The 49415-nt window shown below is 65.3% G+C and carries 47 protein-coding genes and 1 pseudogene; 24 read left to right on the plus strand and 24 right to left on the minus strand.

The window, feature by feature from the left end; genetic code table 11:
- Nucleotides 1-83: 83 nt before the first annotated feature.
- Both ligD and ku read right to left on the minus strand, forming a co-directional pair.
- Nucleotides 84-2645, minus strand: a complete 2562-nt coding sequence (ligD, locus tag A3840_RS17465; protein ID WP_067459960.1) for a DNA ligase D — start codon at nt 2643-2645, stop codon at nt 84-86.
- A gap of 226 nt (nt 2646-2871) precedes the next feature.
- Nucleotides 2872-3714: a non-homologous end joining protein Ku gene (gene ku / locus A3840_RS17470; protein ID WP_067459962.1), complete on the minus strand. Its 843-nt coding sequence runs from the start codon at nt 3712-3714 to the stop codon at nt 2872-2874.
- A 129-nt stretch (nt 3715-3843) separates the two neighbouring features.
- Here ku and A3840_RS17475 point away from each other — a divergent pair, with 129 nt between their 5' ends.
- Nucleotides 3844-4887 carry a DNA topoisomerase IB gene (locus tag A3840_RS17475; RefSeq protein ID WP_245676660.1) on the plus strand — a complete coding sequence of 348 codons (1044 nt, stop codon included), beginning with the start codon at nt 3844-3846 and terminating at the stop codon, nt 4885-4887.
- Between the two features lie 80 nt (nt 4888-4967).
- On the opposite strand, the gene A3840_RS17480 is transcribed toward A3840_RS17475, so the two are convergent.
- Nucleotides 4968-5582 (minus strand): biotin transporter BioY, encoded by a 615-nt coding sequence (locus tag A3840_RS17480; RefSeq protein WP_067459964.1) that lies wholly within the window; start codon nt 5580-5582, stop codon nt 4968-4970.
- Between the two features lie 157 nt (nt 5583-5739).
- Here A3840_RS17480 and A3840_RS17485 point away from each other — a divergent pair, with 157 nt between their 5' ends.
- Nucleotides 5740-6588 (plus strand): MBL fold metallo-hydrolase, encoded by an 849-nt coding sequence (locus tag A3840_RS17485; protein ID WP_245676661.1) that lies wholly within the window; start codon nt 5740-5742, stop codon nt 6586-6588.
- A gap of 167 nt (nt 6589-6755) precedes the next feature.
- On the opposite strand, the gene aroC is transcribed toward A3840_RS17485, so the two are convergent.
- The 4 genes from aroC to A3840_RS17505 are packed head-to-tail and all read right to left on the minus strand — an operon-like array spanning nt 6756 to nt 9277.
- Entirely contained in the window at nt 6756-7871 is a 1116-nt protein-coding gene (gene aroC / locus A3840_RS17490; protein ID WP_067459970.1) for a chorismate synthase, read from the minus strand.
- A gap of 49 nt (nt 7872-7920) precedes the next feature.
- A complete protein-coding gene (locus A3840_RS17495) occupies nt 7921-8310 on the minus strand; it encodes a type II toxin-antitoxin system VapC family toxin (protein WP_067460111.1) in 390 nt (129 codons plus the stop codon).
- A 14-nt stretch (nt 8311-8324) separates the two neighbouring features.
- Nucleotides 8325-8597 carry an antitoxin gene (locus tag A3840_RS17500; protein ID WP_131798366.1) on the minus strand — a complete coding sequence of 91 codons (273 nt, stop codon included), beginning with the start codon at nt 8595-8597 and terminating at the stop codon, nt 8325-8327.
- 59 nt (nt 8598-8656) lie between these two features.
- Nucleotides 8657-9277 (minus strand): histidine phosphatase family protein, encoded by a 621-nt coding sequence (locus A3840_RS17505; RefSeq protein ID WP_067459972.1) that lies wholly within the window; start codon nt 9275-9277, stop codon nt 8657-8659.
- A gap of 117 nt (nt 9278-9394) precedes the next feature.
- Between A3840_RS17505 and A3840_RS17510 the strand changes: the two genes are divergently transcribed.
- Both A3840_RS17510 and A3840_RS17515 read left to right on the plus strand, forming a co-directional pair.
- On the plus strand, nt 9395-10810 hold the full coding sequence (locus A3840_RS17510; RefSeq protein WP_082904003.1) for an FAD-binding oxidoreductase: 1416 nt from the start codon (nt 9395-9397) through the stop codon (nt 10808-10810).
- An 86-nt stretch (nt 10811-10896) separates the two neighbouring features.
- Nucleotides 10897-11457: a hemerythrin domain-containing protein gene (locus A3840_RS17515; protein WP_067459977.1), complete on the plus strand. Its 561-nt coding sequence runs from the start codon at nt 10897-10899 to the stop codon at nt 11455-11457.
- 1 nt (nt 11458) lies between these two features.
- Here the strand turns inward: A3840_RS17515 and A3840_RS17520 are convergent, their stop codons facing one another.
- On the minus strand, nt 11459-12190 hold the full coding sequence (locus A3840_RS17520) for an SOS response-associated peptidase (RefSeq protein ID WP_067459980.1): 732 nt from the start codon (nt 12188-12190) through the stop codon (nt 11459-11461).
- Nucleotides 12191-12256: 66 nt separating this feature from the next.
- Here A3840_RS17520 and A3840_RS17525 point away from each other — a divergent pair, with 66 nt between their 5' ends.
- The 5 genes and pseudogenes from A3840_RS17525 to A3840_RS20065 all read left to right on the plus strand — a co-directional run bounded on the left by A3840_RS17525 (nt 12257) and on the right by A3840_RS20065 (nt 14553).
- A complete protein-coding gene (locus tag A3840_RS17525; RefSeq protein WP_067459982.1) occupies nt 12257-12658 on the plus strand; it encodes an NUDIX hydrolase in 402 nt (133 codons plus the stop codon).
- A gap of 168 nt (nt 12659-12826) precedes the next feature.
- Nucleotides 12827-13168 carry a TIGR02301 family protein gene (locus A3840_RS17530; RefSeq protein ID WP_165603216.1) on the plus strand — a complete coding sequence of 114 codons (342 nt, stop codon included), beginning with the start codon at nt 12827-12829 and terminating at the stop codon, nt 13166-13168.
- A gap of 93 nt (nt 13169-13261) precedes the next feature.
- Complete coding sequence (locus tag A3840_RS17535; protein WP_067459992.1) at nt 13262-13540, plus strand: hypothetical protein; 279 nt, start codon at nt 13262-13264, stop codon at nt 13538-13540.
- Nucleotides 13541-13598: 58 nt separating this feature from the next.
- A complete protein-coding gene (locus A3840_RS17540; RefSeq protein ID WP_067459994.1) occupies nt 13599-14150 on the plus strand; it encodes a hypothetical protein in 552 nt (183 codons plus the stop codon).
- A gap of 35 nt (nt 14151-14185) precedes the next feature.
- Nucleotides 14186-14553: pseudogene (locus A3840_RS20065) on the plus strand (NUDIX hydrolase).
- A 1141-nt stretch (nt 14554-15694) separates the two neighbouring features.
- On the opposite strand, the gene A3840_RS17550 reads toward A3840_RS20065, so the two are convergent.
- Complete coding sequence (locus A3840_RS17550) at nt 15695-17017, minus strand: dihydroorotase (RefSeq protein WP_067460004.1); 1323 nt, start codon at nt 17015-17017, stop codon at nt 15695-15697.
- A 116-nt stretch (nt 17018-17133) separates the two neighbouring features.
- Between A3840_RS17550 and ygfZ the strand changes: the two genes are divergently transcribed.
- From ygfZ to A3840_RS17565, 3 genes are all read left to right on the plus strand, one after another.
- A complete protein-coding gene (gene ygfZ / locus A3840_RS17555; protein WP_067460006.1) occupies nt 17134-17955 on the plus strand; it encodes a CAF17-like 4Fe-4S cluster assembly/insertion protein YgfZ in 822 nt (273 codons plus the stop codon).
- Nucleotides 17956-18199: 244 nt separating this feature from the next.
- Nucleotides 18200-18817, plus strand: a complete 618-nt coding sequence (locus A3840_RS17560; RefSeq protein ID WP_067460008.1) for a YfbR-like 5'-deoxynucleotidase — start codon at nt 18200-18202, stop codon at nt 18815-18817.
- A gap of 109 nt (nt 18818-18926) precedes the next feature.
- Nucleotides 18927-19376, plus strand: a complete 450-nt coding sequence (locus A3840_RS17565; RefSeq protein WP_131798367.1) for a hypothetical protein — start codon at nt 18927-18929, stop codon at nt 19374-19376.
- 10 nt (nt 19377-19386) lie between these two features.
- Here the strand turns inward: A3840_RS17565 and A3840_RS17570 are convergent, their stop codons facing one another.
- The 3 genes from A3840_RS17570 to A3840_RS17580 form a co-directional block, all read right to left on the minus strand.
- Nucleotides 19387-20367 carry a cell wall hydrolase gene (locus tag A3840_RS17570; protein ID WP_067460011.1) on the minus strand — a complete coding sequence of 327 codons (981 nt, stop codon included), beginning with the start codon at nt 20365-20367 and terminating at the stop codon, nt 19387-19389.
- Between the two features lie 383 nt (nt 20368-20750).
- Nucleotides 20751-21299, minus strand: a complete 549-nt coding sequence (locus A3840_RS17575; protein ID WP_131798368.1) for a hypothetical protein — start codon at nt 21297-21299, stop codon at nt 20751-20753.
- 77 nt (nt 21300-21376) lie between these two features.
- Nucleotides 21377-23647, minus strand: a complete 2271-nt coding sequence (locus tag A3840_RS17580) for a putative PEP-binding protein (protein WP_067460022.1) — start codon at nt 23645-23647, stop codon at nt 21377-21379.
- A gap of 117 nt (nt 23648-23764) precedes the next feature.
- On the opposite strand from A3840_RS17580, the gene ispH reads away from it, so the two are divergent.
- From ispH to rnhA, 3 genes are read left to right on the plus strand one after another with little or no spacing between them, the layout of a single operon-like run.
- Complete coding sequence (ispH, locus tag A3840_RS17585; RefSeq protein WP_067460025.1) at nt 23765-24736, plus strand: 4-hydroxy-3-methylbut-2-enyl diphosphate reductase; 972 nt, start codon at nt 23765-23767, stop codon at nt 24734-24736.
- On the plus strand, nt 24733-25260 hold the full coding sequence (locus A3840_RS17590; RefSeq protein ID WP_067460027.1) for a GNAT family N-acetyltransferase: 528 nt from the start codon (nt 24733-24735) through the stop codon (nt 25258-25260). Before ispH ends, A3840_RS17590 begins: the two co-directional genes overlap by 4 nt.
- Nucleotides 25253-25723, plus strand: coding sequence for a ribonuclease HI (rnhA, locus tag A3840_RS17595; RefSeq protein ID WP_067460030.1), 471 nt, complete (start codon nt 25253-25255; stop codon nt 25721-25723). The genes A3840_RS17590 and rnhA overlap by 8 nt, the downstream gene beginning before the upstream one ends.
- 60 nt (nt 25724-25783) lie before the next feature.
- Here rnhA and A3840_RS17600 read toward each other — a convergent pair whose 3' ends face one another.
- The 4 genes from A3840_RS17600 to A3840_RS17615 form a co-directional block, all read right to left on the minus strand.
- The gene (locus A3840_RS17600) at nt 25784-26764 is read right to left on the minus strand and encodes a DUF808 domain-containing protein (RefSeq protein WP_067460034.1); all 981 of its coding nucleotides are present in this window, start codon (nt 26762-26764) and stop codon (nt 25784-25786) included.
- A gap of 103 nt (nt 26765-26867) precedes the next feature.
- Nucleotides 26868-28892, minus strand: coding sequence for a glycine--tRNA ligase subunit beta (gene glyS, locus A3840_RS17605; protein WP_067460039.1), 2025 nt, complete (start codon nt 28890-28892; stop codon nt 26868-26870).
- 75 nt (nt 28893-28967) lie between these two features.
- Nucleotides 28968-30866 carry a DUF2207 domain-containing protein gene (locus A3840_RS17610; RefSeq protein WP_067460041.1) on the minus strand — a complete coding sequence of 633 codons (1899 nt, stop codon included), beginning with the start codon at nt 30864-30866 and terminating at the stop codon, nt 28968-28970.
- 217 nt (nt 30867-31083) lie between these two features.
- The gene (locus tag A3840_RS17615; RefSeq protein ID WP_067460044.1) at nt 31084-31638 is read right to left on the minus strand and encodes a LemA family protein; all 555 of its coding nucleotides are present in this window, start codon (nt 31636-31638) and stop codon (nt 31084-31086) included.
- A 327-nt stretch (nt 31639-31965) separates the two neighbouring features.
- On the opposite strand from A3840_RS17615, the gene rnk reads away from it, so the two are divergent.
- On the plus strand, nt 31966-32373 hold the full coding sequence (gene rnk, locus A3840_RS17620) for a nucleoside diphosphate kinase regulator (RefSeq protein ID WP_067460047.1): 408 nt from the start codon (nt 31966-31968) through the stop codon (nt 32371-32373).
- Between the two features lie 311 nt (nt 32374-32684).
- Here rnk and A3840_RS17625 read toward each other — a convergent pair whose 3' ends face one another.
- Complete coding sequence (locus A3840_RS17625) at nt 32685-33608, minus strand: glycine--tRNA ligase subunit alpha (protein ID WP_067460117.1); 924 nt, start codon at nt 33606-33608, stop codon at nt 32685-32687.
- 114 nt (nt 33609-33722) lie between these two features.
- Here A3840_RS17625 and A3840_RS17630 point away from each other — a divergent pair, with 114 nt between their 5' ends.
- Complete coding sequence (locus A3840_RS17630) at nt 33723-34592, plus strand: phosphotransferase family protein (protein ID WP_165603219.1); 870 nt, start codon at nt 33723-33725, stop codon at nt 34590-34592.
- Here the strand turns inward: A3840_RS17630 and A3840_RS17635 are convergent.
- From A3840_RS17635 to A3840_RS19350, 3 genes are read right to left on the minus strand one after another with little or no spacing between them, the layout of a single operon-like run.
- The gene (locus A3840_RS17635) at nt 34589-34819 is read right to left on the minus strand and encodes a hypothetical protein (RefSeq protein WP_067460053.1); all 231 of its coding nucleotides are present in this window, start codon (nt 34817-34819) and stop codon (nt 34589-34591) included. The genes A3840_RS17630 and A3840_RS17635 overlap by 4 nt on opposite strands.
- 21 nt (nt 34820-34840) lie before the next feature.
- Complete coding sequence (locus tag A3840_RS17640; protein WP_067460056.1) at nt 34841-35683, minus strand: S49 family peptidase; 843 nt, start codon at nt 35681-35683, stop codon at nt 34841-34843.
- A gap of 48 nt (nt 35684-35731) precedes the next feature.
- Complete coding sequence (locus tag A3840_RS19350) at nt 35732-36457, minus strand: tRNA1(Val) (adenine(37)-N6)-methyltransferase (RefSeq protein WP_165603220.1); 726 nt, start codon at nt 36455-36457, stop codon at nt 35732-35734.
- A gap of 148 nt (nt 36458-36605) precedes the next feature.
- Between A3840_RS19350 and A3840_RS17650 the strand changes: the two genes are divergently transcribed.
- Nucleotides 36606-37625 (plus strand): polyprenyl synthetase family protein, encoded by a 1020-nt coding sequence (locus A3840_RS17650; protein ID WP_067460062.1) that lies wholly within the window; start codon nt 36606-36608, stop codon nt 37623-37625.
- 406 nt (nt 37626-38031) lie between these two features.
- On the opposite strand, the gene A3840_RS17655 is transcribed toward A3840_RS17650, so the two are convergent.
- The 3 genes from A3840_RS17655 to A3840_RS17665 all read right to left on the minus strand — a co-directional run bounded on the left by A3840_RS17655 (nt 38032) and on the right by A3840_RS17665 (nt 42462).
- On the minus strand, nt 38032-38907 hold the full coding sequence (locus A3840_RS17655; RefSeq protein WP_067460064.1) for a 4-(cytidine 5'-diphospho)-2-C-methyl-D-erythritol kinase: 876 nt from the start codon (nt 38905-38907) through the stop codon (nt 38032-38034).
- A gap of 5 nt (nt 38908-38912) precedes the next feature.
- The gene (locus tag A3840_RS17660) at nt 38913-40646 is read right to left on the minus strand and encodes a tetratricopeptide repeat protein (protein ID WP_067460067.1); all 1734 of its coding nucleotides are present in this window, start codon (nt 40644-40646) and stop codon (nt 38913-38915) included.
- Between the two features lie 163 nt (nt 40647-40809).
- Nucleotides 40810-42462, minus strand: a complete 1653-nt coding sequence (locus A3840_RS17665; RefSeq protein WP_067460070.1) for an electron transfer flavoprotein-ubiquinone oxidoreductase — start codon at nt 42460-42462, stop codon at nt 40810-40812.
- A 65-nt stretch (nt 42463-42527) separates the two neighbouring features.
- Between A3840_RS17665 and A3840_RS17670 the strand changes: the two genes are divergently transcribed.
- From A3840_RS17670 to moaB, 5 genes are all read left to right on the plus strand, one after another.
- Entirely contained in the window at nt 42528-43331 is an 804-nt protein-coding gene (locus tag A3840_RS17670; protein WP_067460073.1) for a uracil-DNA glycosylase, read from the plus strand.
- 63 nt (nt 43332-43394) lie between these two features.
- Nucleotides 43395-43703 carry a type II toxin-antitoxin system TacA family antitoxin gene (locus A3840_RS17675; RefSeq protein WP_067460077.1) on the plus strand — a complete coding sequence of 103 codons (309 nt, stop codon included), beginning with the start codon at nt 43395-43397 and terminating at the stop codon, nt 43701-43703.
- On the plus strand, nt 43700-44242 hold the full coding sequence (locus tag A3840_RS17680; RefSeq protein ID WP_067460080.1) for a GNAT family N-acetyltransferase: 543 nt from the start codon (nt 43700-43702) through the stop codon (nt 44240-44242). The genes A3840_RS17675 and A3840_RS17680 overlap by 4 nt, the downstream gene beginning before the upstream one ends.
- Before the next feature lie 105 nt (nt 44243-44347).
- Complete coding sequence (locus A3840_RS17685) at nt 44348-45667, plus strand: MFS transporter (protein ID WP_067460083.1); 1320 nt, start codon at nt 44348-44350, stop codon at nt 45665-45667.
- Nucleotides 45645-46181 (plus strand): molybdenum cofactor biosynthesis protein B, encoded by a 537-nt coding sequence (gene moaB / locus A3840_RS17690; protein WP_067460087.1) that lies wholly within the window; start codon nt 45645-45647, stop codon nt 46179-46181. The genes A3840_RS17685 and moaB overlap by 23 nt, the downstream gene beginning before the upstream one ends.
- 54 nt (nt 46182-46235) lie before the next feature.
- Here moaB and A3840_RS17695 read toward each other — a convergent pair whose 3' ends face one another.
- Nucleotides 46236-47708, minus strand: a complete 1473-nt coding sequence (locus A3840_RS17695) for an MDR family MFS transporter (protein ID WP_245676662.1) — start codon at nt 47706-47708, stop codon at nt 46236-46238.
- Between the two features lie 375 nt (nt 47709-48083).
- Between A3840_RS17695 and A3840_RS17700 the strand changes: the two genes are divergently transcribed.
- Entirely contained in the window at nt 48084-49232 is a 1149-nt protein-coding gene (locus A3840_RS17700; protein ID WP_067460093.1) for a PA0069 family radical SAM protein, read from the plus strand.
- The last annotated feature ends 183 nt before the right edge of the window (nt 49233-49415 follow it).

The following is a 49415-nucleotide window of genomic DNA, read 5'->3' on the forward strand; positions in this document are numbered from 1 at the left end:
CGCTCAAATGGAGGCCCGGCGATTGCGCAAACCTCTTGTCGAATGTGCGCAAACCTCTTGGCGCGCTACAGCTAAAAGCCGCCCTATTTCCCCACCTCCGCCCCCACGGCCTTGAGCATCTTGTCGGTCAGCTTCTGGCGCTGCTTGAAATAGTCGGGCCAGGCATCCTTGCCCTTGGCCCGCACAGCCGCGTCTTGCAGCGAAAAGCCGTTGGCCTGCTTGAGCCCGGGCACTTCGTCCCAGCCCAGTGGCACGGCCACCGGCGCGCCGTCCCTTGACCGGACCGACCAGGGGGAGATCGCCGTCGAGCCGCGTTCATTGCGCAGATAATCGATGAACAGCCGCCCCTTGCGCTTCGCCTTGGAGAGATTGGCCGTGAAACGATCCGGCTCGTCCTCGGCCATGCCGGCCGCCAGCGCCCGGCAGAAGGCCTTGATCTCGGGCCATTCCTTGTCGGGTTTCAGCGGCACGATCACATGGATGCCCTTGCCGCCCGAAACCATGGGATAGCTCTTGAGCCCGATATCCTCCAGCCGGTCGCGGATATCGGTAGCCGCGCCGGTAATAGCGGAAAAATCCAGCCCCTCGTCCGGATCGATGTCGAAGACCAGCCGGTCGGGCTTTTCCACCGCCGCCAGGCGCGAACCCCAGATATGCCATTCGAGCGTGTTCATCTGCGTGCCGGCCACCAGCCCCGCCAGCTCGGTGATGTAGAAATAATCCTTCTTCTCCCCGTCCTTTTCCGCGATCGGGGATGAGCGCAATTGCTCGGGAAAGCCGCCGGTATCGTGCTTCTGGAAGAAGCATTGCTTGGCCCGGCCCTGCGGGCAGCGCACCAGGCTCAGCGGACGGTTTTCGATATGGGGCAGCATGGCGGCGGCCACGTCCTCGTAATAGGCCACCAATTGCGCCTTGGTGATCCCCTGCCCGGGATAGACCACGCGGTCGGGCGAGGTGAGCCGCACGCCGAGCCGTTCGGCCACCGCCTCGCCATCGTCCAGGCTAATGGCTTTTTCCATGCGAACCTCCTTGGCGGGCTTGTCGCCGCGCAATCCGATGAAGCTGGGGTGGCGCAGGATGTCATCGGCCGTGAGTTCGGTATAGGCGATCTCGGCCACCAGCTCCGGCTTGACCCAATGCACGCCCCGCGCCCGTTCCCGCGGCACCGCCTCGAACGGGTTTTTCCGGCTGGCGAGCTTTTGCAGCCTGGCATCCATTTCCATCAGCAAATCCTGCGAAAAGCCGGTGCCGACACGCCCGCGATAGAGCAGCCTGTCGCCGTCCCAGGCGCCCAGCAGCAGCGAGGCGAAACCCTTGCGCTTGGTGGAGGGCGACCAGCCGCCGATGACGAATTCCTGGCGCTTGAGGCATTTGATCTTGAGCCAGCTCCTGGTGCGCTCGCCGCGATAGGCGTCGTCGGCCCGCTTGGCGATGATGCCCTCATGGCCCTCGCGACACAGCGCATCCAGCACTTTCTGGCCATGGCCGGTGACATGGGAGGAATATTGCACCGGGTCCCGCCGCGCCGATTTGCCCAGCAGCTCCTGCAACAAGGCCTTGCGCTCGATCAGCGGTTTCTTGCTCAGGTCCTTGCCGTCCAGTTGCAGCAGGTCGAAGGCGAAATATTCCAGCCGCCCGCCATTGGAGAGCACATTCTTGAGGGTGGTGAAATCAGTCCGCCCCCTGGCGTCGAAGGCGCAGATCTCCCCATCGATCAGCGCCGAACCCAGCTCGAGTTTCTGCAGCGGCTCTACCAGGGCGGAGAATTGCTCGGTCCAGTCCAGCCCGCTGCGCGTATAGAGCCGCACGCTGTCGCCATTGATGGCGGCCAGGCACCGGTAGCCGTCATATTTCATCTCGAACAGCCAACCTTCGCCCGCTGGCACGCTATCCACCAGGGTGGCCAATTGCACCGGCCGGAAGGCCGGCGCCTTGCCCTTCTTCGCCTTGGCAAGGTTCCGGGATGTCTCGTAGGCTTGGTCCGCCTTCTCGCTGTCGGAATGCCAGACGGCCTCGGCCGGCACGTCGGTCTTCTTCGCCGGCGCGGCGCCGGCGGCGATGCCCTTGAAATCGCGCCCGCTCGCCACCGAGCGGGTGAACCGCGTCGTCAGCGCGTCCTTGTCGCGGGCATAGGAATCGCGATGCTTGATCAGCAGCCAGTTTTCCCGGTCGGGGCCGGAGCGGCGCTTGGTGTCGCGCCCCTTCATATGCACCAGCACCCATTCGCCCTTCATCCGCTCGCCGAACAGGCGGATTTTGAGGTCGCCGCTGTCCAGTCCCTCATGCGGGTCGCCGATCGGCTCCCAGGTGCCGCGATCCCACAGCATCACCGTGCCGCCGCCATATTCGCCTTCGGGAATCGTGCCTTCGAACCCGCCATATTCGAGCGGATGGTCCTCGACCCGCACCGCCAGGCGCTTGTCGCCGGGATTGTTGGACGGCCCCTTGGTCACCGCCCAGCTTTTCAGCACCCCGTCGAGCTCGATGCGGAAATCGTAATGCAGCCGCGTGGCGTCATGCTTCTGCACTACGAAAGCGCCCCGCCCCGCCTTGCCCGCCCGGGGCGCGGCCCCGGCCGGCTCCTGCGTCTTGGTGAAATTGCGCTTGGCCTTGTAATCCTTGAGCAGGTCCTGGGGAGATTTCATGGACAACGCTCCACGAAGGTCACCGCCCTCGGCCTATCCATCCCGCAGATCGCAACCCTTGGCCTCTCCTCCCAGATCGCAGCCTTTGGCCCCTCCTCCCCACAAATCGTCACCCTCGGGCTTGACCCGAGGGTCCTGTCCTTTCGACGCATCAGCAACGTAAAGACCCCTCGGGTCAGGCCCGAGGGTGACGACCGGGAACGGAAACTGCTGGCGCGCATCATCGTCAGCTCGCCTTCTTCCGCGCCGGCGTCTTCTTGCCCGTCGCCTTCTTTCCACCCTCCAGGCTTTCCTTGAGCGCCGCCATCAGGTCCACCACGTTCTCCCCGCTCGGCCGTTCCGGCGCCTCGTCCTCTTTGGCTTTGATCTTGCGGCCCTTGGCCTTCATCTTGCGCGCAATCAGCTCGCGCAGCGCATTCTGGTAATGGTCCTTGAAGGCGCCGGCATCGAAGGGCGCCGTTTTCTTCTCGATCAGCGCCGTCGCCACCTCGAGCAGGTCGGCCTCGGCCTTCTTGCCCGAGATTTGCGAGAAGAAGGGGTCCGCCTTGCGGATTTCGTCCTCGTAATGCAGCGTTTCCAGCATAAGCCCGGTGCCGCTGGGTTTGATGGCCGCCAGATATTCCTTGCCGCGCATGGAGAGCTGGCCCAGCCCGACCTTCTCGGTCTTGCGCAGGGCGTCGCGGATGACCCGGAAGGCGTCCTCGGCCAGTTCGTCCGTCGGCACGACGAAATAGGATTTGTCGTAATAGATCGGGTCGATCTCGCAGGCGCCGACGAACTGGGTCAGCTCCAGCGTCTTGCGCGTCTCCAGCTTGACCGCGTCGATCTCGTCGTCGGTGAGCAGGACATAATCGCCCTTCTCATATTCAAAACCCTTGATGATCTCGTCCTTGTCCACCGGCCCGACGCCGGCCACCACTTTTTCATAATGGATCGGCTTGCCGGTTGGCTCGTGGATTTGCCGGAAACTCGGCTTGGCGCCGGTCTTGGCGGCGCTGAACAATTCGACGGGGATGGCGACCAGCGACAGGCGGAGCTGGCCTTTCCAGATCGGGCGGGAGGCGGGCATGGCAAAGTCCTGATGACGACACTTGCCTGTTCAACGCCCCATGCGTCCCCGCGTTCCGGCCTTCACCTTTGTGCGCATGGGGGAACGCATCGCCCGTCCTCCTCATTTCGGGAGCAAAGGGAGCGCTCCATGCGACTGGCACGGCAGGTTCTGGACCGGATGCGGACCGAGGAGATCGGGCCGGCCCCGGCATTGGCCTTTTCCTCTGACGAAGATTCCGGCTGGCGCCGCCAGAAGCGGGGCGCCGGCTTTTCCTATGCCGATGCGCAGGGCAATCGCCCCTCGGGAGAGGACCTGGCGCGCATCCGCGCCCTCGCCATTCCCCCCGCCTGGCGGGAGGTATGGATTTGCAAGGACGCCAACGGCCATATCCAGGCCACCGGCCGCGACGAGAAGGGCCGCAAGCAATATCGCTATCACCCCGGCTGGACCGAGCATCGCAGCACCACCAAGTTCCATACGCTCACCGATTTCGCCCGCGCCCTGCCCGGCCTGCGCGCGCAGGTGGACAGCGATCTGCGCCGCCGCACGCTGGATTATGAGCGCGTCGTCGCCTCGGTGGTCTGGCTGCTCGACAACAGCCTGATCCGCGTCGGCAATCCCGCCTATGCCCGCGACAACAAGAGCTTCGGGCTGACCACACTGCGCAATCGCCATGTGGAGATCACCGGCGCCAATCTGCATTTCCACTTCAAGGGAAAGTCGGGCAAGCAATGGAAGCTGCAATTGGCCGATCGGCGCATCGCCAACCTGCTCAAGAGCCTGCAGGACATGCCGGGCCAGCACCTGTTCCAATATGAAGACGAAGCCGGCCGGTCGGCGATTTCCTCGCGCGACGTCAACGATTACATCGCCGCCTTTGCCGGGCCCGATTTCACCTCCAAGCATTTCCGCACCTGGGCCGCGAGCGTGCGCGCCTTCGGGCTGTTCACCGCCACCGAGTTGCCCGAGACCAGGACCACCCAGACCCGCACCGTCAACGCCCTCATCGACCAGGTCGCGGCGCGGCTGGGCAATACGAGAGCCGTATGCCGGCAATGCTACATCCACCCGGCCATTCCCGAAGCCTGGCAGAACGGCGAATTGCGGCGCTCGGGCCGGCTGAAGCCGGTGCCCGGGCTGGACGAGGACGAGGTGGAAACCGCCGCCTTCCTGCGGCGGCTGGGGAAATAGCCTTTGAGGCTTTCAAGAAAAGCAAAAAGAAAAAGGCCGGTGTCGCCACCGGCCTTCTGCAATCTCCAGGCTCGAAACGCTCAGCGCTTGGCCGAGAACAGTCCCCAGAGCCCGGTCACCGTCAGCGCAGCGAAGGCCATCTTCAGGACATCCCAGACGATGAAGGGCTGCACGGCACGGGCAAAGGCCGAGCCGACGACATTGGACTGGTCCACCCATTGGGCAGCGCCGGCCATGGACATCAGCCAGACGAAGCCGAAGGCATAGAGTACGACAGTGGCGCCGAGCATAACGGCGAAAAGCGTCAGCGGACGAGCCGAAGCGCCGCGATCGGCGGCATGGCCGATAATGGCGGCCTGGGCCAGGAAGCCGAGCAGGAAACCGCCCGAGGGGCCGAGCAGATAGGCAGCGCCGCCGCCGACGGCAAAGACCGGCAGGCCGAAAGCGCCCTGGGCCAGGTAGAGGGCCACGGTGGCGACCGCGATGCGCATGCCGAAGGCCGCGGCCAGCGCCGCGATGGCGAAGCTCTGCAGCGTCACCGGAACCGGCCAGACCGGCACGTTGATCTTGGCGGCGGCAGTGATGAGCAGGGTGCCCAGCACGACGATCGCACCATTGATCGCCAGCTTGGCGACATCACCCTTGGGCTGGAATACGCCGAGCAGCGTATTGGGCGTGGTCAAAGTCACGGCCATTTCGTACCTTCCATGCGTAAAGTGAATGCCTGCCCCGATCGGAGCCAGGATCATTCCGTCCCTGGCTTCTTACTTTCTCGTTATCGTTCGTGCAATGGCAAGCTCCGCTCCGGCCCTCCACTTCGACACAGACTTTCGTCCCCATGTCGGGCAAGCCGTGCCCCAGGCGCCGGGCGTCGTCCGCGTCACCGCGCCCAATGCCTCGCCCTACACGTTCACCGGCACCAACAGCTTCCTCATCGGCCGGGAAAAACTGGCGCTGATCGATCCCGGCCCCGAGGACGAGCGCCACGAATCCGCCCTCAGGGCCGCCATGGCCGGCCGTCCGCTCACCGCCATAATCCTCACCCATACCCATCGCGATCACAGCGCCGCCGCCGCCAGATGGCGCCGCGACACCGGCGCCCCGCTCTGGTTCGGCGGGCCACACCGGCTGTCCCGCCCCCTGCGCCGATTCGAGCGCAACGCCCTGCGCAATTCCGCCGATTGGGATCTGGTGCCGGACCGCACTTTGCTCGATGGCGAAACCGTCGTAGCGGGCGATCTCGGCCTCGTCGTCCACGCCACGCCGGGTCATTGCGCCAATCACCTCGCCTTCGGCCTCGCCGGCACCGACATCCTGCTCTCGGGCGACCATGTCATGGGCTGGAATTCCACCCTGGTCTCGGCGCCCGACGGCTCGATGGCCGATTATTTCGCCTCGCTCGACAAGCTCATCGCCCTGCCCTACCGGCTTTATCTCCCCGCCCATGGCGGCCCCATCGCCGACGGCCCAGCCCACGCCACCGCCCTCAAGGCCCATCGACAGATGCGCAACGAACAGGTGATCGCCGCAGTGCGAAACGGCGCAAGGACCATCGGGGCCGTCGTCGACGCCATCTACCCCACCCAGCCGGCCAAAGTCCGGCGCGCCGCGGCCATGACCATCGGCGCGCATATGGAATATCTGGAAGCGCGGGGAGAGTTGCGGGTAAAGCGGGGACTGTTCGGGTTTCGTTTGGGCTGAGCTGACGCCATTCATCGACTGAAACGGCAGTCACCGTCACTCAATTTTTTCGTCATTGCCGGGCTTGTCCCGGCAATCCATCTTACCGTGTGTATGGACCACCGGGACAAGCCCGGTGGTGACGGTGGTGGGGATATGTCGCCATCTTGGCTCGGCAGTGAACGCCCCTAGTTCCGCTGAAACCCCACGCCGCCTTCGCGCCCGGTCTGTCCCCGGTGCCGCAGCATGTGGTCGGCCAGCACCAGCGCCATCATCGCCTCGCCCACCGGCACGGCGCGAATGCCCACGCAGGGGTCGTGACGGCCCTTGGTGATGATATCGGTGTCCTCGTTGGCCGTGGTCACGGTCTGGCGCGGCGTCAGAATGGAGGATGTCGGCTTGACGGCGAAGCGGCAGACCACCGGGTCGCCATTGCTCACCCCGCCCAGAATGCCGCCGGCATGGTTGGAGAGGAAATAGGGCCGCTCGGCCCCTGCCCGCATCTGGTCGGCATTTTCCACGCCGGTCAGGCCCGCCGCTTCGAAGCCGGCGCCGATTTCCACCGCCTTGACCGCGTTGATGCTCATCATCGCCGAGGCCAGATCGGCGCTGAGCTTGCCATAGATCGGCGCGCCCCAGCCGGCCGGCACGCCCTCGGCCACCACCTCGATCACCGCCCCGGCCGAATTGCCGTTCTTGCGCAAGCCGTCGAGATAATCGGCCCAGAGTTCGGCCGCCTTGGCATCGGCGCAGAAGAACGGGTTTTCGCCCACCTGGTCCCAGTCGAAATTGGCATAATCGATCTTGTGCGGCCCCATCTGCACCAGGCTCGCCCTTATCGTCACGCCCTTGAGCACCTGCCGCGCCACCGCGCCGGCGGCCACCCGCGCCGCCGTCTCGCGCGCCGAGGTGCGTCCGCCGCCGCGATAATCGCGGATGCCGTATTTCTGGTCATAGGTGTAATCGGCGTGGCCGGGCCGATATTTGTCGCGGATGTCCGAATAATCCTTGGAGCGCTGGTCGGTATTCTCGATCAGCAGCGAAATCGGCGTACCGGTGGTGCGCGGCCCGTCGGTGCGCTCATCCTCGAACACGCCGGAGAGGATTTTGACTTCGTCCGCCTCGCGGCGCTGGGTCGTATATTTGCTCTGCCCCGGCTTGCGGCGGTCGAGATCGGCCTGGATCATCTCCGGCGTCAGCGCGATGCCCGGCGGGCAGCCATCCACCACCACGCCCAAGGCCGGCCCATGGCTCTCGCCCCAGGTGGTGAAACGGAAAAGATGCCCGAACGTATTGAAAGACATGGCGCAGCCCCTTGGATTGTGCGCTTTCTAGGCAGCGCCCGGCCCGAGGTCAATCGAGCCAGTTCTCGACGCGAAGACCGGGCACGCGGGAAAATTCACGGATATTGTCGGTGGCGAGCGGCAAATCCAGGGCAAGAGCGTGCGCCGCAATGAGCAAATCGTTCGCCCCTATCGGCGTGCCTTGTCGCTCCAGATAGGCGCGAATATCGGCATAGGCCGCGTCCACCGGTGCGTCGAGGGCCAACACCGTCATCCGGGTCAATACCCATTCGATCTGGTCATGCAGCCTGGCGGAGCCAATCTTGGCCGCTCCGAAGCGCAGCTCGCTCACCGCGATGATCGAGATTCCCACACTGCGTACGCTTTGGCTCCGCATCCTTTGCGCGGTTTTACCCTCTGGATACCGCATGAAATGCGACGCGATATTGGTATCCACCATAATCTCGACGTCGCTCAAAGTTCGATGTCGTCCAGCGGTAGCAGCCCTTCATCGACATCGGGCCATTCCACGTCGATCGTCTCCATCTGATCGAACAATTCGGCCCAGGTTTGTGGTGCCTTTCGTTCGGCGACGGCCGGCTCGATAATCAACCGGTCGCCATCCTTGCGAATGGTGACTTCGCCCCTGGGAAACTCAAAGCCGGCCGGCACGACAAAAACCTGTGCGCCATCCTCTTCCTCGCGCAACTGGACTGTCGTGCCCTCAATCACTCTGATCTCGTTCACAGGCGCCTCCATCGGCTCATGTCCCCACAAGATAAGCCCGATCCGACCCCGCAACAAGTTTACACGTCGCCGGCGCCGATCAGTTCCATCCGGCCAGGCGTGAAATGCATGATCACGTCCTGGGGCGGGGCCCAGTTGATAACGTCGACGATCGGCGCCCTTTCGATCAGCACGCGCAGCGTCCGGGCGATGCCGCCATGGGCCACCACCACCGAGGGGCCGTTGAGCACGCCGGCAAATTCGACCAGCCGGGCTTCGACATCGCGATAATTCTCGCCGTTTTCGGGCCGGAAATCCCAATAGGTTTCGTCCCGCTCGCCCGGCGCGCGCGCCAGGTTGGCCGGCAATTCCTCGTGCAGGCTCCCCTCCAGCACGCCGAAGCTGATTTCCATCAGCCGCACGTCATATTGCACCTCCGGCAGGTGCTGGGAAAATCCCAGCCGCACCCGATCCATGGTCTCGCGCGTACGGCCCAGCGGGGAGGCGTGCCATTCGAAATCCTGTGGCTTCAGTCCGCGCGCCTTGAACAGGGCCGCCAATGTCCGGCCGTTCTGGCTGGCCTGGCCCCGGCCCTTTTCATTGAGCGGAATGTCCTTGCGGCCCTGATAACGGCGTTCTGCGTTCCATGGCGTTTCGCCATGCCGGATGAAATAGATTTCCGGCCAGACCAGGGAAGTCATGTCATCTCGCGCGAGCGCGCGTCCTCAATGCTGGAGTCGTCCGCCTGCTTGTGGCACATGGGATCGGGGGCGGACAAGCGCGCCGCCCGCTTATCTGTTGTGCCTCCCGGATTTGTCATGTCCCTGCCCGCCAATGAGATCGTTTCCGCCCTTTCCGCCCTTGTCGGGGGCGACAATGTCGTCGGCGATGTCGCCAGGATGGGTGCCTGGCTCAGCGAGCCGCGCAAGCGGTTCCACATCGCAGCCGCCGCCGTTGTCACGCCACCCGATGTCGCCGCCGTGCAGGCCGTCATGCGCTGGGCGCACGAAAACAATGTCGGCATCGTGCCCCAAGGCGGCAATACCGGCCTGGTCGGGGCGCAGGTGCCGCGGCGGGGTGACGAGGTGATCCTCAGCCTTCAAAAGCTCGACCGCATCCGCTCGATCGATGCCGCGGCGGGCGTCATGGTGGCCGAGGCCGGCACCATTCTCGAAAATGCCCATCGCGCGGTCGAGGCGGAGGGCGCGATGTTTCCGCTCTGGCTCGCCTCGCAGGGTTCTGCCCGCATTGGCGGCGTCCTCTCCTCCAATGCCGGCGGCGTCAACGTGCTGGCCTATGGCAATGCGCGCGAATTGACCATGGGTGTCGAGGCGGTTTTGGCCGATGGCAGGCTCTACAACGGCCTCAATGCGCTCAAGAAGGACAATACCGGCTACGATCTCAAGGACCTGCTGGTCGGTGCCGAAGGCACTTTGGGCATCATCACCGCCGCCAGTTTGAAACTCTATCCCCTGCCCGAGGATTACGAGACCGCGCTGGTCAATATCGCCTCGCCCGAGGCCGCGTTCGAGCTGTTCGGGCTCATGCGCGAACGCGCCGGCTCCCGGCTCAATGCTTTCGAGCTCATCCCCTGGATCGGCCTCGACATCCAGCTGCGCCACCAGATGCTCGATGCCGACCCCACCGCCAGCGCCTCGCCCTGGTATGCGCTGATCGAATTGACCCGCATGGCCGGCACCGCGCCCGGCTCGCTGCAATCGGCGCTTGAAGCAGCCTTCGAGGCCACGCTGATTTCCGACGCCACCATGGCGGAATCCTTGGCCGACCGCACCCGCATGTGGGCCTTCCGCGAGCAGATGAGCGAGTGCCAGTCGCGCGAAGGCGCCTCGATCAAGCACGACGTCTCCGTGCCCATCGCCGCCGTGCCGCGCCTCATCGCCGAGGGCTCCGCCGCCGTCGAAAAACGCGTGCCCGGCATCCGCCCCGTGCCCTTCGGCCATATGGGCGACGGCAATATCCACTTCAATTTCAGCCAGCCCGTCGGCGCCGATCCCAAGGCCTTCATGGCCGAATATGACGAGGCCGTGCACGAGATCATCTACGATGTCGTCCTCAAGCTCGGCGGTTCCGTCTCCGCCGAACACGGCATCGGCCAGCTCAAGGTGGACCTGCTGAAACAGGTGAAGGACCCGGTAGCGCTGGAGATGATGCGCGCGATCAAGAATGCGCTCGATCCCAAGGGGATTCTGAACCCCGGAAAAATGCTGGGCTAGGCCCGAAGCCATCCCTCACTGGATGTCACCCGGTCACCCCGATGTGCCTTCTTGCACGGCGCGCGGCATCGTCCCATCTCTCCCCCATGCTGCTCAAAGACATTCAATTCCTCGACGACGCCACCCGTCCGGCCATTCCCGAACTGCCCGCCCTCACTGCGGCGCAGAAGGCGCCCGGCGAGCACCTCAAGATGATCCACGACCACCTGCGCGACAACATGGTCGTGCTGGGGCGGCTCATCGAGCGCGCCGCCGAGGGCAAGGCCAGCGTCGACGATATCAAGGCCGAGACCGCCGATCTGGTCATGGTCTCGAACTATCGCCGCTTCGGCACCTTGTGCGGGCAATATTGCCAGTTCGTGCATGGCCATCATTCCATCGAGGACCAGGCGATTTTCCCCTCGATCGCCGCACAGGGCCCCGCCTTCAAGGCCATTGCCGACCGCCTCCAGGCGGAACACGTGGTCGTGCATCACCTGCTCGAAAAGTTGATCGATGCCCTGATCGCCCTCGCCGACGCGCCGGGCCGGGAGCATTTCGAGGATGCGGTGGAAGTCTTCCGCGCGCTGGAAAAGGTCCTGCTCAGCCATCTCGGCTATGAGGAAGAGGCCATCGGCGACGCGCTGGGCTATTTCGAGATCATCTAGCTCAGAACAGGTCCATCTGCCGGCCGGTTGCGGCCTGCTTCACCGCAGGCTGCGGCTTTTCCTCGGCCACCGGCTCGATCAGGCCCGGATCATCGTCGCGCGCCGAATTGACCCGCGTGGAGACCGGGTGGAATTGCAGCACTCCATCCTCGAGCGGCAACGCCATCTGCGCCGCGTCCCGCGCTCGCACCTCGCGGACATTGAGCCAGGCATCCTGGCTTTCCGCGTCGAGCAGGATGGCCGGCATGCGGTGATGGATCACCGACAATTGCGCATTGGTCGGCACGGTGATGGTCGCCACGCTGTCGATTTCCTCACCCTCTGGCCCGCTCCAGGTCGCCCAGAGCCCGGCCAGGGCCAGCGGCTGACCGTCCGCGCGGGTGATGTAATAGGGGCGCTTCTGCTTGTCCGGCCCGGTATGCCATTCGTAATAGCCGCTGGCCGGCACGATGCAGCGCCCATGTTTCAGCGGATCGCGAAAGGCGGGCTTGTCGGCCATGCTCTCGGCCCTGGCATTGACCAGGAGCGGAAACTCCCGCGGGTCCTTGACCCAGCCCGGCACCAGGCCCCAGCGGGCGAAATGCGCCTCGCGCCGCCCCTCTGCCTCCCAGATGGCGACGATGGGCTGGGTCGGCGCGATATTGTAGCGCGGCACCATTTCGACGCTGTTGAGCAGCTGGAACAGCGCCTGCATCATTTCGGGCGGCAATGTCGACGCATAGCGTCCGCACATGATGTGTCTCCTTTACCCTGAGAGAGGTAGTCTCTTGGCAGACGAATCGCAAACCGCCACAAGGCCATGACAGATCAACCCAACGCCGCCAGTGTCGGCATCGTGCGCGACGGCAGGATCCTGCTGATCAAGCGCGCCTTCGCACCCTACCAGAATCTCTGGACCTTTCCCGGCGGCCGCATGGACCCCGGCGAGACCATCGAGCAATGCGCCATCCGCGAGGTGCAGGAGGAGCTGGGCATCGTCATCCGCAATCCCCGCCACGCCATCACCCAGGAGCTGGGCCGCCATGGCGCCTATCGCCTGGCGGTCTTCACCACCACCGATTTTTCCGGCGCCATCACCCCCTCGGACGAGATTTCGGACCACAAATGGGCCGATCCCGGCATGCTCCCGGCCCTGCGCACCACGTCCAGGCTCGATGACGTGATCAGGGAATGCTTCAAGGTTCTGGGGCTGAGCTGGTAGAAGGGCGGGATGATGCAGCTTCCGTCCCGCGATCGCGCCCCTGGCCCCACCCCACCCTCATTCCCTCCCCCTCAAGGGGAGGGAGGCGCAAGCCCGGTTCCATCGTCTCCCTCCCCCTTGTGGGGAGGGGACAGGGGTGGGGGTACCGGCGCCCGCTGGCTTTGCAGCATGCTCCTCCTTCTCACCCTCACCGGCCCCGTTCTCGCCATCGATCCGCCCTATCAGCGCCAGATGGAGCGGCTGGCCGAGATCATGGGCAGCCTTTACTTCCTCCAGCCGCTCTGCGCTTCCGGCAATGAGGACTGGCGGGCGGAAATGGCCGAACTGATCGCGCTGGACGAGCCCGACGAAGACCGCCGCCAGCGCCTGGCCGGCGCCTTCAATGGCGGCTACACCGCCTTTTCGCGCTTCCACAAGCAATGCACCCCGGCCTCGCGCGAGGCGCTGACGCGGCTCCTGCAGGAAGCCCAGCGCCTGGCCCGCGAAATCCGTACGCGGTTTGCCGAATAGAGTGTTAACGCCTTGGTAGAATTGCCTACCCCGCATTAACCTTTGCATTACTTCCGCCGCGCCGCGGCGGGCCATGCGTGTTATGCCGCCATAATGAGCACCACGAAGTCCATTTTTGCGCCCGTCTCGGGGCTGGGTCCTTTCGACCATGGCCAGGCCGAACGCCAATTGGCGCTGGAATATCTGGCCGAGGCCTGGAACGGTGCCGAGGAAGACGGCATCGAAAGCGCCGCGCTGGCCCATGCCTCGCTCTTTGCCGCGCTCGCCACCTTCGTGCGCCTGCATGGTGACGAGGCCACCGCCGAGCTCATCGCCCAATTGCCGGACCGCATCCGCAACGGCGAATATAATCTCGAGCGCATCCTGCAATAGCGGCGCCTTACGCGCGACACGGAATGATCCTAACCTTCCCCAAAAGGGAGATTCGATCATGCGCCTCGCCATAGCCCTCGCCGCCGCTTTCGCCCTTGCCCTGCCGGTCTCCGCCCAGGAGGCGGAGTCAGACTATGTCTGGCCGGAGCCCGAAATCAGCAGCGACATTTCCGCCCTGCCCCCGCCGGTGCGGGAGAAGCGGCAGCAGCTGATCGACGCCGCCCGCACCGGCGATATCGAGGCCTTGCAGGCGATCATCGACGCGCAGGACCTTCCACCCCGGGTCAGCTTCGGCGATCCCGACGATGCGCTGGCCTATCTCAAGGACGTGTCCGAGGACGATGACGGCCGCCAGATCCTGGGCCTTCTGGTCGACCTCCTCGACCAGCCCTATGCCTTCTATCCCGATAGCGGCGGCGAAACCTATTACATCTGGCCCTACCTGGCCGAGATAAACCCCGAAACCCTGACGCCCGCCCAACAGGTCGACGCCTATCGACTGCTCGACAAGGCGCAGATCGACGAGCTCGCCCGTATGGGCGCCTGGTATTTCTGGCGCACCTTCATCAGCGAAAGCGGCGAATGGTCCGCCTTCGTGGCCGGCGATTGAGGGCTTTGGCGATGGAAAGGCCGATTGCCGGCGTCATGGCGATTGTCCGCAAGCATGGGCAATTCCTGCTGGTGCGCCGCTCTAAAGCCCCCGATGCCGGCCGCTGGAGTTTTCCGGCCGGGAAAATCGAACGCGGCGAAACCTGGGCGAGGCCGCGCTTCGCGAATTGTCCGAGGAAACCGGGATAGTGGCGCGTTTCGGCAAGGTGCTCACCGCGGTGGATGCCATCGAATATGACGCCGGCGGAGATCTCCGGTTCCACTTCGTCATCGTCGCCGCCCGCTGCGACTGGCAGGCGGGCGACCCGCAGCCCGGCGACGACGCCCTCGAAGCGCGATGGTTCACCCCCGGGCAAATCCGCGATCTGGATTTGCCACCGGCTTCGACATCGCCGCCATCCTGAACCTGGCACTAGACCAGCACGTCCCCGCCTGACGCAGCTCTTTCTCCCTTCTCCCCTTGCGGGAGAAGGTGCCCGAAGGGGCGGATGAGGGGTTTGCCGTCGCAAGCACCGCGCAGGCGGCGAGACCCCTCACCCGTCTCGCACTGCGCGCGATCCACCCTCTCCCGCAAGGGGAGAGGGAAAGCCGGCGCCCGCATTCAACCCACAGAACCACTACCACCGTCTGCCATTGCTCCACCAATCATGCCGGGGCGGCAAAGGCGGCAGGCCGACATCCTGGCGCAGGTCGTCGGGACAGAATTGGCGCGGTCGGGCATAGCGCCGGAGCTGCCGCCGCAGCCGGCGGCCCCATATGGCCACGCCCAGGCGCAGGCCCCGAAACAGCCTGTTGCGGCCCGTGGACGTGGACGGGGATGACGATAGCGATGAAAATTGAGACATGGCTTCGCGAGCGCTGTCCGCGCCCGCCTCCTTTTTGGGGTTAGGGCACGGAAAACAAGCACTCGGTCTCAGGCCATTGCCGGCGACCGACGCGAAGAACAGCTTATCAATATGGCGGGAGCGGCCAGTGCCGCCGGATTTAACCTATCGTCGCATGATCTCTGTTGCTTTCTCACAATGACGCCGGCCGAAACGGCCGCGCCCGGGAAAGATGGCGGGCGTCGTGCGTCCGGTCAAGTCGCGAGACTATCGCGCCTGCCCCAGACACCGTTTGCCGTCGGGTCCGACCCGAGGGCTATCGCATATGGACAAATGTCTCGTGCGTGCCGGCACCCCCTCCCATCCTCCCCCGTGAAGGGGAGGTGCCGCATCCAGTATGAGGCAGCATTTGTGTCTCACACACCGGCCCGGCACCCTCCCCCTTGCGGGGAGGGATGGGGAGGGGGATGGCCCCCTCGATCCTGTCGGCCAGTGCTTGTTCCGAGTGCTTCAGCGCGCGCTACGAGCTCGGTTCGTTGCGCCCCTCCCCCTTGAGGAGGAGTTTCACTGCGGGCGCACCAGTCCGTGACTTTTCACGATGTCATCCCCGCGAAAGCGGGGACCTCCGTTACCGATACAGGGATCGCAAACAAAGGTTCCCGCTGCGGGAATGACTCCGTGGGTAAGGAAGCGTCCAGGAATGAGGGACGCCCGCCCTCCCCTATATCAGCGCCTCCAGGAACCGCATCGGCTGGCCCTTGCTGGGCGTCACGAGTTCGCCCTGCCACATCACCTTGTGCCCGCGCACCACGGTGCCCACCGGCCATCCGGTGACGCTCACCCCGTCATAGGGGGTCCAGCCGGCGCGGCTCCTGATCCAGTCATTCTTGATGGTTTCGCGGCGCTTCATGTCCACGATTGTCAGGTCCGCGTCATAGCCCACCGCGATGCGGCCCTTGTTGGCGATGCCGAACAGCCGGTTGGGGCCGTGGCTGGTCATGTCGACGAAGCGCTGCAGGCTCAGCCGCCCGGCATTGACGTGGTCCAGCATGGTCGGCACCAGCGTCTGCACCCCGGTCATGCCGGAATGACTTTCGGGATAGGGATGGTCCTTTTCCGCCCGCGTATGGGGGGCATGGTCCGAGCCCAATATATCGGCCACGCCATTGGCGACACCCTTCCAGATGCCCTCGCGATGCGCCTTGTCGCGCACCGGCGGGTTCATCTGCGCATAAGTGCCCAGCCGGGTATAGGCCGTTTCGTCCAGCGTCAGGTGATGCGGCGTCACTTCCACGCTCGCCACATCCTTGTGGTCGGCCAGATAGACGATCTCTTCCTTGGTGGAAATATGCAGCACATGGATGCGCTTGCCGGTCTTGCGGGCGAGGTTGACCAGCCGCGTGGTGCAGCGCATCGCCACGTCCGGCGAGCGCCAGACCGGGTGGCTCGACGGATCGCCCGGCACGCGCAGGTGCTTGCGCTCCTCCAGCATATATTCGTCTTCCGAATGGAAGGCGGCGCGGCGCGAAATGGCGCGCAGAATGGCCTCCACCCCCGCATCGTCCTGCACCAGCAGCGAGCCGGTGGACGAGCCCATGAACACCTTGATGCCGGCGCAGCCCGGCAGCTTTTCCAGCATGGCCAGTTCGCCGACATTGTCATGCGTACCGCCGATATAGAAGGCGAAGTCGCAATGCATGCGATTGGTGCCGGCGGCGATCTTGGCCTCGAAGGTTTCGCGGCTCGTCGTCAGCGGATTGGTATTGGGCATTTCGAACACACCCGTCACCCCGCCCATGACGGCCCCGAGCGAGCCGGTCTCCAGGTCCTCCTTATGCGTCAGTCCGGGCTCGCGGAAATGCACCTGCGTATCGATGACGCCGGGCAGGATATGCAGCCCCTTGCAATCGACGATCTCCGCCGCGCTGCCGTCGACACTGCCGAGCGCGGCGATGCGGCCATGCTTCACCGCAATATCGGCCAGCCCCTCGCCGTCCTGGTTGACCACATGGGCGTTCTTGAAAATGGTGTCGTACTGCGCCATGTCTGCGGTCCCGGTCTGGTTGGATTGCGCATGGTTCTAGAAGCTCGCGGGCTTGCCTGTCCATCCCGTCGCCGGGTCATTCCCGCGAAAGCGGGAACCTCTGTCTGGAGTGTCCGATGACTATCCACCTGCGCGCCGACCGCGTCCTGTTCCGTTTTTCCGGCCCCGATGCCCATAAGCTCCTCAACGACGTGGTCACCGGCCATGTGCCGGATAGCGAGGCGGCCGATGCGGCGGCCTGGGCACTGCTATCGCCGCAGGGCAAGATTCTCGCCGAGGGCCTGGCCGGCTGGATGGGCGACGCCCTCTGGCTCGACGCGCATGAAAGCGTCGCCGACGATTTCTTCAAGCGCATGCGCATGTACAGGCTCCGCGCCAAGGCCGAGATCGAGGATCTGCGCGACAGCCATCGCCTCGGCTTTTCCCTGGAGCAGGTCCCCGGCGCCCAGCGCGACCGGCGCGGCCCGGCGCAATTGGGCTGGCGCGTGATCGCGCCTGTGGCCGAGACCGGCGGCTGGTCCGATGACCGGGTCTATCACGCCGCCCGCATCGCCGCCGGCATCCTGCATCAGGGTAACGATTTCCCCGCCAACGACGCCTTCGCCCACGATATCGGCCTCGACATCCTGGATGGCATTGATTTCGTCAAAGGCTGCTATGTCGGCCAGGAAGTCGTTTCCCGCATGAAGCATCGCGGCACCGCCCGCCGCCGCCCCGTCATCGTCTCCGGCATCGCCGCCCCCGCCGGCAGCGCCCTCGCCACCGGCAGCCGCGAGGCCGGTAATGTCGGCCAGGTCGTGGACGGAAAAGCCGTAGCCATCCTCCGCCTGGACCGCATCACCGATCCCGAGGCGGTGACGGTCGATGGCAAGCCGGTGGCGCTCTCATTGCCGGATTGGGCGACGTACACATTTAGCGAGGTCGGTGGGGAGGAATAGCCCGAGGCAGGGCAACCACCGGCGTTTCACCTCCCCCTTGAGGGGGGAGGTAGCGCAGCTTGGCCGCTAGGCCTAGCGAAGCTCGGAGGGGGTGCGGGCGCCTCGATGCCTGAACGTACCCCCCCACCCCTGCCCTCCCCGCGAGGGGGAGGGTGCCTATCGCCTTTGCCGTGGCACCGCCATTCTCGAATCGGCAGCATCTGTTACTCTCGGCGCTAACAGTCTGCTAACCAAGTCGCCCCCGATGTCACGCCAAAGCTCCCGTGCCTGGCAGCGTATGCTGTCCGGTCGCCGTCTCGATATTCTCGACCCCTCGCCCGTCGATGTCGAGCTTTCCGACATTGCCCACGGCCTGGCGCGCGTCGCCCGCTGGAACGGCCAAACCCTTGGCGATTATCCCTTTTCCGTCGCCCAGCATTCGGTTCTGGTGCTCGAATTGTTCCGCGCCGCCAATCCGGATGCGGGCCCGGTGGCGCAATTGCAGGCCCTGTTCCACGACGCCCCCGAATATGTCATGGGCGACATCATCTCCCCCTTCAAGGCGGCGATGGGCGGCAATTACAAGGACGTGGAAAATCGTTTGTTGTCAGCGATTTACCTGCGATTTTCGCTGCCCGCCACCATGCCCGCGGCCCTGGGCAAGCTGGTCAAGAAAGCCGATCGCGAGGCGGCCTATTTCGAGGCCACCCACCTGGCCGGCTTCGATCCGGCCGAGGCCCGCAAATTCTTCGGCGAGCCGGGCCAGTCCGCCTTCGACGTCGATGCCTTCGACCGGCTGATCCGCCCCTGGCCCACCCATCAGGCGCATGACCGTTTTATCGAGGTATTTGAAGCCATTAGCGCCCAAGTGCCCCGCGCCTGACCTCGGCGGAATTAACCATAAATTAACAATCCCATCGCGGCCCGGCAGCGCCATGGTTACTGATCCGTTAAGGCATCTGTGCCGAATTGAAACAGATCGGGTGGCCAAGATGAACCTGCCGACACGCCATATGCTTCTGGGCATGACCCTGGGCGCCCTTTGCGCCACCGCTTTGGCCGCCATCGGCCCCGGCTATGTGCTGGAGGTCTTCGCCGACGAAATGCCGGCCGGGTTCGACACCGACAAGCTGGTGAAATTCGACGGACGGGACTACGAAGTCAGCTATGCCGATTGGGTCTCGACCGACCCGCTTTCCACCGCCACGGTCAAGAAGATCGAGGCCGGCCGGGTCAGCTATGTCAGCATCACCAGCACCGCCACCGGCACCTATTCGACGGACGGCCTGACCTCAAAACACGTGCTCTATCCGGGCATCGAGGTGACGCCGGCCGATAAGAATCGCAATTGGTTCGCCTATTGGTCCGGCGGCCATTGGCAGGGCTTTGCGACGCAGACCGGCAATTCCTTCATCGCCGTGAATACGCCCCGCTATCGGTAATCGCCAGCCCCTACCCGAACAGCCAGCCGCGCTTGAACTTGTAGAAGACGTGCAGGCCGATCTGGGTCACCTTGTCCATGCGCGGGGCCCAGGCGGGGCGCACATAGGTGGCGTGGTAATGGGTGGCGTCGCCGACTTCGGCCAGGTAGAGCGCGCCGCTCGTCACCTTGGCGGCGATATCCTCGGCCTGTTCCCAGGGCTTGCGCTCGTTGACCACTTCGGGAATGCCGTCGCAGGCAAAGGAGAACTGACAGGCATTGCGCTTGTGCTGGTTCTGGAACACCACGCCGCAGATGGTGTCGGGATAGCGATGGTCCTTGGTGCGGTTCATCACCACCTGTGCCACCGCCACCTGGCCGCGATAGCTTTCGCCGCGCGCCTCGAAATAGATGGCCGTGGCCATGCACCAGAGCTCGCGGTCGGATACCTTGAGTTCCTCGGGCTCCAGCGGTTCGGAACTGACCGGCGCATTGGCGCGGGCATAGGCCAGTTGCTCGGGCATGGTGTCGGGCAAGGGTATATCGCCCAGATTTTCCCGGCTGCCCGGGGCGATGCCGGCAATGGCGTCCAGCGCCGCGGCGGCATTGGGATGGAGCGCGGCCACCGACATGCGCGGACCAGGCTCGTCATTGTCGCCGGCATCGGCAACGCTGGATTGGCCGAGAGCGGCCGGATCCGCCGGCGACCGCAGCGCGGCAAGGCGCGTGCGGGCCTCCTCGAAGCTCCTGGCAATGGCCATGACGTCGACGGCCGGCCGGACGCGGTCGGTCTTCTCGGCCCGATTGGGCCCGGTAAAACTGGCGGAGGCGAAGAGGTGGTCGACCGACCCGGTGATGACCGGATCGACACCCGAATAGGTAAGGCTGGCAAGAGAAAATTGCGGTTCACCTTGTCCCGGCACGCCATATTCGCCCAAGGGCCCGGAGGCCGGTCCGAAGGCGCCATTGGCGAGGCCCAGATAGGTCAGGGACGCGACGACGCCCACTGTCATCGTCCTGGCAAGGGCAGATCCCCGGCGAACCGCTCTGACCCGGTGCGGACGCACCTGGGGCCGGTGGGAAAGGGCCATAAACGCTACTCAACGCTACAAAACACAACTCAGGCGCGGCAAATGTGACGCTCAAATGCCGACGAGCGTGATCATCTCTTATTAGGGTTAGCGGGGAGTAAATGCGTATCGGGGCCCTGAAAGGGCAGGGATATGGCGAGGATGCGGCGCGGGCCTAAAAGGGCTGCGGCATATTGTACGCGGGGACCGTCCGCACGCCCGATATCCGTCTGAAACCGGCCCGGGCGCGGCGAGAACCTCAATCCAAGAGCCGCGCCAGCGGAGCCTTCCGACCTGATGACAATTCCGTGTGCCGAGCGATCAGCTCACGAACATTCAGCAACGACTGGTGCCACGTCCTGCGCGAAGCTGTCCACGCGGAAGCGCACGGAGAGCGTGCGAGTGCTGGCAGGGGTGACGCGCACGGTCAGGTTGGTCACGCCGGCCAGGTTGTCGATGAAGGCCAGGGCATCCCGCGTATTGTCGATCAGCACGGCATTGTTTTCGGCATTGACCGGCAGCGTGCTGCTGCGGCGCGTGAGATCATATTGCAGGGTCAGGCCCACATCATTGCCCAGCGAGGACAGCGTATTGCCGGCAAAGCCGAAGGCCACCTGCAATCCGTTGGCCTGGCAGGACACCGTGATGGTGGCCGGAGCCCGGCCGCTGGGCCGCGCCGGAATCAATTGCTCGGATTCGAATACGATTGCCGTCGCGTCACCTGTCCCGCCCGCATTGCGGAACAATTCGTCGTAGCAGGCAAGCCGGGCGCCGTCGTCGTCAATGGCCGCGCATTGGGCGGGCGATTGCGCCGAAACGGGCCCGGCCAAGGCCAGCAAGGTCGGCAGAACCAGAGCAAAAGTAAATGTCTTCACGAAGGCAATGCCCCTTTGTCCAAATGGTCGGATGCCGACCTGTCGCTTCACCCTATATGGGTGATGTCGACGCCAGTTTAAGCCGAAGCCTGCGCCAGGGTCAGCCGGGCAATCGGTACACGATAGGGTGAGCAGGACACATAGTCGATGCCGAGCCCGGCGAAAAATTTCAGCGATGCCGGGTCGCCGGCATGCTCGCCGCAGATACCGATCTTGAGCCGGGGATTTGCCGCCCTGCCCCGCGCAATGGCGATCTCGATCATTTCGCCCACGCCCTTTTCGTCGATGGTGACGAAGGGGTCGCGCTCATAGACCCCCTTGCGCTGATAGGCGGCAAGGAAAGTCGGCGCGTCATCGCGGGAAATGCCGAACGTGGTCTGGGTCAGGTCATTGGTGCCGAAGGAGATGAAATCGACCATGGCGGCGATATCGCCGGCGCGGAGGCAGGCGCGCGGCAATTCCAGCATGGTGCCGAAGGAGAAGCGCACCCTTTCCGAGCGCGTCAGCCCGGAATTGTCGAGAATGGCCATGGCCCGTTCCCGCACCCAGGACACTTCCGAAGCCGTCGAGACGAAGGGCACCATGACCTCCACGGCCACCGGCTCGGACTGCTTCTCGCTGGCGGCGCGGGCCCCGGCCAGCACGGCCTGCATCTGCATCTGCAGGATTTCGGGATAGGTGATGGCCAGCCGCACGCCGCGATGGCCGAGCATGGGATTGATCTCTGCAATGCGTTCCAGCCGCATGCGCAGCGCCCGCACGGCCACGCCCAGCGAGGCCGCCGCTTCCTCGATTTCCTCGTCGGTACGCGGCAGGAATTCGTGCAGCGGCGGATCGAAGAGCCGCACATTGACCGGCAGCCCCTTCATCGAGGCAAAGAGCGCCGAATAATCCCCGGTCTGGTAATCCACGAGCCCGGCAATGGCCCGCGAGCGGGCATCCTCGTCCTCGGAGAGGATCATGCGCCGCAGCGCCACCATGCGCTCGGGCGAGAAGAACATGTGCTCGGAGCGGGCGAGGCCCACCCCTTCGGCGCCGAAGCTCAGCGCCGTCTGCACCGATTCCATGGTTTCGGCATTGGTGCGCACGGCGATGTCGCGGCTGGCATCGGACCAGCCCAGCAGCTTGCCGATGGCGCCGCCGATCTGCGGTTGCGCCAGGGGCAGCGTACCGAGATAGACCGCCCCGTCGGTGCCATCGATGGTCAGCCGGTCGCCGGCGCGGAATTCGCGGTCCCCGATATGGCAGACCATTTCGGCGGCATCGACCGACAGATTACGCACCCCGGCCACGCAGGGCTTGCCGGTAATGCGGGCGATGACGCCGGCATGGCTCGACATGCCGCCGCGCGCGGTGAGAATGCCGGTCGCCGCCTTCATGCCCTCGATATCGGCCGGGCCGGTCTCGTTGACCACGAGAATGCAATGCTTGCCGCGGGCGCGCAGCCGCGCCGCATCCTCGGCATTGAAGACGATGATGCCGCTGGCGGCGCCCGGCGACACGCCCAGCCCCATGGCGATGGGCGAGACGCCCTCGGACGATTTGAGTCGTGGATGCAGCATAAGCGCCAGCCGGTTGGCATCCACCCGGCTGACGGCACTATGCGGGGTCCAGATACGGCGTTCGACCCGATCCACCGCCGCTTCCAGCTCCGCGCCGGCGCTGGCCTGCACCGAGCGCGCCGACATGAACTGCACCTGTCCATCCTTGACCGCCACGAGGCAACTCATATGCCGTCCCGCCTTGGCGTCGAGCAGCGCGATCAGGGCGTTGACCCCCTCGGGCAGGCGCGGCAGCGGCCCGCCATTGAGCGGCGCCGGGCCCAGGGCGCCGGTCGCCGCATTGCGGGTGAGGAATTGTTCGACCGCGCCTTCGGCCACCGCCTGCACCAGGACGATCTGTCGCGCCCGATCATCCTCCTGCCGCCCGCCGGTCCAGGTCCGGCCGGAAAAGCCGTAGCTCTCGAAGGCCTGCTTGATGGCCCGCGCCAGCGGCCGGCCGGGATCGACCGCGTCCTCGGGCGCGGCGGGCGCCGGAATGCCGATGCGCGCCGGCATCAGCCCGCCATTGTGGCTCGCGGCGGAAGTCCGCACCACCAGCATGGGCGGCTTGCCGTCCTTGTCGACCAGCTTGAACAGGCAGGCCACCCAATGGGTGCGCAGCCTTATGTCGCGGCGGCCGCGCTCGGCCTGCAATTCGTCCCAGGCGGCGCGGGTGATGGCGATGGTGGGAATGGTCGGGAAACCCGCCTCGCAGACGCGGAAGATCCAGCGCGCCTTGCCGGCGAGCAGCTTGAGCTGGCTGGCGCTCAGGTTCGCTTTCCCCAGGGCCGGGGCAATCGCAAACATTTCCTGCGCCAAACTCACGGCCTATTCCCTTCCCAAGCTCCAGACACATATTGCCCATGCCCCGCGCGGCTGCAACAGCACTTGACTTGCCGGGGCGCTGAAAGCATCTGATCTGGCATGGAAAAAAGGCCGCACCTCGACATTCTGCTCTGCGCACCGCGCGGATTCTGCGCCGGCGTGGACCGCGCGATCCAGATCGTGGAGCTGGCGCTCCAGAAATATGGCGCGCCGGTCTATGTGCGCCATGCCATCGTGCATAACAAATATGTGGTGGAAGGCCTCAAGGCCAAGGGCGCCGTGTTCGTCGAGGAGCTGGAGGAAATCCCCAACACCGAGGCGCCGGTGGTGTTCTCGGCCCATGGCGTGCCCAAAAGCGTGCCCGCCGAAGCGCGCACCCGCAACATGTTCTTCCTCGATGCCACCTGCCCGCTGGTCTCCAAAGTGCATGTGGAAGCCTCGCGCCATTTCGAGGAAGGCCACGAGATCGTGCTGATCGGCCACCAGGGTCACCCCGAAGTGATCGGCACGATGGGCCAGCTCCCGCCCGGCGCCGTCACGCTGATCGAGACGGTGGAGGACGCCAATCGCTTCGTGCCGAAAAATCCCGAAACCCTGGCTTTCGTCACCCAGACCACGCTTTCGGTCGATGATACTCGCGAAATCGTCGCCGCCCTGCGCGCCCGCTTCCCGTCCATCAACGGGCCGCACAAGGAAGACATCTGCTATGCCACCACCAATCGCCAGGAATCGATCAAGGCCGTCGCGCCCCTGGTCGATGCCATGATCGTGGTCGGCTCGCCCCATTCCTCCAATTCCCAGCGCCTGGTCGAAGTCGCCCTGCGTTCGGGCTGCAAGATCGCGACGCTGGTGGATCGCGCCAGCGATATCGACTGGTCGCTCTACGGCAATCTCACCTCGCTGGGCGTCAGCGCCGGCGCATCCGCCCCGGAGAGCCTGGTGGAAGAAGTCATCGACGCCTTCGCCGCGCGCTATGCGGTCAAGGTCGAGACCAGGACCACGGCGGAAGAAAACATCGCCTTCAACATCCCCAAGGTGCTGCGCAATCTGGAAGCGGCTTCGGGACGATGAACGGGCTCGACCTCTTCGAGACGGAACGGCTCATTCTGTCGGGCTGGCGGCTGTACCAGCTCGACGACCTGGTCGCGCTGCATGGCAATCCCAATATTTCCCGCTACCTGACCGCGAGCGGCGCGCCCTGGACGCGCGCGGAGGCCGAAGTAGCGCTCAAGACCTGGATCGATCTGTTCGAAACCCGGCAATTGGGCAAATTGCGCCTGACCCGCAAGAGCGACGGCGCCTTTATCGGCCGCGCCGGCTTCGGGATTTATCCCCCCACCGGCGAACCTGAAATAGGCTACGCCCTGTTCGAGGATTTTCACGGGGCGGGCTATGCGACGGAAGCGGCGGCGGGGCTGCGCGACTGGTTCTTCAGGAGCGGCAAAGGCGAGCACTTCATCGGCTTCGCCGACACCCGCAACGCCGCCTCCCTCGCGATTCTCGAAAGGATCGGCATGGAAAAGACCCATGTCGAAACCGAGCCGGGCGGCCTTGCCTGCCAGTTCCATATCTACAGGCGGCCGGTCCATGGCTGACACCGTCATCATCCATACCGACGGCGCCTGTTCGGGCAATCCGGGCCCGGGCGGCTGGGGCGCCATCCTGCAATTCGGGCAGCACCGCAAGGAATTGAAGGGCGGCGCGCCACTGACGACCAATAACAAGATGGAGCTCACGGCCGCCATCGAGGCGCTCAACGCCCTCACCCGGCCCTGCAAGGTCGAAATCCATACCGACAGCCAATATGTCAAGAACGGCGTCCAGGGCTGGATTCACGGCTGGAAGCGCAATGGTTGGAAGACCGCGGACAAGAAGCCGGTGAAAAATGTCGAGCTCTGGCAGGCCCTGGACGAAGCCACCAGGCGCCACGACATTTCCTGGCACTGGGTGAAGGGCCACAATGGCGACGAACTCAACGAACGCGCCGACGAACTCGCCCGCGAGGGCATGGCCCCATTCAAGGGAAAAAAGGCCGCCGGGTTCACGGCGCCGTTTTGAGGCGCCTATTACCACCTTTGCCGGAATGGTAATAAGCGCCGGATTGCGACCTGCGGCCCGTTAAGCCCGCTTCGGCAGGACGGCCTTCACCGCACGCCACAGCGGCGCGATGGCGTAACCGGCGACGGGGATCATCACCAGGCCGAAGGCCAGTCCGAAAATGCCATCGATAAGCGCGGTCATGGCCCAGCCGGCGAAGCCGCCGACGGCCGGCAAGGCATGGGCCGCCCATTCGGCGGCGTGCTCGATCCAGTGCTCGGGCGCCGCCAGGCCGAAGGCAGCGAGCCCGTGCAGGATGATGCCGCCGCCCACCCAGATCATCGCCGCGGTTCCCACCACGGCCAGCACCTGCATGAAGATCGGCATGGCGCGCACCAGCCAGCGCCCGAAGCTGCGCGTGGAGCCCAGCCGCCCCTTGCCCGCCAGCAACAGGCCGAAATCGTCGGCTTTGACCAGGAGCGCCACGGCGCCATAAACCAAGGCGGTGATGCCCACCCCCACCAGCGCCAGGATGGCGGCACGGGTCCAGAAATTGTCGACCTCGATGGCGGCCAGCGCGATGGTCATGATTTCGGCGGAGAGGATGAAATCGGTCTTGATGGCGCCCGCGACGCGGGTGTCCTCTTCCGATTGCGGATCCAGCGCCGCCGGCTCCAGCCCGGCTTCGTGGCTCTCCGCCTCATGCGGCAGCAGCGCGTGGAAGACCTTCTCGGCCCCCTCATAGCAGAGATAGGCCCCGCCCAGCATCAGCACGGGCGTGATGATCCAGGGCGCAACCAGGCTCAGGATCAGCGCCGCCGGCAAGAGGAAGATCAGCTTGTTGCGCACCGAGCCCCAGGCGATGCGGCCGACAATGGGCAATTCGCGGTCGGCGGTGAAGCCATCGACATAGCGCGGCGTCACCGCCGCATCGTCCACCACGGCCCCGGCGGCCTTCAGCCCCGCCTTGGTGGCCTGCCCGGCAATATCGTCGAGCGATGCCGCCGCCACCTTGGCGAGGCCCGCAACATCATCGAGAAGGGCGAGAAGACCGACGGACATGTTCCAGCTCTCCGAACACCTCATGGTGAGCTTGTCGAACCACGAAGCCGGTCACGCCGACCTCGCCCTTCGACAGCTCAGGGTGAGGTGCAGGAGTCCAGAATTACCCCGCCACCTTACCGAAATCAGCCACAAGATGCATGGTATCGCGCAGGCGCGCCAGCAGGTTGAGACGATTTTCGCGAATGGCCGGGTCGGCGTCGTTGACCAGGACCGCCGTGAAGAAGGCATCCACCGGCGCGCGCAGGGTGGCGAGTTCAGCCATGGCGCCCTTGTAATCGTCCTGGCCGACATGGGCCGCCACGGCGGCATGCACCCCGTCGACGGCAAAAGCCAGCGCCTCTTCCTCGGGCAGGTTCAGGGCCGCCTGGTCCACAGCGCCGGCATAGGTCCGGCCGTCCTTCTTCTCCTCCGCCGCCAGAATATTGGCGGCGCGGCGATAGCCGGCCAAAAGGTTGGCGCCGTCATCGCTGGCCAGAAGGCTCGACAAGGCCTCGGCGCGCTGGGTGATCTGCAGGATATCGTTGCTGTCGGCGGAAATCACCGCGTCCACCAGGTCGTGCCGCGCGCCGGCATCGCGCAGCGATACCTTCAGCCGATCATGGAAGAAGGCGAGCAGGTCGGCATCGACCTTGAGCGGGAATTTCAGCCCGTTCTCGGTGATGATGCGGATGACACCCAGGGCCGCGCGGCGCAACGCGAAGGGATCGCGCGAGCCGGTCGGCTTTTCGTCGATGGACCAGAAGCCCGAGAGCACGTTGAGCTTGTCGGCCAGGGCCACGGCGATGGAAACCGGCTCGGTGGGCACCCGGTCGGAGGGCCCCATAGGCTTGTAATGCATTTCGAGCGCCTGGGCGATTTCCGGCTTCTCGCCCTGCGCCGTCGCATAATAGCGCCCCATCAACCCCTGCAGCTCGGGGAATTCCCCCACCATGCCGGTGACAAGGTCCGCCTTGGCCAGCATGGCGGCGCGCTTGGTGGTTTCCACATCGGCGCCGACCTGCGGCGCGATTTCGGCTGCCAGGTTCACCAGCCGCTGCACCATGGCGAACTGGCTACCCAGCTTGGCGTGGAACACCATGTCCTCGAGCTTGGGCAGGCCGTGCTCCAGCGGCACCGCGAGGTCGCCCTGGTAGAAGAAGGCCGCATCGCTGAGACGGGCACGGATGACGCGTTCATTGCCCGCCACCACCACGGCGCCTCCATCGGCCGGTATCGTATTGGACGTAATGATGAAATTGGGCGCCAGCTTGCCCTCGCCGTCGCGCAGGCAGAAGCATTTCTGGTTGGCGCGGATGGTGGCAATGATCACTTCCTCGGGGAGTTTCAGGAACTCCGGATCGAAGGAGCCCATCATCACATTGGGCCATTCCACCAGCCCCGCCACTTCTTCCAGAAGGGCTTCGTCGTGAATGACGCTAAGCCCTTGCGCAAATGCGAGATTATCGGCGTCGGTGCGGATGATGTCCTTGCGGCGGTCGGCGTCGAGCACCACCTTGGCGCGTTCGAGGGCGATCTGGTAGTCCTCGAAACGCTTCACGCGGATGGCCTCGGGCGCCAGGAAGCGATGCCCGAACGTCGTCTGCCCGGAGGCCAGCCCCCCCACCACGAACGGCACATTGACCGGCTCGTCGTTCTCGGTGCCGAAGGTGGCGGTGATGGCGCGCAGCGGACGCACCCAGTTGAAGCTGCCCGAGCCCCAACGCATGGACTTGGCCCAGGGAAAATCGCCCATGACCTTGGGCAGGATGGTCGAAAGCAGGTCCACCGCGTCGGCGCCCGGCTTTTCGATCGTGGCCACGTAGAAATCGCCCTTCTTGGGGTCGCTTTCCACCTTGGCCTCGTCGATGGAGCCCAGCCCCGCCGAACGCAGGAAGCCGTCGATGGCCGGCTGCGGCGCGCCGACCTTGGGGCCCTTCTTTTCCTCGCGGATATCGGGCGAGCGGGCCGGCAGGCCCGAAATCGTCAGCGCCAGGCGGCGCGGCGTGGCGAAGGCCTTGGCGCCCTCATAGACCAGACCCGCATCGACCAGGGCGTTGGTGACGGCCTTCTTCAAGTCCTCGGCGGCGCGCCGCTGCAGGCGGGCGGGGATTTCCTCGGAGAAGAGTTCGAGCAGAAGTTCGGGCATGGGTAGAACCGGTTTTTGAGGCGTGAGGGTGATTAGCGCGCAGGCGCGGGGTTGTCCATGGCGGGCTGGCGCAAGCTACCAGCCGCCACCGCCCCCGCCGCCGCCACCGCCGCCGGAAAAGCCCCCGCCGCTCGATCCCGAGGAAGAAGCCTGCACCGGTTGCGCCGCCACCATGGCCGCGGCCATGCCGGAGGAGGCGGTGGTGATCGCCCGCGACAGATTGCCGGCCGAAAAGGAACGGCCGCCCGAGTAAAAGCCCGGCCGGTAGCCCGGCTCGGCGTCGCTCACCGCATTGCGTTTCAGCTCGGCCTCGAAATGCTCGGACCAGGGCTTTTCCACCCCCAGGGCGATGGCATAGGGCAGGATGCGCTCGAAGCGGCTCACCGACATGGGCGGCTCGCCCTCGATATTGAGCCGGTTCTTCTCGGCCGTTTCGAGATAGAGGCGGAAGCCCTCGATCTCGTCCATGACCTTGCGGCCCTGCACGGTCGGCGCCCGCATCAGCACGGCGAAGACCACACTGATCAGCACCAGCGAGCCGGCCGCGATGGCGGCGATGTTGATGGTGAGGCCAGTGAACATTTCCAACGCCCCGCCGCCGAAATTGAAGGCGAACACGGCGATCCAGACGCCGACGATGCTGCGCTGCAGCCAGCCGCCCGACTTGACGCTGCCGAACAGCACCGTGCCGATAATGCCGAAGAACACGCCGGATACCACGGCCACGAACAGCCAGATCGGCTCCAGGATATCCAGCGCCACCATGCCGACGACCATGAGCACCGCCAGCACGAAGCTGAGTACGGCGAAAATGGTGTTGTTGTTGAACCAGACCGCGCGATTCTCCCGCTCGATCGCGGCCGTGAATTCACCGCGCCTCGTGTTGAGATCGGTGCCGTTGGCCTTGTCGAAGGTCACCGCGCCCTTGGCCGAGAAATAGTCGAACAGCACCTTTTCGCCCACGGGCAGCTTGTCCTCCGGCGCCTTGCCGGTGGCGGTCACCGTCAGCGTCTTGCCCGGATTGTCGATCCGGACCAGCCCCTTGACCCCCAGATCGAAAATCGCCGCGGTCATGGCCGTCCAGCCGGAGCTGGCAAAGCCCCATTTGTGCACATAATGGGTCAGCGCCGGCGAAAAGCCCTTAGGCGGATGAAAGCGCGGGATGATGAGGCCCTTGGGGGGATCGCGCCCCACGCGCAGCCAGGCGGTGAAATTGTAGAGCAGCAGCGCCAGCACCGCGGCGACCGAGAACAGCACTTCCCGCTGGTCGGAAATGGCCTGCACCAGCGCATCGGTCCCCTCGGGATAGGCGATGACGCCTTCCTGGAACGAGACGGCAATGGTCATGCCCTCGCCCGGTCCCAATTCGCGCTGGCTGTGGAAAATGGCGCTGCTGTCGCTCTCGCGGGTTATGGTCACCGCCTGCTCGCGCGATCCGGCGGCGCCGGTATAGGCGGCGAGATTGCGGATCACCGCGCCCTCGGGCAGGCGCACCCGCGCCACCGCGCTCAGGATGGGAAAATCCCAGTAATTGCCGGTGACGTTCCAATAGAGCTCATCCCCGCCATCGGCGCTGGGCCGCACCATGCGCTCCATGCTGTACTGGATCGTGTAGCGATGCACGCCCCGGCGCAGCAGGCTATCGGGATCGCCGATCCAGATGCGCTGGAAATCGCCCATGCGCTCCACCCGGAACATTTCCGGTTGTCCCGCCCGGGTCACGCCCTCGACCTCGAGCGCGATGCGGATCTTGTTGCCGCTGTCGCCCAGCATGGTCACCGGAATATCGCGATAGATGCCGCGCCGGATATCGATGCCCTCGGCATTGACATCGATGGTTTCGGTGACCGCCACCGAGCCATCGATGCGCACCGTCACCTCCGAGGCATAGGCCCGGAATTCCTCGCGGGCGAGGGTTGGAAATGCGAGGGCCACCAGCATGGCGAAGGCGGCGAGAAAGCGCGCATGCAACATTCTGTGCGAACCAATCTGACCGAATGACATGGCAGACGGAATCTCCATATTAGCGTCTCCGCGATCGATGCCCGGGTGCCACCGGCCGAACACCTCCCCCTTGACGGGGGAGGATGGGAGGGGGTGCGGGAGCCACGATGTTCGATCGTGCGATCCCCCACCCCAGCCCTCCCCGCAAGGGGGAGGGTGCCGCATCGCGTGCTTGAATGGCTTCGCCCTAGAACTTCACCTGCGGCACGGCCCGCTCGGCTTCGTTTTCCAGCTCGAAATATTCGGCCTGTTCGAACTTGAAGGCATTGGCGACGAGGTTGGAGGGGAAACTTTCCACCTGGATGTTCAGGTTGCGCACCGCGCCGTTGTAATAGCGGCGGGCCATCTGGATTTCCTCTTCCACGCCCTGCAAGGCATTCTGGAATTCGAGGAAGGTCGTATTGGCCTTGAGGTCCGGATAGGCCTCGGCCACGGCCAGCAGCCGGCCCAGGGCCGCGCTCAATTCGCCTTCCGCCTGGGCGCGGGCTTCCGGCCCGGCAGCGGCGGCGCTGGTGGCGCGGGCGCGGGCATTGACCACCGCGTCGAGCGTTTCGCGCTCATGGGCCATATAGCCCTTCACCGTCTCCATCAGGTTGGGGATGAGATCGGTGCGGCGCTTCAATTGCACGTCGATGCCCGACCAGCCTTCCCGCACCATCTGCCGTTTGGACACCAGGCCGTTATAGATGATTATGGCATAGCCGACGACGCCCGCGGCCAGTGCGAGAACGATCCATTCCATCGCGAAGACTCCCCAAGATGCTGCCGCGCCGAATGCGGCGGCAATGCCAGTCATTGCGGCGGACACTGGCAGGTCAAGCGCATCATTGCAACGGAGCGCATGGCGGGCAGGCTTGACTTTGGCCACGCATCGCCTAGCTTTTACGTCATGACAACGCGCCTTACCCATCGCTGCACCATCCTGCTCGCAGGATAGATGCCCTAGGCATGCTCACGCCGGAGCCTGTTTAGGGCTCACGGTACATCGCATCCGGCGCCCGTCATCCCCATTCACAATCAATGCCCCGCCAGCCGCGCTTGCGCGCGCCGGGACATAAGGAGTTCCATCATGAACGATATCCGCCGCGACCTTTCCCCCGCCATCGTGCTGGGCAAGGCCGACCATGCCAAGCTCAACGACCTGGCCATTGCCGGGCTCGACCGCATGCCCGATCTGGCCGACCGCCTCCTGGGCGAGCTCGATCGCGCCCGCGTGGTCGAGGACAAGAAGGTTCCCGAAGACGTGGCCCGCATGGGCTCGCGCATCACCTATCGCACCAGTGACGACAAGGAAGTGTCCGTCACCCTGGTCTATCCCGCCGATGCCGATATCGACGAAGGCAAGATTTCGGTGATGACCCCCATCGGCACGGCCCTGATCGGGCTGCGCAAGGGCCAGTCCATCACTTGGCGCGACCGCGCCGACAAGCGCCACATGCTGACCGTGCTGGAGGTAGAGGCGCCGGTGGCGGCTTAATAGCGCGCCGATCCCGAAAGCCCGACACTATCCCGGTAGACCTCATCCTGAGCCTGTCGAAGGACGAGGTCGTGGCAGGGATGTCCGGCGCGCCCGACCTCGTGGTTCGACAGGCTCACCATGAGGTCTTCGGGGCCAGGGCCCACCCCACTCGCCGCTCGTCACCCTCGGGCTTGACCCGAGGGCGTTACACTTGCCGCACCATCAAGAAGTTCAGAACCCTCAGGGCAGGACCGAGGGTGATGATCCAGCGTCCGGCTTCAGGCCCTACGCCACCATGGCCCGCAAATCATCGATGAGCGGATCGTGCGTTATTCCGCCCCGCCGCCCGCGGTCTGCAGCCATGCCTCGCCACAGGCCTTGGCCAGTTCGCGGATCCGCAGAATATAGCTCTGCCGCTCGGTGACCGAGATCACGCCGCGCGCGTCGAGCATGTTGAAATTGTGCGAGGCCTTGACGACCTGTTCATAGGCCGGGATGGCCATGGTCTGTCGATTGCCTTCGGCGCCCTTGGCCAGGATGGCGCGGCATTCCTTTTCGGCGTCTTCGAAATGGCGGAACAGGATTTCGGTGTCGGCCGCCTCGAAATTATATTTGCTGCTTTCCTGCTCGTTCTGCAGGAACACATCGCCATAGGTGACCTTTTCATCGCCCTCGCGGCCGTTGAAATTGAGGTCATAGACGTTCTCGACGCCCTGGACATACATGGCCAGGCGCTCCAGCCCATAGGTGATTTCGCCAGGCACCGGCGCGCATTCGAAGCCCGCCACCTGCTGGAAATAGGTGAACTGGCTCACTTCCATGCCGTCGCACCAGCATTCCCAGCCCAGGCCCCAGGCGCCCAGGGTCGGGCTTTCCCAATCGTCCTCGACGAAGCGGATGTCGTGCACCGAGGCATCGAGGCCGATGGCGGCCAGGGAATCGAGATAGAGCTGCTGGATATTGTCCGGCGAGGGCTTCAGGATCACCTGGAACTGGTAATAATGCTGGAGCCGGTTGGGATTCTCGCCATAGCGCCCGTCCTTAGGGCGGCGGCTGGGCTGCACATAGGCGGCCTTCCAGGGCTTGGGCCCCAGGGCGCGCAGCGTCGTCGCGGTGTGGAAGGTGCCGGCGCCCATCTGCATGTCATAGGGCTGCAATACCACGCAGCCCTGCTCCGCCCAGAAATTCTGCAGCGTCAGGATCAGACCCTGAAACGAATTCGTCGGGTCCATATGGGCGGGGCGAGCGGTCATGATTTTATCCTGCATATAGGCGGGACAAACCTCTAGTTTGGCGGGTCCGGGCGGTCAATGGCGCAGAGGGCTTTCCCATTGACACCATTGCAATGCCGATCGCAGATGCCGCCCATGATTGCCTCCGACCAGGACATCCTCGCCCGCCTCGGCCATTCCGGCGCTCCGCGTCTCGGCGCAGGCAGCGAAGCGCAGGTCTATGCGCTGGGCGAGGATCGCGTCGCCCGGATCATGCGGCCCGGCGCGCGCCTGGTCGAAGCCGAGGCCCGCGCCGCCTTGCTGCGGGAAATCGCCGCCAATGCGCGGCGCCTGCCCTTCCGCACGCCGGCGGTTGAAAGCGTCCATGAAATGGATGGCCGAGTGCTCGCCATCGAGGCGCGCCTGCCGGGCGAGCCGGTTTCGCATCTGCTCACGCTTTGCAAAGGCGAAGATCGCGAAAAACTGCTGGCCGATTATCTCGATTCGGCCGCGACCATTTCCACCATCGCCGTGGCGCGTCCCGCTTTCGGCCCGTTGCTTGGCGGGGAAAGCCTGCGGGCGCCGCGCTGGGAGGGCTTTGTGCAGGCCCGCTCGCGAGACAGCCTGGCGACATGCCCGCCGGACCTGCGCGCGGCCGTGGCTCTTGCCGCCGAAACCATGCTGCCCGAGCCCGAGCGTCCGGCGCTGGTGCATCTCGATTATTTCCCGGGCAATGTCCTGGCGCGCCACAACAGGGTGACGGCAGTGCTCGATTTCGGCCCCTCCGCGGTGATCGGCGATGCGCGGATGGAGGCCTGGAGCGCCGTGGCCTATCTCGACCCCGAGATCTCGCCCGCCGCCACGGATGCCGATCGGGCCCAGGCCATGGCCTGGCTCGCCCAACACAATCTCATCAGTGATTACATGCCGGCCAAACGCTGGCTGGCGGCCGCCTGGTCCTTCGCCCATGACGATGCCGCGCTCATGGCCTGGTGCCGCCGCATCCTGCTGACGGACGCGGCCTAGCCGTCGTCCCGGTCGCGGCCATCCTTGGGCCGGTAGGTGCCGTCCTTGTCCTGCTTGAGATCGATGACGTCGGGGCGCTGGCGTTCGGCCAGGTCGCGCTGGCGGCGGGCGAGGCGCGCCTGTTCGTCGTCCTTCTTGAACTTGCCGGACCAATCCATCCAGATGCGGCGAATGCCGAGATAGATGAGCAGGCCGAGACCGAGAAAGAGCAGGATGCGCAGCAGCATGGCGGAACGGACCGTTGGAGCCTAGAGGCCGAGGCGCGCCCACCAGGCGCGATCCTCGATGGAATGGGTGACGTCTTCTACCATCGATTGGGCGGAAAATCCCAGCCGGGGCAATGCGAAGAAAGGGCGCTTGGGCGCGATCTGCCGGAGCTCGATGTCCTCGCCATAGCGCTCGCGCAAGGTGCCATGCAGGTCGCCGATGCCATCGACCAGGCCCAGTTCGACGCCGCGCATTCCGGTCCACCATTCGCCGGTGAACAGCACGTCGTCCGCCGCCTTGAGCCGGCCTTTGCGGCCGGCCTTCACATGGTCGATGAACACCTGGTGGATATCGAGCTCGAACTGCTTGATGCGCTCCACGTCTTCCGCCTTTTCCGGCAGGAAGGGATCGAGGGTGGACTTGTTGCGGCCCGCCGTGTGCACGCGCCGTTCGATCCCCAGCTTGTCGATGGCGCCGACAAAGCCGAAGCTGGCCATGATGACGCCGACCGAGCCGACGATGGAGGATGGGTCGACCAGGATTTCGTCGCCCGCCACGGCGATGAAATAGCCGCCCGAGGCGGCCGCGTCCTCGACGAAGACGATGACCTTCTTGCCATTCCGGTCGGCCAGGTCGCGGATGCGCTTGGAGATCAGCCGGCTCTGCACCGGCGAGCCGCCGGGCGAATTGATGACGATAGCCACGGCCGGCGCCGATTTCATCGCGAAGGCCTTGGCCAGAAGCGGTTCGACGCCGGCGATATTGAGCCGGCCGGGGCGCTGTTCGGCGGCGATGACGCCCTGCAGGCGCACCACGGGAATGACAGGCAGACGGCGCACGATCCGGCTCAGCCAATTGCGTTTCGGCGCTTTTGTCTCGCTCATGTCCACTCCTTTGATTTTCCGGCAGGATTTAGGGTGCCGCCCGCCCGATTACCAGTCCAGGCAGGCCTGGCCGCGGAAGATCGCCTCGAATTCGGGCGCAAAGGCGTTGCCCTCCTCCCCGTGCAGCACGCGCGTGGCCCGCAGAATCAGCGGCGCGCGCGATCCCTTGATTGCCCGGACCAGGATGCGGGTCGCGGCGGCGCCGGGGCGCGGCGCCAGCGGCAGCACGTCCAGCGCGCCGAATCTGCGATGCAGGCTTGCGAGCAGTTCGGCCAGGCCCTCGGCCGGATAGATGACGATCACCCTTCCCCCCGCCGTCGCGCAGGCGGCCGCGCAGCGCAGCCAGAGATCGAGGCTGCCTACCTCCATGTGCCGGGCATCCGCCCGGCCGGCCTGCGGCGCCAATGTGCCCCGGCCGGCGGCGAAGAAGGGCGGATTGGCGATGACCACGTCATGGCCATTGTCGATCAGCCCCGCCGCCCGCCGGGCGGCCGCCCCCGCCGTCACGTCCACCGCCACGATGCCGGCGCGTCCGGCAAAGCCGTTGCCGGCCACGTTTTCCTCGGCCAAAGCCAGCGCCTGGGGGTCGCGCTCGGCCAGCAAGGCCGTCTCGGCCCGGCCCAGCGCCAGCGCCACCAGCCCCGCCGCGCCGGTCCCCGCGCCCAGGTCGAGCAGTTTTGCCGTGCCCACCGGCACGGCGGCGCCCAGCAGCACGCTGTCCAGCCCGGCGCGAAAACCGTTGCGGGGCTGCGACAGAGTGAGCCTGCCACCCAAAAAGGCGTCGCGCGTTGGAGTTTGGTGTTTTACAAGATCGGCTGGCTGGTCTAGGGACATCGCACCCGGATGGCTGGTTTCGCACGATCCTACATGGCTCGCGGCGACGGTCTCAACCCGATTTGCCTGATCTGGCAACAAGGACGTTATGGCGGTGTCAGTTCTGCCCCAGATGAAACAAGCGCCAGAGATGAATCCGGTCGAACGGCTCATGGCCGCGACCGCTGCCGACATGGCGCGCGTCAACGACCTGATTCTGGATCGCGCCCGCTCCCATGTCGACATGGTGCCGGAGCTGGCGCGCTATCTCATCGACAGCGGCGGCAAGCGCCTGCGGCCCATGCTCACCGTGGCCGCGGCGATCCTGTTCGGGCGCGGCCAGGGCCATGCCGTCAATTTCGCCGCCGCCGTCGAATTCATGCACAATGCCACCCTGCTGCACGATGATGTCGTGGACGAGAGCGACATGCGCCGGGGCAAGCCGGCCGCCCGCATGGTCTGGGGCAACAAGGCCTCGATCCTGGTCGGCGATTTCCTGCTCGGCCAGGCCTTCATGATGATGGTGGAAACCGGCGACATCGAAGCGCTGGGCGTGCTCTCGGCCGCCTCGGCCGTGATGGCGGAGGGCGAGGTGTTCCAGCTCGCCAAGACCGGCGATCTCGAAACCAGCGCCGCCGATTATGCCGAAGTCATCCGCGCCAAGACCGCCGTTCTGTTCGAAGCCGCCTGCGCCGTCGGTGCCATGTCGGGCGGCGCCGATGCGGCCGGCCGCAAGGCGCTGGCGCTCTACGGGCTCGAACTGGGCAATGCCTTCCAGCTCGTGGACGATGCGCTCGATTATGGCGGGCAATCGGGCACGCTGGGCAAGAATGTCGGCGACGACCTGCGCGAGGGCAAGATGACCCTGCCGGTCATCCTGGCGCTCGAAGCGGCCAGCGACAGCGAGCGCGCCATCATCGCCTCGGCTCTGGGCAAGCCCGACGCCACCGATCTCGAAGTGCATCAGGTGGTGGCGATCTTCAACCGCTACGACACGCTCAGGCGCACCCTCGACAAGGCCCGCGACCACGCCAAAGCCGCCATCGCCGCGCTCGATTCCCTCCCCGACAGCGAGATGAAAACCATCCTCGCCGACGTCGTGCAACACAGCGTCAGCCGCGCGAGCTGAGTTTTTTCATTCGTCTTTGAGGCTTTTGGCCGGTAGCCCCGCCCATCATTCCAAATCGTCATTGCCGGGCTTGTCCCGGCAATCCATCTTGGGGAGGCATGGACCACCGGGACACGCCCGGTGGTGACGACGGCGGGTGGATCGCGCGGCTCCCCGCCCCATACGCGGTGCGCCACCTCCCCCTTGACGGGGGAGGATGGGAGGGGGTTCGGGAGCCACGATGTTCGAGCGTGTCGCCCCCCTCCCGAGCGCCGCTAGGGTCCTCACGGACCCAAGCTCTGCTTGCCCTCCCCGCAAGGGGGAGGGTAGCCCCGCGAATCCCCCGAAGACCTCATGGTGAGCGCGTCGAACCACGAGGTCGGGCACGCCGAGACCTCTGCGCACGCGAAATCTTCTGGCGTGCCCCTCACACCCCCAGAAGCGGCGCCGAGCCCACCCAATATTCGGGATGCAGGCCGCGCATTTCGCGAGCGGCTTCGTGGGCCTGGCCTTCGGAGCCGAACAGGCCGAATATCGTGGCGCCCGAGCCGGACATGCGCGCCAGCATGCAGCCGGGGCTCGCCGCCATCTCGCCGATCAGCGTGCCGATTTCCGGCACCAGCTTGATGGCGGGCGGCTCGAGATCGTTGCGCGTCTCGGCCAGCCACAGGCCCAGTTGCGCCGGGCGGGTCAGCGGGTCGGGCAAGGCGGGCAGCGGATAATTGTCATGCGCCCGCAGTCGCCGGAACACATCGGCCGTGGCCACGGCGATACCGGGATTGACCAGGGTGACGTAAAGCCGGGGAAATTCGGCGAGCGGGGAGAGGATTTCGCCCACGCCCCGCGCCACCAGCGGCCGCGACAGGAGGCAGGCCGGCACATCGGCGCCCAGCCCCGCGGCAAGATCGGCCAATTCACCCAGAAGCAGCTTTTGCGGGGCCAGACCGGCCATGATGCGCAGGGCGGCGGCGGCATCGGCCGAGCCGCCGCCAATGCCGGCGGCCACCGGCAGGTTCTTGGTGAGGCGCATGGCGAGGCCCGGCGGCGCCAGATGCGGCCAGCGCGCCCGGAAGGCGGCCACGGCCCGCAGCACCAGATTGTTCCGCTCCGTGCCGAGCCGGCCGCCGAAGGGCCCGTCGATGACCAGGCTGTCCGCCTCGGCGGGGCGCGCTTCCAGCTCGTCGGAAATATCGGCGAACACGACCAGGCTTTCCAGGTCGTGATAGCCGTCCTCGCGCCGATGCGTCACATGCAGCGCCAGGTTGATCTTGGCCGGCGCTGCCTGGGTGGCGAAATCGTCCATCGGCCCTATTCGGTCTCGTTTTCCGGGGTCAGGCCGTCTTCCAGCTTGGGCAGGACGCGTTCGGTCACCGTGCCGACCGTGTCCACCGAGCGGGCAATGTTCCACTGGAACCGCGCCTCGAGCCGCCGCCCCACCTTCCAATAGGCATCGCCCAGGTGGTCGTTGATTTCCGGGTCGGACGGCAGCAGCATCACCGCGCGCTCCAGCGTCTCGACCGCCTCGTCGAGCCGCCCAAGCTTGTAGAAGGCCCAGCCGAGCGAATCGATGATGTAGCCGTCCTGGGGCTGCCCTTCGACGGCCTTCTCGATCATTTCCAGCGCCTCTTCGAGGTGCATGTCCATGTCGATCCAGCTATAGCCAAGATAGTTCAGCACCTGTGGCTGGTCGGGATTGAGCTCCAGCGCCCGCTGGAAATCGGCCTCCGCCTCAGGCCATTGCTTGGCCCGCTCATAGGCGATGCCGCGCACGTAATAGAAGCGCCAATCGGCCGGAGAATCGCCGCCCACCAGTTCGATGGCCTTGCTATAGGCCTCGGCCGAAGCGACATATTGCTCGTCATAGCGCAGCAGGTCGCCCAGCACCGAGACCGCATCGAGATCATCGGGGCGGGTGGCCACGATATTGCGCAGCCGGCGGATCGCCTCGGCGCGGTCGCCCATCGCGTCCAGGTTCTGCGCGACGCGCACCACGGCCATGGGCTTAAGCGGCGATTTGGCGGGCACGGCATCGTAGATGCCATTGGCCATTTCGTGCTGGCCCGAAATATCGAGCAATTGCCCCAGCGCCAGGGCGACGACGTCGGAATTGGGATCGAGATAGACGCCGAGCCGCAGGAAGACCATGCCCAGGTCGCGGCTGCCGTCGCGCGACAGGGCCACGCCCAGCCCGTGGAACATTTCGGCCGCGCCCACCTGCACGCTGGTGGTGAAGACGCCGGGGCGGCGCCCCGCATCCACCGCTTCGCGCAGATTGCGGATCACGGCATGGCTCATGCCCTGGGCCTCATATTGGTCCAGCACGTCGCGGGCTGCGTCGAAATCGCCGGAATTGGCGAGCATGCGCGCATAGACTTCGGCCATGCGCACCACATAGGGCTCGGCGTCGAAGGCCTGCTCGGCGAGGCGCAGCGCCAGGGGCATATTGCCCCCCGCCTCGGCCATGAGCGCGCGGTGGAAGACCAGGAAATCGCCGAGCCCGTTGCCGCCCAGCCGGTTCATCAGCGTCTCGGCTTCGTTCGCCTTGCCCTCGCCCACCAGGGCCCAGGCCCGCATGATGCCTGCGGTAATGCCGCTGAACGTGTCTTCGCCCACGACCTGCAATTGGCGCTCCACGGCGCCATAGCGGCGCTCCTTGAGCGCTTCGCTGGCCACGACCAGCGCCGCCAATTGGTTGGCGGGGTCGAGTTCCAGCATGCGGCGGGCCGTGGTCGCGGCCTTGCCGATCTGTCCGTCGGCGGCCAGGGCCACGAAGGCGCGCTCGATCAGGATCGGATCGTCCCAATTGGCTTGGGCGGCATCGTTGAAGAAGCGCGCGGCCTCGTCGGTGCGCAGATCCTTGATGGCCTGCTGCCCGGCGAGATAGGCGCCGGTCACGCTGGGCCGGAACAGCTTGAGCAGGTCGCGCGCGGTTTCCTGCACCTTCATGCCGGCCTCGAATTGCGCATTGGCGGGCAGCGCCGTCAGCGCCAGCATGGCGGCGGCAAGAAGGGGCAGGGCCCGGCGAATGGAAAACAGGGTCACGAGACTGGTTTCTCCCTAGAGCAGTTCCGGGAAAAGTGGACGCCACCTTTCCGTTTCGGCAACGCCACCGACCCGCGAGGTCAGAACCGTTCCCGGCAGCAAATCGGCGCAAACATTGTCCGTTTTGGGACCGCGCCGCAAGGCCGTCGCATTCTGCGCGGCGTCACATTCCGCTGTAGTTCGGCCCGCTGCCGCCTTCGGGCGGCACCCAGGTGATGTTGCGCGCCGGGTCCTTGATATCGCAGGTCTTGCAGTGGACGCAGTTCGCCGCATGGATGCGGAAGACCTTCTCGCCCCCCTCCTCGGCCATTTCATAGACCCCGGCCGGGCAGTAAAGCGGGGCCGGTTCGCCGTAAAGCGGCAGGTTTTCGCGCACGGGGATGGCGGGGTCGGCCAGCTTGAGATGCAGCGGCTGGTCCTCGTCATGGGCCAGATTGGCCAGGAAGACCGAAGATGCCCGGTCGAATGTGGTCCGTCCGTCCGGCCTTTCATAGCGGCGCGGGGTCACTTCCGAGATCGGCTTCAACTTTGCGCTATCGGGCGCGGTCCAGCGCAGGGTGCCGAAGGGCGAAACGCGCAGGATGGCCTGGCACCACATGTCCAAGCCGCCCAGGGCGGCGCCCACCAGCGTGCCGAAACGCGACCAGAGCGGCTTGAGATTGCGCACGCCGCGCAATTCCGTCTCGATGCCGGTGGCCATGATGCGATGGCCGAAATCGTCGATCACGTCATGCTCCCGGCCCGCCGCAATCGCCGCACCCACCGCGTCGGCGGCGCCGATGCCGGACAGGATGGCATTGTGGATAGCCTTGAGGCGCGGGGCATTCATGAAGCCGGCCGCGCAGCCGATCAGCCCGCCCCCCGCAAAGGCCAGGTGCGGCACCGCCTGGAGGCCGCCGGCCGTCAGCGCCCGCGCGCCGTAGCTGATGCGGCTCGCCCCTTCCAGCAGGGGAGCGATGGCGGGATGGGTCTTGAAGCGCTGGAATTCGTCGAAGGGCGAGAGCGTCGGATCGGCATAGTCGAGATGCACGACATAGCCGAGATAGAGCTTGTTGTCCTGGGCATGGTAGGCGAAGCCGCCGCCGCCGGTACCATTGTCGAGCGGCCAGCCCAGATAATGATCGACCTGGCCGGGCCGGTGTTTCTCGGCTGGAATGTCCCAGACTTCCTTGATCCCCAGCCCGAATTTCTGCGGGCTCGAGGTTTCCGCCAGCGCGAAGGTGCCGATCAGCGCCTTGGCCAGCGAGCCCCGCGCGCCTTCGGCGATCAGGGTATATTTCGCCTCGAGTGCGATGCCCTCTGCATGGCCCGGCTTGGGATTACCCGCATGGTCGAGCCCCAGATCGCCGGTAATGATGCCGCGCACCGGTCCCTCGCCATCGCGAAGCACATCCACCGCCGCCGTCATGGGGAAAATATCGACGCCCAGTTCGGCCGCCTGCTCGCCGAGCCAGCGCACCAGTTCGCCCAGGCTGACGATCACCCCGTCCCGGGTCCGCATCTGCGGGGGGATCATGAAATGGGGGAAGGCGAAGTCATGCCTGCGGGTGAGGAAATGATAGCGGTCCGTTGTCACTTCCGGGCCGATCGGCGCATTCTTGAGCCGCCAGTCGGGGATCAGCGCATCGAGCCCCACCGGGTCCATCACCGCCCCGGACAGGATATGCCCGCCCAGTTCCGCCGCCTTTTCCACCACGGTCACGGCGATGTCGGGATGGCGCTGCTTCAGCCGGATCGCAGCCGAGAGCCCCGCGGGACCGGCCCCCACGATCAGGACATCTGTGGACAGCACTTCACGATTGCCGGCATCTGCCATGGATTTTACTCTCGGGGCCAGGGCGCGACTTTCCGCCCGTTCCGGGGTGTGACATAACGGGCCCGATGTCTCAAGATCGCGCCCTCAATAACGCCGAAATGCTCTCGGTGCTCGATTGGTATCGGGCGGCCGGAATCGATACGGCCGTGGGCGAGGCGCCGGTCGATCGCTTCGCACAAAAGCCCCCTGCCCCCGCGACCATGCCGCCACGCGCCGCGCCGATAGCGGCCCCGCCGCCCCAGGCCAGCGGCCCGGTGGGCGGCGATCCGAGCGAGGCGCGGCGGCTGGCCGCCTCGGCCGGCACGCTGGACGAATTGCGCGCCATTCTCAACGATTATACCGGCTGCGGCCTCAGGTTCCGCGCCACGCAACTGGTCTTCGCCGATGGCAATCCGCAAGCGAAAATCATGCTGATCGGCGAGGCGCCCGGCGCCGAGGAGGACCGGCAGGGCAAGCCCTTCGTGGGCCGCTCGGGCCAATTGCTCGACCGCATGCTGGCCGCCATCGGGCTCGACCGCGACAAAGTCTATATCGTCAACACCGTCCCCTGGCGGCCGCCCGGCAACCGCACGCCGACCCCCGAGGAGATGGAGCTCTGCCTGCCCTTCCTGCACCGGCAGGTGGAGCTGGTGGCGCCGAAACTGGTCATGACCCTGGGCGGGCCGGCCATGCAGACCGTGTTCAAGACCACCAATGGCATCATCAAGATGCGCGGCAAATGGCAGAACGTCACCATCGGCACCCACGCCGTCGACGCCCTGCCCACCCTGCACCCCGCCTATCTCCTCCGCAATCCCCCCGCCAAGCAACAGGCCTGGAAGGACTTGCTGAGCCTACGGATGAAAGTGGAGGCTTTGGGCCTCGGTTGATCACCATTGCAATGTACGCCTCTGAAGCGTACATTGCCCCCCCGAACAGAACAGGGGGTGGCAATGGGCGCTTTCCGAGATACAACCAAAGACATCGATGAACGGGCGACCGAGCGGATGAATTTCCGCACGAAGCCTCACATCAAGGCGGCCATTCATCGCGCCGCGACGCTCAGCGGTGTGGACGATAGCGTTTTCACGATGAATGCTGCCTATGCTTCCGCGCTTGAGACCATCGCGGCGCACGAGCGTACAATGCTTGAGCCGATGGATCATGCGGCGTTTTTCGAAGCGCTCGACAATAGTCCGAGGCCCACGCCGGCATTGGTGGAAGCCTTTGCCCGGCATCAGAGGCGCGTTACGTCCAAGTGACGGAAGACAGGTCCTTCACAATCGAGCCGTTCGATCCAGGCAGGCATGATCGAACGGCGTTTTCCTGCGGCGTCGAGCAGGTCGACAACTTCTTCAGAAAGACCGCCAACAAGCTTTCGCAGGCCGACAATACGCGCGTTTATGTCATGACTTCGGCAACCGGCGGCGTCATCGGCTTCTATGCGGTCAACGCCCATGCCGTCGATTATCAGGATCTCCCTCCGAAGTTTGCCCGCGCCCGCCCCTCGCATGGCTCCATTCCTGCGGCCTTTCTCTCGATGATCGGCGTCGACAGCCGTTATGCCGGCCAGGGCTATGGCGGCGACCTGCTCGTTGACGCGTTGCTTCGCATCGCAATCGCCGCGAGAAGCGTTGGTATCGCGGTCGTGATTCTCGACGTACTTGACGATGGTCGACCTACCCTGGTGACCCGCCGCCAGGCGCTTTATGCCAGATATGGTTTCCGACCCTTGGCCTCCAATCCGCTGCGCATGTTCCTGCCGGTGGCCACCATTCGTCAGGTGCTGGCAGGGCAATAGGGCGGTTCTGCCCGACTTTTGGGCTACACATGGCAATTTGCCACGTTATGGTCGCGTTCGACTGATTTGCACACACGCAGACACTAACGAAGGCCCGCGCGCGTCATGGCTTCCGTCATCAAGATTTATGCCCTGTTCCTGGGTTCGGCCCTGCTCATGTTCGGCGGCGGGCTGCAGGGATTGCTGCTCTCGGTGCGCGGCGCGGAGGAGAATTTCTCGCTCCTGGCTTTGGGCCTGATCGGCACCGGCTGGTCGGTGGGCTTCGTCGCCGGCTCGCTGACCGTGCCGCTGGTGGTGCGCAAGGTCGGCCATATCCGCGCCTTCTCGGTCATGGCGGCCATCGGCACCATCACCATCCTGCTCAACCTGCTCTGGATCAACGATGTGAGCTGGATCGTGCTGCGTGCCCTGTCCGGCTTCTGCTTTGCCGGGGCGGCGATGATCGTGGAGAGCTGGCTCAATGAAGTGGCCGACAACGAGAGCCGCGGCACCATCTTTTCGATCTACACCACCATCAACATGGCCTCCTCCACCATGGGGCAGATCGCCATGTCGGTGACCGGCACGGGCGGCTATATCCCCTTCGTCGTGGGCGCCATCAGCTTCATCTGCGCGGTGCTGCCGACCTCGCTCACCTCCAGTCCCCAGCCGCGCCCGCTGACTTCGGCCCGGCTGGACCTGCCGCTTTTGATCCGCACTTCGCCGGTGGCGGCGGTGGCGGCGTTCTGCTGCGGCATGACCAATGGCGCTTTCGGCACGCTGGCCCCGGTCTATGGGTTCGAGCAGGGCATGGATGCCAGCGGCATCGCCCTGCTCTTCGCCATTGCGGCCATTGCCGGCGCCATCGGCCAGATCCCGTTCGGGCGCTTGTCCGACCGGATCGACCGCCGCCAGGTCATGGTGGGCCTGGGCGCCTTCGCCGCCCTGGTGGGGCTGCTGGTCGTGCTGCTCAATCCCGGGCCCGGCTGGGTGACCTTCACGCTCTTCGCCCTTTACGGTCTCGCCGCCAATCCGCTCTATCCGATCGCGGTGGCCCATGCGAACGACTTTGCCCGCGATGGCGAATTCGCCAAGGTGGCAGGCGGCATGCTGCTGATCTACGGCACCGGGCTGGCGCTGGGCCCCACTCTGGCCTCGATGCTGATGGGGGCCATCGCGCCCATGGCGCTGTTCATGGTCACCGCCCTGTTCCACGCCGGCGTGGCGGGCTTTGCCTTCCTGCGCATGCGCGCCCGCAAGAGCATCGATGCCGCGGCGCGCGCGCCGTTCCAGCCCATGGGCCCGGAAACCCCGGAAACGGTGGCGCTCGATCCGCGGGCGGACAGCGATGGCCCCGCCGCCCCGGCCGAACATGAAGCAGGCGTGCCCGAAGAGCTGATCGAGACCCCGGAGGATAAGAGCGATGTTCAAGACGCAAAGATTTGAGGATCGCGATTTCAAGCCGCTCGCCATCGCCGTCATCGCCGTGTCCGATACCCGGACGCTGGAGACCGATACCGGCGGGGCGCTGCTCAAATCGCTCCTCGAAGCCGATGGCCATCATTGCCATAGCCGCCAGGTAATCCGCGACGATATCCAGCTCATCCGCGCCGCCTTGCAGGCCCTGGTCGCCGATCCGGGCGTCGATGTGGTGCTCACCACGGGCGGCACCGGCTTTTCCGGCCGCGACGTGACGCCCGAGGCGGTCGAGCCGCTGTTCGACAAGCGGATGGAGGGCTTTTCGGTGCTGTTCCACCAATATTCCGCCTCCACGGTCGGCACGAGCTCGCTGCAATCGCGGGCCACCGCGGGGCTGATCGGCACTACCTTCGTCTTCTGCCTGCCCGGTTCGCGCGGGGCCTGCCGCGATGCCTGGGAAGGCATTCTCAGCCGTCAGCTCGATTACCGGCACAAGCCCTGCAATTTCGTCGAACTGATGCCCCGGCTGGCCGAGCGCTAAGAAAAAAGGCGCCGGATTGCTCCGGCGCCCATCAGATCATGATCTTTGTAGCTGTCAGTGCCCGTGGCTCATGCCCGGTGCGCCGCCTGCGGGCCGCCGCACGAAGAAGGCCGCCACCACCATCAGCACCGAGATAACGGCGCCGCACAGGAACCCGGCGCGAATGCCTGCCGCCAGCGCATCGACCTGGTCCAGCCCCTCGGCAATGCCGCCGGCCGTGCGCAGGCTCATCACCGCCACGAACAGCGCGATACCCGCCGCGCCCGCCACCTGCTGCACCGAGCCGAGGATGGCGCTGGCATGGGAATAGAGCGGCATCGGCACCGAGCCCATGGACGAGGTGAAGAGCGGCGTGAAGGTCAGCGCCAGGCCGAAGCTCAGCGTGATATGGCCGGCCACCACCGCCCAGACCGGAGTGAACTGGCTGACGAAGGTCAGCGCCCACATGACCGCCGAAACCAGGATCACCCCCGGCACCAGCAGCGGGCGCGGCCCGACGCGGTCATAGAGACGGCCGACGATCGGCCCCATCAGGCCCATGAGCAGCCCGCCCGGCAGCAGGATCATGCCCGTCTGCAGGGTATCGAGGCCCAGCACGTTCTGGGTATAGATCGGCAGCAGGATCGAGCTGCCCAGCAGCGCCACCATGGCGATGGCCATGGTGATCAGGGCCATGGTGTAATTGCGGTGCTGCAGGGTACGCAGGTCGAGCAGCGCCTTGTCCTGCCGGGCCAGCTTCATCTGCCGGGCGATGAAGATCGCCATGGCCACCGCGCCGATCACGATCGGCAGCCAGGCCGGAATGACCGAGGGATGCTCGGCGCCTTCACCCAGGCTCGACAGGCCATAGACCAGGCCGCCAAAGGCGAAGGCCGAGAGGATCACCGAAAGCACGTCGAGCGGCGCATAGCGCGGCGTAGACACGTTGCGGATCCGCAACGCGCCCAGCAGCAGAGCGCCGATGGCGATGGGCAGGGTGAAATAGAACATGAAGCGCCAGTCGAAATGGCCCAGGATGAAGCCGCCGATGGTCGGTCCGATGGCCGGCGCCACCGCCATGACGATGGAGATATTGCCCATGGTCTTGCCGCGCCCCTCGGGCGGCACCAGCGTCATCACCGTGGTCATCAGCAGCGGCATCATGATGGCCGTGCCGATGGCCTGCACCACGCGGCCGGCGATCAGCATTTCGAGGCCCGGCGCCAGCGCGCAGGCCAGCGTGCCCAGCGTGAAGACCGACATGGCGAGCATGAAGATCGGCCGCGTATTGATGCGCTGCAGCAGGAAGCCGGTGATCGGGATAACGATGGCCATGGTCAGGAGAAAGGCCGTGGTCAGCCATTGCGCCGCGCTCGCGGTCACGCCGAGATCGTTCATCAGGTGGGGAATGGCCACGCTCATGATCGTCTCGTTGAGGAAGACCACGAAGGTCGAGACCAACAGGACAGCGATCACCAGCCGGTTCCGCGCTGCATTGTCGGGGTGATGCGGCGCGCTTTCGGGCAGCGCTTCCATTGTGGCTTCCATTGTCATCTCGTGTCCCTTTCGAGGATCGTGTCGCCCATACGACGGGGAGGGCCGCCGGCTTTCGACACCCGTTCCGAAAATTCCGCGACAGGCCATGTCAGCAGCGAACGCGCCAGCCCTGCGCATGCCGATCATCGCAGGCGCCGGAAATGCCGAATTGTTCACTTGACTGTCGGGGCCGGCGGGGCGGTTTCTCTACGCCACACATCGGGCTCCGTCCAGTCTTGTAATGCATGGCCGGTCTGCCGATATGCATGCCAGGCGTCTGCCCCGTCACGCAGACTTGTTCTTGTTATGTTCTCATGCATCTGCTAGCGTTTCCATGCGTTGGAAGAACGACGATTCTTCCGCGCAGCAGGCAGGAGACAGCGAGAAATGGCCCTTTATCAGGCCCCGTCCTTTGAAGCCCTGGAACGTTTGAGCCGCAGCCGCGACGCCGATCTGGCGCGGCGCGAACTGGTGCAGCCCGAGCGCATCAGGGGGCGCGGCGCGCAGTCCAATCGCTCCGGCCGGTTCGAACCCCATCAGCGCGACAGCTTCGACGATGGCTGGGGCAGCGTCGAGCCGCTGCCGCTGTTCGAAACGGTCGAGCATATCGAGCGCGCCAAATCCATCATCACCAGCAATGACAGCCCCGATATCGGCTTCGAGCGCTCGATCAATGCCTATCGTGGCTGCGAGCATGGCTGTTCCTATTGCTTCGCCCGGCCGACCCACGCCTATCTCGGCCACTCGGCCGGGATCGATTTCGAGCGCGACATCTATGTGAAGACCAATGCGGTGGAGGCGCTGCGCGCCGAACTGGCGGCCCGCAATTACCGGCCAAAACCCATCGCCATGGGCACCAATACCGACCCCTACCAGCCGGCGGAGCGCAAGCACAAGCTGACGCGCGGCATTCTCGAGGTCATGCTGGAAACCAGGCATCCGGTAATGATCACCACTAAATCAGCGCTGATCGTGCGCGATCTCGATCTGCTGACCGAACTGGCCCGGCTGGGCCTGGTCAAGGTCGCGCTGTCGGTGACCTCGATGGACCACAAGCTCAGCCGCAAGATGGAGCCGCGCGCCTCTTCGCCCGCCCGGCGGCTGGAGGCGATCCGCATCCTTTCGGAAGCCGGCATCCCCACGGCCATTTTCGCCTCGCCGATGATCCCGGCCATCAATGACATGGAGCTGGAACGCATTCTCGATGCCGGCAAGGCCCAGGGCGCGGTCAGCGCCGCCATGATCCTGCTGCGCCTGCCCGGCGAGGTGCGCGACGTGTTCCGCGAATGGCTGCTGCGTCATTTTCCGGACCGGGTGCGCCATGTCCTGGCTCTGGTGCGCGACACGCGCGGCGGCAAGGATTACGATTCGCGCTGGGGCACCCGCATGACCGGCGAAGGCCCCTATGCGATCCTCCTCCGCCAGCGCTTCGAAAAGGCCCGCGAGCGCTACGGCCTCGACGCCAAGCTCCCGCCCCTGCGCATCGACCTCTTCGAACCGCCCCGCCTCGAAACCCGGCAGATGAGCCTGTTTTAGCGCTGTCTTACCTCATCCGCTGATCGCCCTATTATCGCTCGTCAGCGGACCAACGCACCACGCGTCACCTTTCCCAACCCCAACGCGTCACCTTTCCCAACCCACTACTCGTCACCTTTCCCAGCCCACTACTCGTCACCCTCAGGCTTGTATCGGTGAAGTCTGTTTAAATGTTCCCGGGAG

The sequence above is a fragment of the Devosia elaeis genome (genome assembly GCF_001650025.1).
GTDB lineage: Bacteria > Pseudomonadota > Alphaproteobacteria > Rhizobiales > Devosiaceae > Devosia > Devosia elaeis.

Coding starts and splice junctions, on each gene's coding strand:
- A3840_RS17665 (WP_067460070.1), bottom strand. CDS start 42,462: ATGGCAGATGCCGGCAATCGTGAAGTGCTGTCCACAGATGTCCTGATC.
- A3840_RS17610 (WP_067460041.1), bottom strand. CDS start 30,866: ATGTTGCATGCGCGCTTTCTCGCCGCCTTCGCCATGCTGGTGGCCCTC.
- ygfZ (WP_067460006.1), top strand. CDS start 17,134: ATGACTATCCACCTGCGCGCCGACCGCGTCCTGTTCCGTTTTTCCGGC.
- A3840_RS17520 (WP_067459980.1), bottom strand. CDS start 12,190: ATGTGCGGACGCTATGCGTCGACATTGCCGCCCGAAATGATGCAGGCG.
- ligD (WP_067459960.1), bottom strand. CDS start 2,645: ATGAAATCTCCCCAGGACCTGCTCAAGGATTACAAGGCCAAGCGCAAT.
- glyS (WP_067460039.1), bottom strand. CDS start 28,892: ATGCCCGAACTTCTGCTCGAACTCTTCTCCGAGGAAATCCCCGCCCGC.
- A3840_RS17495 (WP_067460111.1), bottom strand. CDS start 8,310: ATGGTGGATACCAATATCGCGTCGCATTTCATGCGGTATCCAGAGGGT.
- ispH (WP_067460025.1), top strand. CDS start 23,765: ATGGAAAAAAGGCCGCACCTCGACATTCTGCTCTGCGCACCGCGCGGA.
- A3840_RS17695 (WP_245676662.1), bottom strand. CDS start 47,708: ATGGAAGCCACAATGGAAGCGCTGCCCGAAAGCGCGCCGCATCACCCC.
- A3840_RS17625 (WP_067460117.1), bottom strand. CDS start 33,608: ATGACCGCTCGCCCCGCCCATATGGACCCGACGAATTCGTTTCAGGGT.
- ku (WP_067459962.1), bottom strand. CDS start 3,714: ATGCCCGCCTCCCGCCCGATCTGGAAAGGCCAGCTCCGCCTGTCGCTG.
- A3840_RS17505 (WP_067459972.1), bottom strand. CDS start 9,277: ATGACTTCCCTGGTCTGGCCGGAAATCTATTTCATCCGGCATGGCGAA.
- A3840_RS17700 (WP_067460093.1), top strand. CDS start 48,084: ATGGCCCTTTATCAGGCCCCGTCCTTTGAAGCCCTGGAACGTTTGAGC.
- A3840_RS17580 (WP_067460022.1), bottom strand. CDS start 23,647: ATGTTTGCGATTGCCCCGGCCCTGGGGAAAGCGAACCTGAGCGCCAGC.
- A3840_RS17600 (WP_067460034.1), bottom strand. CDS start 26,764: ATGTCCGTCGGTCTTCTCGCCCTTCTCGATGATGTTGCGGGCCTCGCC.
- A3840_RS17475 (WP_245676660.1), top strand. CDS start 3,844: ATGCGACTGGCACGGCAGGTTCTGGACCGGATGCGGACCGAGGAGATC.
- A3840_RS17590 (WP_067460027.1), top strand. CDS start 24,733: ATGAACGGGCTCGACCTCTTCGAGACGGAACGGCTCATTCTGTCGGGC.
- A3840_RS17540 (WP_067459994.1), top strand. CDS start 13,599: ATGCGCCTCGCCATAGCCCTCGCCGCCGCTTTCGCCCTTGCCCTGCCG.
- A3840_RS17515 (WP_067459977.1), top strand. CDS start 10,897: ATGCTGCTCAAAGACATTCAATTCCTCGACGACGCCACCCGTCCGGCC.
- rnhA (WP_067460030.1), top strand. CDS start 25,253: ATGGCTGACACCGTCATCATCCATACCGACGGCGCCTGTTCGGGCAAT.
- aroC (WP_067459970.1), bottom strand. CDS start 7,871: ATGTCTTTCAATACGTTCGGGCATCTTTTCCGTTTCACCACCTGGGGC.
- A3840_RS17650 (WP_067460062.1), top strand. CDS start 36,606: ATGGCGGTGTCAGTTCTGCCCCAGATGAAACAAGCGCCAGAGATGAAT.
- rnk (WP_067460047.1), top strand. CDS start 31,966: ATGAACGATATCCGCCGCGACCTTTCCCCCGCCATCGTGCTGGGCAAG.
- A3840_RS17630 (WP_165603219.1), top strand. CDS start 33,723: ATGATTGCCTCCGACCAGGACATCCTCGCCCGCCTCGGCCATTCCGGC.
- A3840_RS17480 (WP_067459964.1), bottom strand. CDS start 5,582: ATGGCCGTGACTTTGACCACGCCCAATACGCTGCTCGGCGTATTCCAG.
- A3840_RS17640 (WP_067460056.1), bottom strand. CDS start 35,683: ATGAGCGAGACAAAAGCGCCGAAACGCAATTGGCTGAGCCGGATCGTG.
- A3840_RS17570 (WP_067460011.1), bottom strand. CDS start 20,367: ATGACAGTGGGCGTCGTCGCGTCCCTGACCTATCTGGGCCTCGCCAAT.
- moaB (WP_067460087.1), top strand. CDS start 45,645: ATGTTCAAGACGCAAAGATTTGAGGATCGCGATTTCAAGCCGCTCGCC.
- A3840_RS17565 (WP_131798367.1), top strand. CDS start 18,927: ATGAACCTGCCGACACGCCATATGCTTCTGGGCATGACCCTGGGCGCC.
- A3840_RS17675 (WP_067460077.1), top strand. CDS start 43,395: ATGGGCGCTTTCCGAGATACAACCAAAGACATCGATGAACGGGCGACC.
- A3840_RS17655 (WP_067460064.1), bottom strand. CDS start 38,907: ATGGACGATTTCGCCACCCAGGCAGCGCCGGCCAAGATCAACCTGGCG.
- A3840_RS17615 (WP_067460044.1), bottom strand. CDS start 31,638: ATGGAATGGATCGTTCTCGCACTGGCCGCGGGCGTCGTCGGCTATGCC.
- A3840_RS17510 (WP_082904003.1), top strand. CDS start 9,395: ATGTCCCTGCCCGCCAATGAGATCGTTTCCGCCCTTTCCGCCCTTGTC.
- A3840_RS17530 (WP_165603216.1), top strand. CDS start 12,827: ATGCTCCTCCTTCTCACCCTCACCGGCCCCGTTCTCGCCATCGATCCG.
- A3840_RS17535 (WP_067459992.1), top strand. CDS start 13,262: ATGAGCACCACGAAGTCCATTTTTGCGCCCGTCTCGGGGCTGGGTCCT.
- A3840_RS17560 (WP_067460008.1), top strand. CDS start 18,200: ATGTCACGCCAAAGCTCCCGTGCCTGGCAGCGTATGCTGTCCGGTCGC.
- A3840_RS17635 (WP_067460053.1), bottom strand. CDS start 34,819: ATGCTGCTGCGCATCCTGCTCTTTCTCGGTCTCGGCCTGCTCATCTAT.
- A3840_RS17670 (WP_067460073.1), top strand. CDS start 42,528: ATGTCTCAAGATCGCGCCCTCAATAACGCCGAAATGCTCTCGGTGCTC.
- A3840_RS17685 (WP_067460083.1), top strand. CDS start 44,348: ATGGCTTCCGTCATCAAGATTTATGCCCTGTTCCTGGGTTCGGCCCTG.
- A3840_RS17550 (WP_067460004.1), bottom strand. CDS start 17,017: ATGGCGCAGTACGACACCATTTTCAAGAACGCCCATGTGGTCAACCAG.
- A3840_RS17525 (WP_067459982.1), top strand. CDS start 12,257: ATGACAGATCAACCCAACGCCGCCAGTGTCGGCATCGTGCGCGACGGC.